The organism is Desulfobacula sp. (assembly GCF_021107415.1).
The window spans coordinates 1-41,501 of the sequence record NZ_JAIOSW010000120.1 but is presented as its reverse complement, the minus strand read 5'-3'; the positions used below and the strand labels follow the sequence as shown (position 1 = coordinate 41,501).

Genomic DNA, 41,501 nt, shown 5'->3' with positions numbered 1-41,501 from the left:
TTAACCGTTCCGCACTCATTGGATGGGTTGAGAAAAGCACCTGGGCAGAGCTTGGGCTTTCTTTATGAAGGGACTCAAGCATTTCCATGAGCCCCACAAATCCTTTGGCAGGATAGCCTGCTTTAACCATATACTCGTTGCCAAGATAATCTGCTTCTCTTTCATTATCCCGGCTGTACCTGGACAAGAGCAATCCCTGGCCCAGCATGCCAAGCTGTTGCGCCAGCTGGCCGAGGCCGGCCCCTTGAGAACTTGCTGCAATGGATAAGCCGCTCACAAGCATTGAAGAAAGCTGGCCTTTGGACATCTGCTCTGCTGCATGCCTTGCATTGACATGACCCAGCTCATGGCCTAACAAAGAGGCCAGTTCCGCCTCATTATCAAGTTTCAATAAAATCCCCCTTGTAACGGCAATGGAGCCTCCGGGGAACGCATATGCATTGATATATGTTGCATTCACACATTGAAAATTATAGGGCATCTCAGATCTGTGAACATTTGGCAGCAATCCTTTGCCGATATCTGAGATATATTGATTGATTTTAGCATCCTGGGTAATGCCATAATCTGAAGAAAACTGGAAGGGTGAATGCTGTTTATCTATCCCGACCTCCTGCTGTTGGGAAACCATCATCAGCTGTTTTTTCCCGGTGACAGGATCAACGGCACACCCGGTAAAAAATATCGGGCCTGCAATGGATGCAGACATGACTGCCGCGTATTTTAAAAATAGTCTTCTTGAAATCCGATTTATTGGTATTGCTTTATTCATTTTTCTTTGCTAGTCCTATCCTTTGTACAACCTGTCAGTTTATAGAGATGGAACTAATGGCTTTTCTCAAACAGACTGATAATTAATAAAATAAGGCCCAGTCCAAGTAAAAAACAAAAAAACGGCAGTTCATAAATCAAAAAATCCACTGAATTTTGTATAACAGCAACATCTATCAGCTCAATAATGGCCTCAGATCTGTCTTCTCCAATCATTTTTGAAATCGTTAACTCAACCCAAAAATTTTTGCTTTCCATAAACCCGGAGATACCAGCGAAAATACCCAGAAAAAAGCCTGCCAGTAAGGAATAAATCCCAAGTCTCGTCATCATATTCTTTTTTCCTTATTCCTAATTTGTAAATACACCATGCCTTAATATATTCTGCAAGTATTGCTCAAGTCAAACTATTTTCCCCGGGGCAATCACATGTAAAATAAAAATTACTCTTTATATTTGAGCCCATTGGTCTTTTTCAAATTTTTCCTCCTCCGGACTCATATTTTCATGTTTTTATTTGGGGGTAAAACTGAATTTTTGTCCGCCAATGGCTGCTTCATACATTAAACCGCCTTTTATGTGGACGAAAACCGCCATTCCCCTTGAATAATTTATATCTGCATAGTTCCCTGTGGCAGGCCCGGCACTTGCCCCTGCAGTGGTACCTTCCGTCCCCGCTTTTGCCTGTGCACCGGCGGTGATGGCCACGGCAGATGCAGTGGCATCAAATTCAAAATTACCACTGGTGAATTCAGTATAGGACCGTTTGTCCTGGAAAAAGATAATTTCGGAAAATGCCTGGCCCCCCAGTTGGAAACCAATGCTGAGTTTTGCCAGAGAAACTGTTCCAGTGAGTTTACCCTTTTCATATATCCGGCCTTCCCCATAGGCACCGCCAATAACGATACCTCCTTTTCCCACGGTTGGGAAAACCGCATATCCATAACAGGTTTTGAAAAATGATTTTGTTGCATCTGACTTTTTAAAGATATTGATGGTATCTGAATAATTGTCAGCAAACGCAACAGGTGATAAACTCAATCCAAACAAAATTATCAGTAAAAATAGTCCGAATTTCAAATTTTTCATTTTATTTCTCCTTTAGTGCTTGTTCTTCAGCCGCAGCCGTGGCAGTGGCTTCAATTATTTTTGCCGAGCAATTTCGAAGCCAATTTTTCATTTCATACAATAAACCCATAATCAAACATCATTAAATTGATACTGCTAATGCGCAGGTTTAATTGGTGTCAAGTTGAGCGCTATTTTACTTTATTTTAAATGAAAATAGAAAGTACTTTCTATACTTTAACTGCAAATAGGCAAAAAATAAGAATTATATGAGCCAGAGACACTATTGCCGATTGTTCTTGTGCATTCAGCTTAATATATAAAACAATTGTTTTTACTTTTAATTGATTTTGCCTGAAAATAATATTAAATATTGAGTACATCAAAACTTAATTTTGTCTAACATGCTTTTATTGTTGCCATGCACGCAAAAAAATTTTAATCTCTTTACTGACAAGGAAAACCTATGCCATTCCAACATATAGTAGATGATAATAGGGATATTGTGGTCTTGAAATCTATTGGGGATGTTTCTGTGCCAGATATCATGACTGAAATCAAAAAAGCGATTACGACCAAACGCGGCGATGGTATCACCCGGCGTCTGATTGATATGACAGATCAAAAATTCTCTTATGATCTTGAGGATGCACAAAAAGTTCTGAACGCCGTGCAAATAGAAGCCAAGGTGTTGCGCCCAAAAAAAATAGCCATACTATTCCAGGAAATTCCCGATAGCTTTGATTTTGACAAAATAGAATCACTTCTGAATTCTCCAATCGTAGAGATAGGTATCTTTATCGATAAGATAAAAGCCATAGAGTTTCTCAACAAAGGACAACAAGAAAAAGAGGACAACAATGACCCTCCCAAGGCAGTGTGGACACTCAACCCTCAATAATAAACCCTATCCATATTATAAGCTATGGCAAATGAGAATATATTAAAAAAAGTTGGGTTTGCATCCTTTATCATGATGGCATCCGTATTTGCCAGTCGTGTCATCGGTGTTTTCCGTGAAATGGCCATTGCAGGCTTTGGCGGAATAAATGCAGGGGTTGATGCCTATCAGATTGCATTTATCATTCCTGAAATCCTTAACCATATTGTTGCAAGCGGGTTTCTTTCCATCACCTTTATTCCCATATTTGCCCTTTATCTTTCCTTAAACAGAGAAGATGAAGGATATAAAATTCTTTCTATTATTATGAATGGTTTCGGGCTTCTTCTTGTGGGTTTTATTCTGGTCACCATGATATGGGCGCCAAAATTTGTCAACATTTTTGCGCCGGGCATTCAAGATCCTGACACCTTTGCCCTTGCCGTAAAGATGACCCGGATTATCATTCCCGCCCAGTTTTTCTTTTTTACTGGCGGACTTCTTATGGCCGTTCAGTTTGCAAAGGAAAAATTTTTCATCCCTGCCCTTGCTCCTTTGATTTACAATTTAAGTATTATTTTGGGCGGACTCATTCTGGGTCCTTTCATGGGTATGGAAGGATTTGCCTGGGGAGTACTGATCGGAGCATTTATTGGTAATTTCGGACTTCAGCTGATGGGTGCTAAAAAACTGGGGATGCGATATTACCCAATGCTGAGCTTTACTCACCCTGATTTAATAAAATATATTAAGCTCACACTTCCTTTGATGATAGGCCTTACCATGACATTTTCAACGGAAATTCTCTTAAAATTTTTCGGATCTTATTTAAATGAGGGCAGTATTGCTGCTATGAATTATGCCCTCAGAGTGATGTTTATTCTTGTGGGACTTTTCGGGCAGGCCATCGGGGTCGCATCCTATCCTTTCATGGCCAAACTTGCCCAAAAAGGTGACCTTTTTGAGTTAAACCGCCTGTTAAACAAAACATTGAAATTTATTTTTCTTGTTATGCCCTTTTCCGTTCTTTTTATTGTTTTAAGCCATGAAATCGTAACCATTCTTTTTCAAAGAGGTCAATTTGATGCCCAGGCGACCGTCTTAACTGCAGGGGTTCTGCAATTTTTCATGGTGGGTGCCTTTGCCTTTTCAGCTCAGAATATTGTTTCAAGGGGATACTATGCCATTCAAAACACTGTTTTTCCCGCCATTTTTACAAGTCTTTGCGTTATAGTCACCCTTCCTTTGATTTTTTGGTTCATGAAAACAATGGGTCCTAAAGGAGTGGCGTTAGGATTATCGCTATCTGTTATCATTCAGGCATTTGTCTTGTTTGAATGCTGGAACAAAAAAAGTTTAAATTCCGGGAAAAAAGAGGTTTATCTCTTTTTTCTTAAAATGGTACCCATCAGCCTGGTGATTGGTTGCATTCTTTTTGTCACTGCTGTTGCCGCAAGAAATTTTATTAATCACTCCACCTTTGCAGGTTCTTTTACCATTGCTTGTCTTATCGGAATTGAATTTTTGTCTTTATTTTTCTTAACCGGGTTTATTTTTAAAATACCCGAAATTCTTACTCTCTTTGAAACCATTTTTAACCTGAAGGTCACATGCAAAAGGATTTTCCCATGGACAAAAAAATTACCTTAGTTGCTAAAAAAATTAAAGGCTCAAAACAATTGATTGTCTTTACTGGTGCCGGTATCTCCACGGAAAGCGGGATATCTGATTATAGAAGCCAGGGCGGTATATGGGATAAATTTATACCCGTATACTTTGATGAATTCATGTCTTCTAAGGCATCAAGGATCAAATACTGGGAGCAACGGCTTGACATGGAAAAAAGCCTGTCAGTCGCCAAACCCAATACAGGCCATAAAAGCCTTGCCAAACTGCATGAGCTTGGGATTCTAAAAGCTTTGATCACCCAGAATATTGATGGATTACACGAAGAATCAGGTATTCCAAAAGAGAAAATTATTGAGCTTCACGGCAATACCCGGCGTGTCAGATGCATGAGCTGTAAAAAACTGATATCCTGGGAAAAGGCCGAGGCCATGATAGATGCAGGAGACAAGGCGCCTGTTTGTTCGTGTGGCGGTTTTTTAAAGCCGGACACGGTTTCTTTTGGTCAGGCCATGCCGGTCGAACAAACCCAGAGAGCTGCCATGCTGTCAAGCAAAAGTGATGTCTTTATTGTTGTGGGCTCCACACTTCTGGTACAACCGGCAGCCTTGATGCCTGAATATGCGAAAAATGCCGGCGCATTTCTTGTCATCATCAATCTTTCTGAAACACCCTATGATAAGGTGTGTGACGTGCTGATCAGGGGAAAGGCAGGCGATGTCCTGAAGAAAATTATGGACCAGGTCATAGCATAGGTCATCCCTGACTAAATTCCCATCCAAATTTTAAACTTTAAATTTCTTCATTAACTCCATAAAGTGTTCAGCTATTGTTAAAAGGGCCATTGCATTATCATTGAGTTTATGGCTGCTCTCCTGAACCTGCCTGGATCCCTCTTCCACCACTGTGATCTCTTTTGCAATTTCAGCGGCAACACTTGCCCCTTCATTCACATTATTATTCACCTCGGATATTTCAGCTGAAACATCATTAATATTTTTAGCGATTTCATTAGTGGTCACATTCTGCTCTTCCACTGCGGCTGATATACTTGAAATAGCTTCATCAGACTCTTTTATGATAACTGTAAGCCCGACCACCTTTTGGGTTACTTCTTTGGATTTTTCTTTAATCCATCGCAATTTTTCATCGGCCTGCAAAGTTGATTCATTGGTTTCACTGGCAAGCTCGGTGATTTCCTGGGCAACAACGGCAAAGCCTTTTCCAGCCTCCCCTGCCCTTGCAGCTTCAATTTTAGCATTCAGGGCCAGCATACTGACCTGTTCAGAAATGGCTCGGATCTCATCGGTCACGATATCCACATCATTTGCTCTTCCCCCCAACTCATCCACCACTTGGGTAATAACCTTAAACCCTTCAACAACCTGTTCGGTAATTTCTTTAGACGAGCTGACGTTCTTAGCAATCTCACTGACAGTTACACTCATCTCTTCAATAGCCGAGGCAATGGCATTTAAGGTATCTGTTGATTGTTCCATGGAGGTTGCTATGGATTGGTTATTACTGCTCATCTCTTCTGCCGCAGCAGAAACAGTAGTTGCTTTTTCAGATGTATCTGTACTGGCAGTATTGAGATTCTCTGAAATATGGCTGAGTTCAGTTGCAGAACCGGATATGGTATCAGAGTTTTTTACAACCTGTATGATCATTTTCCTTAAGTCTTTTGTTACCAGATTAATTTTTGAAAGAATATGGTTTATCTCATCCCCTTCTTTGACATCATAGGTATGGGTAAAATCTTTCTGCCGCAAATTTGAAGTGGCAGAAAGAACCATATGAACTTTTTTGTTCACCAGAAAATGAAAAAATAACCACATAAAGAGAATAATAACCATAAGCCCTGCAAGCCCGATAATAATACTGACCATTTTGCCATCAGCAATCGCTTGTTTAATAGCCATTTCAGAAGAAAATACGGAAATGCCACCCAATACTTTTCGTTTTTCACCATGACAGTGAAAACATCTTTGTTCATTTAAAATGGGATCATTTTCCAATAAGAATGGCGTACCGGCAAAGGGTACATGAAAAGACCGATTAGAGGGTTGGCCGCTTCCCAGCATGGAAGATATATCTTTTTTTGAATTATCATCCAGAAAATCACCCATTTTTTTACCCACTGAATTGATATCAGTACTGAAAGAGATCACACCATTAAAATCATATACAAATACTTTAAGATCTTTAATCTGCTCATTAAGGCGCTTGAACTGGGTTCTGACGGAATCATTATCTCCAATGGCGAGCGCATCAAACATGCCGCCTTCAACAGCCCGGGCAAGCATCTTGTTCTGGGCTTTCATCTGAGTCTCAGCAGATTTAATCTGAAATGAAATATTGAACCAAAGGTTTGTAAACACAACGGCAACCACTATGACAGATACCGGAATTAGCAGCCGGAGCCATAATCGACTACTTATAAATTTAAATATTTTATCAAACATATTCTTAGATTCTCCAAACTATTTAATGTGCACCACCAAATAAAAGAGGCTTAAAATCAAAAGCTTCTATCCTGTTTTTACTATGGCATGTATTACAATTTTCCATGCTGACATCCCGGATAATTAAATCCGGATCTTCGCTTTCAGCATGGAGGCTCCCTGGGCCATGGCAGACTTCACAACCGGCATCTTTTAATTGTGGCGTTTTTTCTTCCGAGATAAACCCGCCTTTTTTACCATATCCTGTTGTATGACACTCAAAACAGGATTGATACTCTTCAGGCGTCAACTTTTTTTCCATCTTTTTTATGCTTTCAAAAGATTTAGCCTTTTTGGAATATTCCATAAAGTTGGAATACTCATGTTCATGGCAATCGTTGCATACCTCAGAGCCGACATACATCTTGTCCTCTGCCGAACTGCTGCTGATACAAAATGAACACAAAAAAAACAACCCGATAATAATATATTTTTTCATTTTACCCCTCTTTAAAATCTGTTCCAATTTTAAAACTTACTCAACATGCTTTGAGACAAGTGTGGATAACATAATAAAGCGTATTCCGAAAATCAAGAATTTTTTAAGTATTTTCATAAGTTAACCGGAATCCTGACTTGATTGCCGGCCTTATTCTTAAAAATCAAAAATAAGTTTTCTTTTCCATATAGATATAAATCCCGTGTCACCCTTACATCCTGTTTGCAATACTCAATTATCTTGTCAATTTTACCTTGTTCCCACCATTTAAGTGCCATCAGGCCATCAGCACTTTTGCTGCACCCAAGGGTCTGTGTTGCCAGATGATCAAGGGAAAGCCGATAGCCTAATCTTTCATGAACTTTTATCAGGATATCCAGGCTGGGAAGTGAAAAAAAATCAAATTTAGAAAGCCCTGACAATACCTTATAGTCAAACTTGATAATATTAAAACCGATCACCAGATCTAATTTTTGAAGATCTTCACAAAGCAATTCAATATCTTTCTGGAGATATTCCTGGTAAATATCGGTTTTTGAATCGTACAGCACAGCACAGCTGACCCCCATTTTTTCAGCCCTGTTCCACCCGCCAACCTCTTTTGCGGATCTTCTGGTTTCTATATCAAGAACTCCATATCGCAAATTTTCTTTGCAGGTTACTTTTAAATTAAAATCTGATATTTCTTCAGATATGGATTCAACACCGGGTTCAAAATCGGACTCAGAACGGGCTTCATTGATTTTATAAACCGTTTCTTTTTCTTTACCGGATAAAATCATATCAAGAATCTTTAAAGACGCTATCTTGTCAATGGGCCGATTTCCTGACCCGCATTTGGGAGAATGCACACAGGCAGGACAACCTGTTTCACATTTGCATGATCTGACGGCATCAACGGTTCTTTCAAGAAGTTCTTGTGAATGTTGAAATGCCTGTTCAGACAATCCAAGGCCTCCTGGAGCACCATCATAAATAAACACGGCTGCTTTCCCGGTCTGGGGATGAAAAGGAATGGAGATTCCCCCCAAATCATTTCTGTCCGTCATAACCAGCAGCGGCATTATTCCAATGGCTGCATGCTCCAACGCATGAATCCCGCCCATAAAATGCATTTGGTCAGACTCAATTTTATCTCTCACATAATCGGGGATTTCGATCCAGAGCCCCTGGGTCTCAAATTCAAGTTTTGGCAAATCCAATGGTACGATACCTATGGATTTCTGATTAGACACAAGCCTTTTGTCATACCCGGTCACCTGTTCTGTTATCCTTAATTTCCCAAATCCGACCCTGGTGCCTTTGACCCTGCAGGAATCAAGCTGTTTAATAATCATTGTGGATTTTGAAGACCGCGCCTTTGTGAAATAATGCACATCTTTTCTTTTTGCCTCAACAACCCCATTCTCATGGTCAAACCGTGTGATGACATAGGACTTACCCCTGTGCAGGTAGACGGCCCCTTCATGGGTTTCAAAATAGGACCTGTGTTTATCAATATCTCCAATACTTTTTTGGGGGCTTTGTTTTGTCTTCTCAAGAAAGATGGGAAAATTTTTTCCGGTTCCTCTCAAATTAACATCCCTGTGGGGTGATTTGCGGGCTGCATACCACATGTCCCCCTGACGGCTTCTTAAAAGCCTGCCGGAATATTCAAGTTTTGATATGGCTTTTTGAATTGTCTTATCACTTAAGAACGCCTCAAACCGGTCCAGGCTCATTTCTGCTGCTGCACATTCCAGATGCTGTTTGAGTATAACCATGTTCCAGGGATTGATAATGGCCTTTTCAGGTGGCAGTTTAAAAAAAACATCTGGATGGTTGATAAAATATTGATCCAATGCGTCTTCATGGGCAATGAGTATCAATGCCGAATCCTTGCCGTCCCTGCCGACACGGCCGGCTCTCTGCCAGGTGGACATAATGGTACCGGGATATCCGACCAATATGCATATATCCAGATTTCCAATATCAATTCCCAGTTCAAGGGCACTGGTGGACACCACAGCTAAAAGCTCTCCTGTGGCAAGTTTTTTTTCAATAGACCGTCTTTCCTCGGGCAAAAACCCTGCCCGGTAGGCAGTGATCCTGTCTGAAAAAGAAGCGGCTCTCCGAGATGCCCAGATTGCGATCAGTTCTGTAATTTTCCTGGATTGTGTATAACAAATCGTTCTCAAATTTCTATGAATAGCTGAATGAATCAAGGCAATCGCTGTCTGGGCAGCCCCTTCAATGCCTCTCATTAAAATAACATCTTTTCTGCCTGCAGGAGAACTGGATTCATCCACAACACTGACATCAAGACCTGTTAATTTTTGGGCCAGGGATGCCGGGTTTGCAATGGTGGCAGAACAAAAAATAAACACGGGATCTGCCCCGTAAAGACGGCAAATTCTTTGAAGCCTTCTGAACACCCAGGCCATGTTGGAGCCCATAATACCCCGATAGGTATGGACTTCATCAATGACAATGTATTTTAAATGTTTAAAAAAGGTTTCCCACAAATGGTGGTGGGCCAGCATGGCCAAATGGAGCATTTCCGGATTTGACAATAGAATATGGGGAGGTACCTTTCTGATCTTTGATTTTTGATAGGAGGAAATGTCCCCGTCATATACAGCAGCCTTTAATTGCAGAGCAGTCCCGTTTTCTATCCCGGCAGCGCGCAATAAACCTTGAACCGTTTCCAGTTGATCCCGGGCCAGTGCTTTTAAAGGAAACAAATAAAGGGCATGGGATTGCGGATCTTCAATGAGTTCATCTATCACGGGAAGGTTATATATAAGACTTTTACCACTGGCTGTGGGTGTGGCAATAACAGTGTGAATACCGTTATGGATCATTTCTATGGCTTTTTTCTGATGGTTATAAAGCCTTTTGATACCTAAAAATTTTAATAAAAAAGATAAATTGTTTTTAAGTTCAGAATCACTAGAAGCAAAAACAGCCTCTTTGGGCGGAAGGATTCTGTGGCAGACAATATCCCCGGAAAATCCCTTATAATTTTTCAGGGATTGAATATATTCGTCCAGACTCACAAAAGGCTCCTTAAAAATTGTTTCCCAGCTTGACAGCTCATATAGCATAGAGTATGAAAACTATTCAAGCAAAGATAAACCTCCATAAGGCTTCAGGAGCACCTCATAGATGACACAAAAGTATGAAATTAAAACAAGGAAAACAATTGATACAATTAATCATTTGCTGGATGATGGAATAAAAAGAATCAGTGTCCTCATCCGCCATTCCGACAGATTCTTCCCAGAAGATGCCAGATGGGAACCCTTTATGGGATTAACAGATGACGGCAAGGATTTTGCCGTTGATTTCGGCGCTGCCCTCGGGTCAAACCCGTTGCCGAAATTGACTTCCAGTTTTATAGGCAGATGCGTTGAAACCGCCTATTTGATTGATAAAGGCTATACAAAAAAACACAACCGGGCCATTGACCACAATTGCCTGAATGATATGCTTTCACCCTTTTATGTAAAGGATGTAGAAAAAGCCGTTCCTTGTATTGAAGAACAAGGAAATACTCTTTTTTTACGGAACTGGTTTGATAACCATATTGATGAAAGTATAATGGAAAATCCACAAAGGACATCAGACCTTTTAAGTGAATTTATGATTGAGCAAATAAAAAATCTCAAAGAAAACCAGATGGCCATCTGCGTATCCCATGACTGGAATATTTACCTTTTAAAAGAATTTAAATTGGGACTTAAACATGAAACCACAGGAAATGTGGATTACCTCGACGGGCTTGTCTTTTTTGAAAAAGAGAATCAATACTATATTACCAATTACCAGACAAACCCAATATTATTGTAATAAATTAAATACAAGGAAATCATTTTGGAAAAAACAAAAATAACTGTCGTGTGCGAAAATCAGGCCGGTGCAACAATTGGGGTCATGGGTGAGCATGGGTTTTCTGCACTCATAGAAAAAAACAATGAAAAGATCCTCATGGACACCGGCCAGGGCCTGACCCTGAAAGCCAATGCAAATGCTTTAAAAATCAATTTGTCTGAAATCAGGAAAATTGTCTTGAGCCATGGTCACTTTGATCATACAGGCGGACTTGCAGATTTAATGCCCCCAAAAGGAATAATTGACGTCTATGCCCATCCGGATATCTTTGCTCCCAAATATGCTCGCCACGAGTATGAGAACAAAAAAGAAGAAGTATTTATCGGAAACCGGTTCAGCCGGGAATACCTTGAATCCAATTTGAATGCCAGATTTCATTTTAAAACAGAATTTTCTGAAATATCTGACGGTATCTTTTTTTCAGGTGTTATACCCAGGCAGACAGACTTTGAACAACCAGACAAGAGACTTTTGGTTAAAGAGGGGTCCTCATTTATCCAGGACCCGTTACATGATGACGCATCTCTTTTGATCGAGACATCATCCGGCCCTGTCATCCTGACAGGATGTGCCCATTCAGGCATTGTAAACATCATGAATCATTTTTCTAAAAAAACAGGATACAAATCCTTTTATGCGGTTATTGGGGGAACCCACCTGGGATTTTTAAATTCCGACAAACAGCTTAAAAAAACCATGGATGCATTTGAACAATATAATCTTAACCTCATCGGTGTTTCCCACTGCACGGGCAATGAGGCCGCTGCTGCCTGCTATGACCGGTTTAAGGATAAATTTGCCTTTGCCAATGCAGGATGGAGCGCCTGGTTCTAAATTTATCAGGAGAAAATGAGACAGCAGGCTGTTAATCAAACCGGTATAATAAATGAAATCTTAAAAGGGATTGTGGATCGGGTTACGTTTCATAACCCTGATAATGGCTGGTCAATTCTCAGGGTGATGCCCTTTAATAATCCCCAGGGCCAAGAAACTGTTATTGTGCATCAAACAAAAGTGTTTGCCGGTGCTACAATGGAATTTCAAGGGTCCTGGATAGTTCACCCTAAATATGGCCGCCAATTTCAGGCAAGTATTGCAAAAGAAAAAAAACCGGCAACAATTGCTGCATTGGAAAAATACCTTGGTTCAGGTCTTATTAAAGGTGTGGGCCCTAAAACCGCAAAAAAAATAGTTAAGCATTTTGACAAACAAACGCTTGATATATTTGAAAAAAATATTGAAAGGCTCACTGAAGTACCCGGCATTGCTCAAAAAAAACTTGATATGATAAGTGCAGCCTGGACAGAACACAAAGCAATTCGGGAAGTGATGATGTTTTTACAGTCCCATGGCATCAGTACCTTGTTTGCTGTCCGGATCTATAAAGAATACGGTGATAATGCCATAAAAATTGTTACGGCAGATCCTTACCGGCTGGCAAATGATTTTTACGGGATTGGTTTTTTCTCGGCGGATAAAGTTGCATTAAGTATTGGGCTTAAACCTGACAGTCAGCAAAGAATAATGGCAGGTATTAAGCATGTTCTGGCAGCAAGCAGAAATTTCGGACACTGCTATCTGACAACATCTCAAATCAATGACCAGGTCAAAGAGCTATTACAATTGGATCTATCTGATAAACTGCTTGAGCTGTTACAATATATGGAAAAAGAAAAGCTGCTCATGGTTCGTGATCTTCTTGTGGCCAATGGTACAAGCGCGCAATGCTATTATTCAAAATCTTTATATTTTGATGAACTCTATGTTGCAAAAAGAATTTCTGATATTGGCAATCCGCTAAAGAATGAAAAAGCAAAAGTGGAAAAAAAAAGAGTGGAACGTTGGATATCTTTGTACTGCAAAGCAAAAAATATTTCTTTAAGTGATGAACAGGCTGCCGCTGCTAAAGGCATTGTTGATGAGAAATTTTCAATCCTTACCGGTGGGCCGGGATGCGGTAAAACAACCGCTACTCTTGTAATTGTCAAATTAATTGAGGCCATGGGGTTAACGGTTCTTTTGGCAGCACCAACAGGCAGAGCAGCTCAACGCATGACCGATGTTATTGGAAAAGAATCTAAAACAATCCATAGATTATTGGGATGGCAAGGCGGTAAATTCAAAAAAAATGAAGAAACACCTTTAAAAACAGACTTTCTCATTGTGGATGAATGTTCAATGCTTGACATCAACTTGACAGCATCACTGCTTAAAGCAGTTCCTAAAAACGCTCAGGTGTTGTTTATTGGAGATTCCGACCAATTACCTTCAGTGGGTGCCGGCAATGTTTTAAAAGATATCATAGCATCAAAAGTAGTTCCCTGTTTTAAACTGACAAAGATATTTCGGCAGGCCCAAAACTCTCTCATCATTAAATATGCTCATCAAATCAACAACGGAGGCATGCCCTGGATTGAATCGCCATTCAAAAAGCCGGGTATATGGCAGGATAAAACCGATTGCCTGTTTCTTGATGCAGACGAGGCGACTAAAGAGCAGATAAGCTTTATTACAAGGGTAAAAAGGTTTTATGATTTAAAGCTTTCTGAATTGGAAAGCAATATATCTGAAAAATCTGATGGGTCTGAGCTTTTTGAGTTTCGGGTCCAGGAACCGATTATTCCTTATGAGACAGAAATAACTATCCCTAAAAAATTTGAATTTGTAAATCTGCAAGAAGTGTATAAGGCTGAAACCAAGGTTGAAGAATTACTCTCCGTTGTGAAGAAAGTTCACCCCTGGTCATCACTTCATTATGGACTTTCAGCTTTGGATATAGTCAGAAAGCTTTACCAGGAATGGATACCAAAATATCATGGTAATAATGAAATACAGATCCTTTCTCCCATGACAAGGGGAAGCCTTGGAACACTCAGTTTAAACAAAGTAATTCAGGAGACCTCAAACCCCTTTGTTCAAGGCAAACGGCAGTTAAAGGTTGGGGAAAAAATTTTCAGGACTGGCGACCGGGTCATTCACAGGCGCAACAATTATGATCTGGGCGTTTTCAATGGTGATATTGGTGTTATCAGGGATATTGATAATATTAATTTGACCTGCACCATTGCTTTTCATCCTGATAATAGACTGATTCACTACAAACAAAATGATATCATGGAACTTGATTTGGCCTATGCAATCACCATACACAAATCCCAGGGCAGTGAATTTGAAATTGTAATTATTCCGGTTCTTACCCAGCATTTTAAAATGCTTTTTCGAAATTTAATTTATACCGGGTTAACCCGTGCAAAAAAACTGGCAATCTTTGTGGGCACCCGAAAAGCCCTTGCAATGGCTGTTAAAAACCAGGATATCAGCAAAAGACAGACGGCTTTGAAGGAATTATTGATGTCCTGATTTGAGTTACACAAGCACCTGACTAATTTTTGTTAGGAATTTGCTGCATCCTTGCTACTTCAATCATGGTTTCCACTCGAATGAGCCTGTCGTTCATCCGGCGGACATCTTGATCAATACGATCTACCTTGTCCATAAGGATGCTTAATCTTTCGTTCAAAAGTATTCCTGCCCTCAGAGCCTCCATAACTTTTTCACTGACACCCATTATTGAGCCTCCAGCATGGCATGAGTATCATCAAGTCTTTTTTCAATTTCTTCAATTTTTTTAACGAGTTCTTGTGTTGTCTTTATCATAGTGTCTGCTAAAGCCTCCAAAAAAGCATCATCTTCATTTGAAGACTCACTATTAAAAGCATCAACTGCCTCCCTCACAACGTTTGCAAAAGAAACTTTTTTGGTCTTTGCAATCTGATCGACTCTTTTAATCATGACAGGTGGCATAAGAATCGGTTTTCTTAGCATTGTTTCTTGTCGTGCTGATGTACTCATTACAGATCTCCATGTATTTTTTCATCTTAAAGGTAGCTTACAAACAAAATATAGCACATGTGCAGCACACGTACAAATCTAATATTTTTTCAAGTGCTAATTATTCTAAACCTTTTGACGGAAAATGGAAAACGGCATTTTGTTTTTTGCAATGGGTCAATAATTCTTTAAAACAGCTGTTTTTCGCAAGCATGTTTTCCGAATCAGGTATGGCTGAAAAAAAGGCCTTGCTTCCAATAACAATCAATTTGGTTTTTGCCCTGGTCATTGCTACATTCAGGCGGTTGGGGCTGTTTAAAAAATCAGTGAGCAGATGATCCGGGTCTGAGGAAGTTATGCCAAAAATAATAACATCCCGTTCTGCTCCCTGAATCCGTTCAATGGTATCCACCAAAGGAAGTTCCATATCTTCCGGCAGTTTTTCTCCAAGTTTTTTAACAATGGTATTGTTCTGAGCCCTGTGGGGTGAAATCAAAGCCATTTGATCCAATGACAATCCATGAAATATCATCAATCTGTAGGCCAGTGCAGCCATTAGGTCTGCTTCCATATCCGATTTCTGGGAACATCCCTGGTGGTCAGCCAATACGAGTACAACCGGTTTTGCAGGATCTAAAATTTTGTCATATTCAGGGCTCTTATTTAAAGGCTTATCCATGACAAGTCTGGCATTGACATTAGCCGGTGCCGGGTACAGCATGTTTTTATACCAGGTTCTGCCAGAGAAAGCACAAATCTCTTTGTTCATGCGATAGGTAATATTAAGGGTTTCATGATGCGACTCTGGGTATATGTCCAGAAAATTTGCTAAAATAGACCGGTCCAAAATCAGACCAGCGTCCTCCCTGGGATATTCTCCATAATCTCCTAAAACAATGGGCGGCAGCTGATTGACATCCCCCAGAAATAAAAAATTGCCCCTGCTGTAAATCAGGCTCAGCAGAGCCTGGGGTACGGGCACCTGGGAGGCTTCATCAAAAATAACCCAGTCAAGGGTCTGGGGAAATTCTTTATTTTTGCTGTTAAAAAGGGTGTAAAATCCATACCCTGTGGCACCCAGGATCAGCCAGGGTCTGTCCAGGATATCATTTGCATCATCAGAAAATTCCACTTGCATGCCTCTGTGGGTCTGTTCATCCATTTTTTTATTGACATCTATTTTTTCAGACTGGCCTTTTTCAGACTTTTGGGGACGGCCCCATTTGATGCAATGGCCAGGAAAAATACCCGGGAAATAAAGGTTCGTAAGTGAGACCACCTTTTCCAATACCGTATCAATGGCTTGATGAGTCAAGGCGCTCACTCCTATTCGAAGTGGCCTTTGAGCCTCATGAGCCTGCAGGATCAATGCGATTAAAATCCATCCCAGCAGATGGGTTTTTCCTGTTCCGGGAGGACCTTGAATCATGCTTGTCCGGTATTGAAAAACAAGGGCCAACGCACGTTGCTGGGAAGAATTAAGGCCGTGATGACTGCGGATCAGCCATTTTTTCAGCCAGGAGACCGAATCAGAAGACTGCCGGCCCAAAGCCTGCCCTGTAAGCAGTTGAAGCAAAGAATGGGGCCGGTTCCCTGCAAAAAGAGTCGTTGCAACATGGGTCAACTTTGCCTGGTTCAAGTCGCTTATATCCTCTTCCAGGGAATATAAAAAATGTTTACTTAAATGCATTTTCCCGGATCTGGAAAGAAGTGATATTTCTCCTGCCTCCATATCATATTCAGCCAGGATAACGGAAAAACCATCTTGAATATCAAAGATACCATGGGGAGCAAGTTTGAGAAAATCTCCTTCACGAAATTTCGATGACCGGGTTTCCCGGGAGGTTTTAAGAATATAAAGAAAACGGCCTTCATGATCCAGCCTTGTGTGACCAAAACTTAAGTACCCAATGGCCCTGAATCGCAGCATCCTTTCCTGAAGCGTCCGCTCCTGGAGTGTTAATATATCATTCTCCTGTAATCGTTGCTCCTCTTTGATGAATCTGAGATACGGTAAAACCATGACGTTTTTTTCCATACCGGTATCCAATTCTTTTATCCATTGACTTTCCAGATAAGAACAGGCCTTTGTATATAGTTCGCCCATGATGGAGAGGCTGGATTTGACCATTGATTTAAGACTGTATACTTCTAATTTGGGCACTTCTAATTTGGATAATTCCAAACCATTTGCTGCATGATAATGGAACAGAGTTTCGGGATGATCCACTTTAGTAGTACACCCAAATACATGACCTAGGTTAAACAAAGAAACAATTCCGGGGACGGGCATATAAAAATGTGCCTTAAAAACCCTTCGCAGATCTGTCCACGGACTGGGCTGGGTCTGCCATAAAAACAAAGGTTTTTTCCCTTGCTCGGCCTCTCCCCATTGAAGAAGAGCCAGCCGGGACCCTGAAGCAAAATGGAAAATATGGGGGCATTTGCCATTGGATATGCTCTTTTCCCATGAGTTTAAAATCAGGTCTGCAAATTCTTGCCAGACACTTCTTCGATCCTGATCATTTTCCATTATCCACACATGAGATTCTATTGGCGTGCCTAAAGGATCAATCACTTGGTATCCAAGGGCTCGTGGAAGTCCGGTCAAAGGGTCTCTGGTTACATGGATGAAAAAGGCCCGGGAAATATTACCGGGAAAAAACCGGGTATTTTTTCTTACCAGAAAAATTTGGTTTTTTAGAAAAGCCTCACAATGCCCTAGAAGCTGTTTGTTCTGTTCCAAAGTAAATCCTGTTTCCATGCCATCTGGATCTTTGTCACAGAAATTTTCTTTAGCGTCAGAGGATATTTTTTTAAGAGTTGTATGGGTTTGGGCAATGGTAGCGCATCCCATTTGCCGCAATTTCAATAATTCCCCGGGAGTCAATCCGGGTAAAAACTGTATTTCTTCGTTTTCAATGGCAGTATGATAGCACACTGAAAACCAGTCACAGGATACACAATGGGATCCAAGCCTGTGATCTGCATCAGATGCCGATCGGGACAAGAAAGTGTGCAGATCTTTAAAAAGCATGGGAAAAGCTGCCAGATACGCCTTTAGATCAAATCCATGTTTTTCATATGGTATGTTTTTTCCGGATGGCCGGGTGATTAAAAAACCAGTGCCGGCCACGCTGGCGCAAATGCCATGGCAATTGATTATTTTTTCCAAAAGCCAAGCATAAAATGTAACCTGCCATTTATGGTGGAAACGCGGAGAGAGTGTGCTTTTGATATCTCCCACTTCAATAACAGCTCTTTTTTCCCCTTTAAACTCTTTTACAGATAAGAGAAGAAGATCAGGAATACCGATTCCATTCATGTTGAAACTGTCAGGTTCCAGGCTGTCGGATTTCAGGTCATCCACTTTGAGCAGGCATTGTGAAAGAAAAACCGGTTTGTTGGCAATATCCCGGGATGTTACCTTTTGTATCAACGTATTCAACTGTTCTATAAATGCTTTAAATCTCGAATCCTGCGATTCTGTGTTTTTTATGGAGATGATAGTTGCGCCCTGTTCCTTCAGATGCGCCAGAACCTGTTTTTCATGGATGATCCCCTGGTTCATGGAAAGGGTTCTAAGCTTATCATGATTTTGAGCCGGGGAAGCAAGACCAAGGAATTTAAAACAGAACCGCCTTTGACACTGTGCATGGAAAAAGTAATCACTGACCATGGTAGCAGTAAGGGTAGCAGCAGGGTCCAGATTAAGACAGATTTGCCTGCATTGATCTGACTGGAGAAAATTACGCACTTTTTCAAGCCCATCTTTTTTGACTTTTTTCTTTTCGGTCTCCAATAAAGAATCCTTGATCATGATATCAATGGCGCAGGGTTCTATGGTTTCCTGAATAAAAGCCCCAGGGACAAGATTTGCCTTGTCACCGGAAATAATTTTTGAAGGGGTATCACGATAATGGGCAAAAGCACGTGCCACCCGATGGTCAAAAAGAAAATCCGTTAATTCCTGTATGAGCAGGTCCTTTGGCAGAGTTTTACAAAACAGATTCAAAGGAATAAGGCTGCCAAGTATTTTAAAATGTCTTTTGACCCAGGTTTGAAACTCTTCGTGGTTTACCGGTAGTTTTAACTCCTCAAACATGATCCAGTGTGAGCATTCCATACCGATCTCATCGGATGTTATAAACAATTCATCATCCATGAAATTTTCCCTGATACTCCACTCCAGTATCAGGTTGCCTGCCGAACCTATGAATGTCCTATACCGAAAAGGTGCATTTTTGCCGGATACAACTTCAATACCATTTTCCAGAACAACTTTTTTTTCACCCTGTTTAAGCCCTCCAAGAAAAAGTTTTTGGGTCCGGGCAAAAAGACGGGTTTTATCTTCTATTTCACCTGTTTTAAGGATATGACCCATGGCCTTTGCAACTTCATAGGAAATATGGGGGCCCATGCCAATCCAGGCCAGCTGTTTTTCATCTTGACCTTTAGAAGGCCTTGCCAGCACCTTTTTCTGCTCGCGTGTATCAATTTTTAAAATTCTAAGAAGCCTTCCGGCAATATAGACTCTATCTCCTATTTCCATCTGGGAAACAATGGATTGTGGGATATCTGCAACAGCCTTATCAGATACCAGCAAAATATATTCCTCTTCTGCTTCAGGAAAATTTCCCCAGATTTTATAATCAAAAAGGTAATTGTGATATTGCCACCCCCCTCCAAAAAGACCAGGCATTCTAGACTTTTTTAACCAGCGTTTCTTTTCAAGTGATGCAAAGATAGAGGGCAAAATATCATGCTGGTTTGAAAAAAGAGATTGCAGGGCAGGCAGGGAAATCTCTTTTTTTTCATAAAGACAGGATATCACCTGCTGGCTCAATACACTGGGCAATGTCCTGGCACAGGGAGATTCAATCATTCCTTTGCGCGACAATTCAAGGAGGGCAAGGAAACGCACCACCTGGTCTCCTGCGCCTCCGCCACAACAAAGCCCCCAGAAATTGATCTGATTTTCACGACGATTGGCCCTGCCGATTCGTTGAAGAAAACTCGATACAGAACCCGGCGGCTCATATAAAAGCACTGCATCCACATCCCCCACATCAATGCCAAGCTCCAGGGTGCTGGTGGCAATGCACAGGGCACAGGAGCTTATACGAAACCTGTTTTCAGCCTTCTTTCGTTCCCGGGGCTTGAGATTAGAGTAATGCAGTTCACAAACCCCTTGAAATCTTCCGGTCCTGTTGACAATACCAAACAACCTGTCGCAGGCAGACCGGCTGTTGACAAAAATAAGTATTTTCCGATACTGCCAGGACTCATACAGATCATTGAGAAGAGCCGGGAACTCTGATTCTTCCTGTTTAATATGAAGCAGGCGTGCAATGATGTTTCTCTTGACACTGGTAATGATACGCTGTGTATCTACCCTGAAACCAAAAAAATCAATGACGGAATCCACCTGGGCAATGGTAGCTGACATGGCTATTTTCTGGAGTGCCCTTCCTGTTCTACGTTCAAGGCGGGTAAAAAGATAGACAAGATGGTGTCCCCTGTACTGGTGGATCAAGGGATGAACCTCATCAATAATCACTATTCCCACCCGAAATAAAAACCCCTTAAGATCTGCATTGGCGCTTCCCAGCATCACATCCAGGGATTCCGGGGTGGTGAACATGATATCCGGACGTTTTCCTCCTGCGCGCTTGATATCACCGGTTCGAATGGCAAGGTTGAGCCTTAGACGCTCTGTGATAACAGATTCAAATCGCCTTTTTAAATCCATGGCAAGGGCTCGGGTGGGGATGATATATAAAACAGCAATTTTCCTGCCGGAGTTGATTACCCGCTCCAGACAAGGAGCAAGCACTGCCTCGGTTTTACCTGATCCGGTGGCAGCCTGCAGCACCAGATCACAGCCCGAAAGTATAGGCGCAGCAGCTTCTCTCTGAGCGCTGTGCAGACTTATAAAAGCACCATAAAAAGCACGGAATGTATTGGGAAGTTGTAAAAGCAGTGAATCAGGCATTAACCTTCTTTTGCTGTTCCAGATCAAGTTGATTGACTAAAAATTTTAATTTCAGGCGTGCTTCAACACCTGATAACTTAGACAGTTCCAGGTTCATCTGACGTTGCATTAAAGCGACAGTAGGCTTCCACTTATAGGCACCCGCGTGGACGGCAATAAGTTTATGGATCAAGGTTTCCCATTCAGTTGATGAAAGATCATGCAGCTTGTGGATATTGATATTTTCCCACGCCTTGCTGTAGTTCTTGTTAAAATAGGGAATCTTTATTGGAGGAGTTCCATTTTTACTATTTTTTTTGATCCTGACCCGGTCATATGCTTCATCTGCAAGACAGGTGAAAAATTCATTGGTAAAAGCGAAAACAGGATAAAACCCATTGGTTTTTATTTCGGGATAAAAAATTTTATTGAGGAGTTTATAACTTTTACTGCGACTGGTAATACGGGTTTGTGCAATGGATTCTCCTTCATCAAACAATACAAGCCATCCCTTGAATCCAATTTTTTGAAACAATTTTGCCATCCCTTGAACCATGGCAAGGTATTGATCCTGGTTCTTGCAGACCAAAGAATTTTCCTTGTAAAAAGATACCTGGCGATAATAAAAAACAGACCGCAGCCGCCAGGCAGGAATATTTTTTCCCATGAGAGCATTTTTTAAAATCCAGGAAAATTCCCGGGGTTTGAACCTGTCATGTTTTCTTAATTTTCTTTTTTCAGGAGGGATTGAAATGTTTTTCTGGGCCATGGCTGTTAAAATTGCCTTAAAGCGGTGGGGAATCTCTTCAGGAATAAGATCTGAACAGGTTTTTTTCTTATTTTCAGGCATTGCCAACCATTTATTGACAAAAGTTTTCCAGACAGTAACAAAAGAATTTTGCCCATTTGGAAATTCCATTGCCGCCATCACTGCCCTGTAAACATCCTTAAAGTCATGGAAGGGCACTTGCCGTGGATCAAGATTAACATAACTTATCACAAAATTTTGATCCAATGCCCTTTGTTTAATATAATTAAGGCTGTGGGATTTCCCCTGTCCATAGGCACCGCAAATGCAGAGATGGGATGGTTTGTCCCTGTCCAGGGCTTTGACGCCTTTATCGAAAACTTTATTTAATTTTGTCTCGCCTGTTGTGAGCAACCGCACTCCCAGGGGGTCAAAAAGCCCTTCGCGCAAACGCTCCACTACTCTGCGAAGTTCAAAATTACCGCCTGCATTTTTCAACAGGGTATCAAAATCAAAATCATCCATTTATATGTCTCCGGTTTATGTCTTGGGTCAACTATCCCATGAAGGCTGCAATTGTTCCATTTTTTCAGTCTCCATTTCGCGTATGGTTTCCACAATCTGCTTGCCCATATCCATATCTTCAGGAGACTCTCCCTGCTCAGCCATATCAAGGATATTGATTAATTGTTTAATAAAAAGACGGACTTCGCTGATCACACCCATTTGCTTCTGATTTGTGCATATCTCTTCTATCAGTTCATCGGTGACCAAATCCATTGGTTCCCAGCGATAGGAGATGCCGTGGATGGTTCTCAAACACCTGCCAAGCTCAACCAGCTCTTTTGTTTTAAGGGGGGTTTGATGAATATCCACCAGGACACCCCTATAATTGAGTTTTCCGGATTCACCAATGGATCGTATACGACTCCACAAAGCGTCATAGGATTTAAATCCCTTTTCCATTATCAATACATCAGGAATAATGGAAAAAAAAATGTGAAGATATTGAGATGATTCACTGTTATCAATGAGAAGACGGACATTTTCATAGGCGGCATTTCGAATGGAAGCGCTTTGGGCCATCACGGTTTCCATCTCATCTAAGAGCAGGATTAAACCCTGTTGGCCCATGTGGCGTAAAAACAGAATCAAAGAGTTCATAAACTGCTTGCTGTTGGCTTTGTTAAGGAACTCATAGATTTGAAACGGTTTGAGTTCCCGTTTGGTAACCTTGCCACCTTCAAACCAGTGAAGAAGAACCTCACGATCCGCATCACGTTTTTCCTCCTCGTCCGGGGGGAAAGGGGTAAAATGATTGTTTACAAGTGCGATCAGGGCATTGGCAAAGTTGATATCCATGCCCGGGATATTTCTGAACTCATCAGTAAGAGCAATCCTTTTCTTCTGGGCTTCATCCTTTTGGGTTTTATTCTTTTGAGCCTGAATGGGTGTCAGTCCAAGTTTTTCAAGCCATGCCTCCAGCAGGTTTCTGATACCGATCCCTTGAAAATCACCTTGAAGCTGCCGTACAATGGTCTGGTAAACGGTTTCAAATTTATGTATGGGAACTTCCCGTGTGAGGACCACAAAAGAGACAGCAAATCCCTTTTCCATAGCCAGGTGTCTGATCACTGACATGAAATGCGTTTTGCCGTCACCATAATCACCACTGATAAAACGAACCTTGGACCCCCCCTGGCCGATGTAATGTTCCAGATCTTCCTCAATATAGGTAAGCCAGTTTTTCCGTCCCACGGTAAAAAAGGGAACATACTCAATGGGGACACTGCCCTTGCGCAGCTGTTCAATAATAGAGCGTGCCTGAAAGGGTTCTAATTGATTGACGTCTTCTTTTGATATCATTGTGTATTATTCCTGTTGTTTATGAAAGGCGATTGATGTGATCCGCCTTGATTCTCCCTGGCTGTCAATGAGCCACAGAGTTTTGCCGCGACCGGAGGAAAGTTCAAGCTCATACCCCTGGGATGTCCCGCCGATGCCGGCCTGAAAATAACGCCATATATCAACGGAAAACTGATCCAGGCTGTAACCTTTAAATTTGGTCTTGTCCATGTTCTGGAAAAAAGGTTTTGCCTGCAAAGACAGGACATACTCAAGATAAAAGTCTTGAATGGGAATTGAAGTGCCAAACCCTGAATTTTTATTTTCAATCAATTCCAGGTAAACCTGACACAGGGAATCAATAAATATTTGAGGATCATAGGGCCGATCATAAAGCTGCCGTTTAAGTTTTAAAATTGCTGTTAAAATACGCCTGGGATCAATGGATTTGAGTACTTTTTTATTAATTGTAGTGTAACGATTGCTAAAATTAATTTCACCATTAATACCCTTAAGAACAGCAAATTTGGGGAAATCTATCCGGATTTCAATTTCAGCATCCCGGCAAAGTTGGGTCAAATCTTTTACAAGCTCAATCCTGTATTGCTTCACCTTTTCATTTGCATATTTGCCTAAGGATTCAAAAATCGGATTACAGCTCTCAAGAACTTCATCTGCTTTGATATCTTCTGCAATTTTGCTTTTAAGCAATTCATCCAGCTTGAGAAAATCGTCCCTGCCAGCGTACCTGATACATTGTTTTATAAACTCCGCTTTTTTTATTTTCTGATTAAGATCCCGTTGATACGGCTGGACTATCTGTTTTAAATCATCTTGAAGATCTTCAAGGAAACTTGTATTTTCTGTCATTTATCACCCTTTCTTTTTCCATTTTATACTCTATCAATATAAGCAGCATAATATCTTGCAGAAATATAATTTTTTGTCAATATTTTGATTTTCAGTTCAAAAAAGAGCTTTTACATCCTTTTGCCAAGCCCCTGCCTCAAATCATCATGGTCGAACGCAGATCTCATAAAATCAATCTCTTGTTTACTCGCGCCAAATCGAGAGGCTTCTTTGTCCCAATTCTTTACAGCGTTGGCCACTTCCTTTGCAATTTTTCTGGCCTCTACAATATTTAATCCAAAATATTCAACTACTTCATATGCAAGGTCTAATGAAGCAGTGCCATTATATAAATCAATATTAGTGCGTAAAATTCTTGCTTTGATATGATCTGGCGTAGGTTCCAGATCATATATCGGAGACAATCGCCAGCCTGAAATTCCTTCATAAAGAAACCCGTGGTTCCTCAAATGATCATCTACATTTGATATCATGATGTTAAAGACGATACGACGCCACAAATCTATTAAATCTTCACTGGTACTTGCCCCATACTCTTTAAGAACTTCACCTATCTCAATATAACTTTTTGTATCCCCGTCTGAAGCGCCAAGCATACTCATGGCCGATAAAAATGGTACCCTGATTTGTTCCCCTTTGCGATCAAACCGACCAAGAAGCAAAACATTTTTTCCTAAAACTTTTTCTATCCGAAAATCCGGAACAGGGATACCCGCTTTTTTGGCCATTCGTAAGGATAAAAATTCCCATAACCCTACATCCCATTCGTCTTTCGGGCTTGGAAACTTGGCAATCAACAAATTTGTTTTAGTATCAGTAACCACAACTTTTGGTCTTGCTCCACCTAAAGATGAACCGGGTTCAACAATGTCTCGAAGATCCTGGTCTATTTCTTTATGAACAACTATTCGATTTGAAGCATTCAATAATTTCCCCAGTTGTATTAAAGGAGGAATATGATTATCAGTATAGGAGGCCAAAAAAGGACCGTCTTTGCTTGTTGAAAAACGTAAAGCACCTTGCCTTGTCCGGTCATCAACCATAAGCAGATAATCTGATTCCTTTAACCTGCGAGCTCTCCGGTTTTCTATTTTGGCTTTTCGGGTTTCCATACGGTTCATTAAACTCCTGCCCCACCTGTCAGGAGCAGAGTCACTGATAGATCCAAAAAGAGATTTCCCTATATGAAACTTTCCCTCATCAACAATCAAAGCAGGTTCAAGAGAAAAGCAAACAGGAGAGGACTTCCACCCACTTGAGTATTCAAAAGATGCACTCTCTTGTCCACGACGCGCATGCAACCATAAGCGTCCGACAAAATGAGGTTTACCCGCAAGGTCAATATGTACAAATATCTTTTCAGGCATAAACTTCCTTATGATTTACTATCTCTGGCTCGAAGAGGAATCCGTTCTTCATCAAGCATCCGGCCCATTGTATCCTTTTCTATATCAGCCAGATTCGTCCACTCCATACCTAATCCAATCGCAAAAATGACTGCGGCGTAATTTCCTATGCCTACTCCGGAATTACCTTTTTGTATTTTTGCTAATGTTTCCCGGCTTATTCCTGCTCGATCAGCAACTACACTCATCTTTAAACGCCGCCTGAGACGCGCTTTCTTGAGATCCGACCCCAGTTTTTTTAATCCGCTGCTTATTGTGATAGGCAGTTTTCTCTTCATAGTTAGTGCCCGTAATAATATTGATTAAATTACTTTATGCCCATTATCATATGCTTTAAAGATTGCAATGTCAATAAAACTCACCATCTGATATTTTTACATGTTTACCGGGTGATACCCTTTTTCCGGTTCCTGGATATACTCAGCAAAAGCCCGGACCTGATCACGAATCATTCCCCGGTAAGAGGAGGTACCCCGCATCATCTCCTCATAAGATGCCAGGAATGTCTTGTAAAGATGGGGTTTCATTTCCACAGGCCTTTTTTTGGACATTTCCTTTTCATCGGCAAAGACCTTTTGTTTTGGATGCCGGTAAAAAAAATCATCCGGCTTAATCATCTTTCGATTCAACAGGCTCAGTACAAACCGGTCACCGATCAGGCTCCTGTATTCTTCCACCAGATCACAGCCAAGGGAAGGTCGGCCATAACTGATTTCGTGCAACGCGCCCAGATAAGGGTCAAGCCCGCACACTTTTTCGGGACCAATGGCCTGTATTTCAGCCCTTTGAACATATGAGGTCTGGCTGCTGAGTGGTATATCCTTAAATCTGTATTTCAAACTGGTATACCCGTCACCTTCCGACCCAATCCCTAAAAAACTGAATACCGCTGCCAGTCAAACCAGGATAGCTGGTTGAACCTTTATATAAGGGGAGAATGGCATCATCTTTAAGCTTGAGCTGGAAAGTGTATTTTCCGAAAATCATTATTTTTTATCTCCCTGAGTATCATTCCTATATCCATCATAAACAATTATGTAAAAAAATCGTTTTAATATTTCACATTATCTTGGTGAACGGACTTTTTTTTGAATTTTTCAAAAAATTTTTTTCTAATTTTTGAATATCCTGATCCGGTACCTTGCACCCTGCGAAGTGTTTTTTCCAATTCTTAGAAATATTACACATATTTTCTATAATGGTTTTGGCTTCATCTGCCCCCAAACCAAATTGTTGTGCCCCCTCCTGAGCATTCTCCATTGTTGCCTGCCTGCCCTCAGGCCCTACCCCAAGGCCCAGTAAATTATATGGTTTAACGTCTGGCACGATGTCATAGCAGGGTGACAACCTCCAGCCGCTTGTCTGAAAATCATATAAAAACCCATGGTTTTTAAGATGGTCATCGCTGTTTGAGCATATAATATTAAAAATCATTCGCCGGAATAGTTCTTTCATGTCTTCCTTTATTGAACCCGGGGACCCGTATCGACGGATTATATCAGCCAGTGATCCATAGCTGTGTTTTTCCGGATCAATTTGGACCACATAGCTTTCATGCTCATTCAACATCGTAAGGCCTGATACAAAATGCTTCCTGTTTATTTTTCCATTATTATTTTCCCGGTCAAATCGTTCAATAAGTAAGACATCATGACCTGAAGTCACTGTTACATGCTCCAGGTTTGGAATTGATATGCCACATTTTTTTGCCAAAAGCATATTGGCATACTCAATTCTTGTTTCTGCCCTGCGATCATCTTTTGCGATGAATTTTGCAACCCAGGATTTATCTTTATAGTTTACAAGGGCTTTTGGCCTGGCGCCGCCAAAAGAAGAACCCTGTTCTACAAAAGGCAAAAAGTAGTCACTAATTTTTTCATCATTGTTGATATAAAATTGTGCAGCTATAACAAGTTCGTCCAGATTTAAGTTTGATTGAATTTTTGAAGATGTACCCATACGGGTTGGGCCATGAACAGGATCAGGTCCAAATCCTAAAGCTCCTATTCGGTCAAGACCGCCGGCAACAAGATAATCAAATTCTGACAATGTTTTTCCTGCCTCTTTATCTAACAGATACCTTCCCCATGAATCAGGGGCTGCATCACGGATAGCGCCAAATAAAACCAGGTAATCCGGTGTATTATAGAGTATCTCAGAAAGGGGCAGAGTAATGGGGTCAATCGCCGTTGCATCGGCCCGGTCAAGATATTTTTTGCCATATTGAAATGTAGAATATCCGGAACGTTTTTCTTCATTGGTTTCCATAACGCCGGCAGGGATAAATTCATTATTAATATGAAGATATACATAAGCTCTTTGCATACCAAAATCCTCTCTAAAAATTCAGGTCGACATCCGGTTTTGCTGAATGTACTCTTTTAGGCAACCGCTTTTCTTCTTTTTGGATACCAACAACATCTTTTGCCGGGTCAGCAAGCAATTCAAATTCCATATGAAGTTGAAGAGTCCAGAGAACCTGTAAAAAAATTCCCAGGCTGACAGATGGACTTCCTGCCTCTATTTTTCTTAAGCTGGGAACACTTATCAGTGTTCGCTCACTCATTTCTCTCAAAGGGATTCTACGACGCTTTCTGGCAACCTGAATATTTTTGCCTACCAGGATAAGTGCGTGTTTTATTGATTCTGGGAGTGCGGCTATACCTTTGCTTCGCTTACTCATTTTTGTGCCTTTATAGCTTCTCTAATTCGTGATATATGTAATTATAATTTCACAAAATTAAATTGTCAAACAAAAAATTCAAAAAATAATCCTGAATTTTTCAAAAAAAGTTTAAGGTTGACATTGAAATAAAATTAAGGTTTCTTGGATAAGTGCCAGAAAAACAATTCAATTTAAGGATATCTCACTGGATCTTCCCCTGGGACGAATTTATGGGACGGTCATGCAGAATTTTGCATTTTGCGGACCCGGGTATATTGAAAAATCTGAAAAATTTTCGAAAAAAGCCCGCAAGGCGCTGGGAGAAGGCACTACTCCTGAATTCAAGGATGAGTGGAAGCGGCATCTGAGCTATAAAAGTTTTACCTACCGATGATAACGATTTTATATCTCAAGTTGCCCTTGCAATAAAAATAGCCCGGACAGGTGCGGGATAGCCTTCGACAGTCTTATCAGGATCATTGGGATCAAGAAAATCTTTCAATGTTTCCGTGTGAATCCACTGGGTTTTTCTCTGCTCTTGAAAAGATGTTTTTGTGACATCCACACATCTGATATTGGTAAAGCCTGCTCTTAAAAGCCAGGATTCCATTGCCAGAAGATCCGGGATAAAAAAAACATTTCGCATTTTTGCATACCGGTTCTTCGGAAAAAGACAGATGTTTTGTTTTAAGTTAATAACGAGATTTTCAAGGATCAGTTCACCCCCGGATCTCATGGAATCACAAATATTTTTCAGCATTTGGACCGGTGACTTTCGATGATACAGAACCCCCATACAAAACACTGTATCAAAATACTGATTCATTTTTGGCAGTTGGTCATGGGGAATGGGAAGACAGAAAACATTATCCTGGTTTAAAAACTTTTGCAGGGTAAGATATTGAAAATAAAATGAACTTTGGGGCTCCACGCCCAGCACCATTAATGGATTACAGGCGGCCATTTTAAACATGTAATATCCGTTGCTGGAACCGATATCAAGAATTCGCCGGCCTTTAAGATTGCCAATATGATTCTCAAGTCTTTCCCATTTTATCCAGGATTGCCACTCTGAATCAATTTCAATCCCGAAAAGGTTAAAAGGTCCTTTTCGCCAGGGACAAAGCTGTTCGAGCTTATCCCTCAACAAAAGATATTCTTTTTGTGTTAAATCCGATTTATCACCGATAGTAACGGCACGGCCTTCAAGCTCTATGAAAGAAGGAAGAAATTCAGGGATACTTTCAAGGATTTTTTTAAATTTTAAAAAATTACCCCGGGCATGATCCAGAAAAGCTCTTTTTCCTTTTATAAGTACTTCAAACTCATTATAATAATGGTCTATTTTCAGATGGTGACATTGTTGAAGAATTTTTTCCATTTATTTTTTTATCGCTATCATTGAGGCAAAATTAAACCATTTCAGCCAGACATCAAATGTTGTAAACCCGGTGTTCAAAATTCTGTTTTTATGGGTTTCAATGGTATCCGGGATAAGAACTTTTTCCAGGGCATCCCTTTTTTGACTGATTTCAAGCTGGGAATAACCATTTTCAAGTTTAAATGTTTTATAAAATTTTGTTTGAAGATCATCCAATACCTTTGATGTGTGAACCGTTTTTTCTGTTAAGAGAAGGATGCCGTTTGGATTCATTCCCTGATAAATTTTTTTTATAAGATCATCCCGTTTTTCTTTATCCAGGAATTGCAGTGTCAGATTGATTAAAACCACTGATGCTTTTTTGATTTGAATATCTTCTAAAAAACCGCAGACCAATTCAATCTGTGGTGTACTATCATGTTTTCCAAGCCGTTTTAAATACTTTTCAATCATTGGTTTGGAGCTGTCCACGGCGACCATGGAGAACTTCCTATGTTTTAATTGATTCAGAATCAGCATCCCCACATTTCCATGGGAGCAACCCAGATCGTAAATACGACTGCCCTCCTGGTAATATTCAGCGGTAAGCTGGGATTGTCGTTTAATGCTTTCCATATAAAAAGGTACCGATCGATTCAACATATCATCAAAAACATTGGTCACCTCTTCATTGAATTCAAAGGGTTTAATTCTGAATTTTTTGTCTGCAAATACTTGGTCTTTCTCCATTTTTTCTTTCCGTAAAAAAAATTATTTTGTCCGTTTTATATTATTTAGTGAAGAAGTGCAAGAATGCCTGCATCCATTTCATTATCCCTTGACTAGGATTGTTTCATAATGCTATTTAACATTGAAGTTAAGTCTTCATTGATCCGATAATAGAGCCTAAAACTTGCAAGAGGAGAATAAGATGGAAATCGTTGGAATTGATGTCGGGTTTGGTTTTACAAAAGCATATAATGGTAAAAATTCCGTGATATTCAAATCACTCATTGGCGATGCCACGGATATTCAGTTTCGCTCTATTCTGGGTGATGATTCTTCGACATCAAATCTGCATATTACCCTGGAAGACAAATCTTATTTTCTTGGCAGTTATGCAGAACTCCAATCAAACATTCGGGAGTTTACCCTGGACCAGGAGAAACTTCTTGAAGATTTTGTCAAAATTCTTGCCATTACAGCCGCAGGTATTTGTACTGATACCTCTGCACCTATTAATGTTGTATCAGGGTTACCTGTCGGCTATCTAAGAAGAGACACCAAAAAATTCAAAGAGATGATCAAAGGGGTTCACGAAATAACCTTTCATAATAAAGACGGTCAAGATGTTACAAAAAAAATCCACATTGATAAAATTCATATTATCCCGCAACCCATTGGTTCGATTTTCAATCTTATTTTTGACGACCATGGAAAAATAAAAGACAAGGGGCTTGCAACGCAAAAGCTGGGTGTTGTTGATATTGGTTTTAGAACCACGGATTTTAGTATTTTTGATCATCTTCAATATATTGAAAGAGGGTCCTCCACAATGGACACTGGTATTTCGAAATGCTTTTCTGTGATTGCCAATAAATTAAGGCAGGAAAGCAATATTACTATTGAACTTTACAGAATGTTCAAATTTATTGACTCGGGAATAATCAAGATCAAGGGTAAGGAATATAATATTTCAAATCTAAAAAAACGGGTCTACAACCATGCTTCATCAGCCATTGCATCTGATCTCAACCGGCTGTGGGAAAATGACTGGGATATTGATTCCATCATCCTTTCCGGTGGAGGAAGTGTCGAGCTGTCAGAGTATCTGAGTCCCAATATTGACGGTAATGTGGTCCCCATTGGAAAAAATATTGATGCGCGATTTAATAATGTCCAGGGATATTGTAAATTTGGCCGATATAAATGGGGATATTCCAGATATCTATCTGACAACAAGAAAGAAAGCAAAGAACCTTCTGCGGATGAGAAAAAAGACATGACAAACACCCCTGACGATGATGAAGCAAAAACTGAAAAATCGTCTAAAGGGCTTTCCTGGCTGCGCCGTCAGAGCTAAAGCAGGTATCGGCTATGAACCAGGATAATTTAACCAAAGTTCTTTCTCAGGTGGCCAATGGGTTCTTATCTGTTGAGAATGCTCAAAGGCAACTTAAGCATATCTCTTTTGAAAATATTGATTTCGCTCAAATAGATCATCACAGGTCTTTAAGGAAGGGGTTCCCCGAAGTAATTTTTGGACAGGGGAAAACAAGTGATCAAATCATCGGTATCATGGAGAGAATGATCATCAATGAAGATATTATTCTTGTGACCCGCCTTGAAAAAAAAAAAGCGCAAAAAATAACTTCAAAATTTCAAGGAGCCGATTATTTTAAGGATGCAAAACTCTTATGGCTTAAAAAAAATGAGCCAAAAATCACAGGCATAGGGAAGATTCTTGTGATCTCTGCCGGGACATCAGATATTCCTGTGGCAAAGGAAGCTTTTTTAACAGCCAAAGCTATGGGAAACGAAGTTGACTCAATCTTTGACGTTGGAGTAGCCGGTATTCACCGGCTTTTTGCTTACCAGGAACAAATTATAAAGGCAACAGTCCTCATTGTTGTGGCCGGGATGGAAGGTGCATTGCCCAGTGTTGTCGCCGGAATGGTAAAAGCGCCTGTTATTGCGGTCCCTACAAGCATTGGATATGGGTCGAGTTTCAAAGGAATGACTGCTCTTTTAGGAATGCTCAATTCGTGCAGTTCCAATATTGCCGTAGTAAATATTGACAATGGATTTGGGGCTGGCTTTATGGCCTCATCTATTAATCATGTATCGGCAGCTTAATAATAAAATTGGTTCCTTGTCCCGGTGCTGATTCAACACTCAACTCTCCTTTATGATCTTCAACTATGATAAAGAATGCAACAGAGAGTCCCAATCCAGTGCCTCTATTGGGTGACTTTGTCGTATAAAAAGGTTCAAACACCCTTTTCCTGACATCTTCCGTCATCCCGGGGCCATTGTTCCTGATCTCTATAATCGCCATTTTATCTGCAATGGAAAACCGGATAAAAAATTCAGGCGATTCTGACATGTTTTCTTTTGATTCAACCATGACTTCCGCGCCATTTTTTATGATATTTAAAAAAACCTGTTGAATCTTGCTGGGTTCACAAAACACCAGGGGAAATTCCTTACCCTCATTTTCAATAATTTTAATTTGTTTAAAATCAAACCTTTTTTTCAATTCATAATCATTTTGTGCAAGTTCAATTGTTCTATTCAACAATAGAGGCAGATTTTCATAAGTCTTGGAACCTTTTGCTTTTTTTGCAAAGGAGAGCATATTTTGAATGATTTTGGCTACCCTTTTCCCTGCTTCATTGATATTCTCAAGCTGGTTTAAGATTTTTCTTTTATCCATGTATGCTTTAATGGCTTCCATTGATATCCCGACCTCTTTTGCAGCCTTCTCATTACCGGGTATTTTATTGGAGAGGCGATTTATTACCACTTGAGCATTCTGCATCATACCTGAGAGGGGATTGTTAATTTCATGAGCCATTCCAGCTGCAAGCCCACCCACAGAAAGCATTTTTTCCGACTGAATAATCATCTCTTCTATTTGAATCTGCTCGGTAACATCATCCATTCTGATAACTGCACCTTGGATTTGGGTGCCTTTTAATGGAAAAATCGTGATATTCTCATACCGGGTCTTATCCTTGATCAAACGGGGTATCTTGATTTCTTCAATCACTTTCTGCTCATTAATTGCTATTTTTATCTTGTCAACAAATTGGCTCAGATGGGGGAAAAAATAATAAAAATATTGTCCTAAAGCCTCTTTTCCCTTTATTTGGGTATCCAGTTGTGCCTGATGGTTCCATTGTGTGATCCTCCCTTCCGAATCAACTCCCATCAGGATTGAAGGCATGGAATTGATCACATTATCAATATATTTTTTCGCCTGTCTCAGCTCCTTAAAAAGCAGCATGCTGCTTAACCCGTCAGCAATCCTTTGAGAAATTCCTTTAATCAACTGACTCTCGTCTCTGGTCCATACTCTTGTATGGGAACATTGGTGGAGCCCGAATTCCCAAGCATCACCTGTTTTGGGAAAGAGTGCCATAACTATCTGAGATTTAACGGAATAGACGTCATGTACATATGTTCTGATTTTTGCTTTTGTAACTGAATCATAGACAATGGGATCATCAGATTGAATAACTTCTTTTAATATTTCACTGGTTTCAGGTGTAATTTCTACTTTATATCCGGCACTTAAAAACCATTTTGCCCTGCATCTCATAAATGGTACTGAATAGTATTCTGCATCTGGATTACACGGAAAAAGAATCCAGGCCCTGTCACAATTAAAAATATCAATCATTGTATCAAGAATACGATTCAACATCTGCTCAATATCTGCCGCACTGATAATTATTTTGTTAATTTTATCATAGCAGGCACTATGGGATTCTATCTGCTTTCTTTCAGTGATATCTCTTGCAAAGGTAATAACAGAGTTTACTTCATTGGCAGCAGTAAATTCAGGGCATAGCAGCCAGTCTATCCATAGCCTGTCCGGCAGTTTAAATTCGATTCGGTTCACCTGCCCTGTTTCAAACACTTTAAGAATTGAAACTTCCCATTTTTTCACCAGATCTTTTGGGAAATTTAATTCTTTATGGGTTTTGCCTATCATTTGTTCCGGTGTAAACCCCAACTGCCCGATTGCGGGATTGACATAAAGATGCCGGCAGGATTTATCAAACCGCATGATGATATCTTGAGATTTTTCACAAAGCGTTCTGTACCGTTCTTCGTTTTCCTTGAGTGCTTCATTAATACGCTTGCGTTCTATGGCAACTGCAATCTGGTTGGAAACGGATATGAGGATATCCAGATCTTTCTTTGTGTATGCATCAGGATCAGTATAGTTTTGGATAGCTAAAACGCCAATAATTGTTTCATCGGTAATCAATGGCACACCAAGCCATATTTTAGGTATTGCCCCGATGATTCGGCCTTGTTTCTCTCTCTTTTTTAACTGGACCGCATCAAGCAAAAGCGGTTCCTTACTTTTAATAACCTCCGCGGTCAGAGATTTTTTCTTAAATATCTTGATTACCCCATAAGAATCAAAATCGATTTCATCTACTCGGTATGGAAAATATAATGAGCCTTTTTCCTTATTATAAATTGCAATATATATATTGGGGACGTGAATTAAGCGATTAAGAGATTGATGGATGGACAAAAATAAATCATCTATATTTGGTGTGGTGTTGACTGCATTTGAAATCTCAAAAAGGGTGTTGTTTATTCTTTCTGCATATTCAAGCTGTTTAATCCGGTTTTCAAGATATGCAATCTTCTTATTTGGATCTTTTGTCCCAATTTTTTTGGTCATTTCCCCTCCGGAATATTAAACCAGGAAATAAAAAAATTAAATTTCTCTTCGAAGTGCAAGGGCCTCTTCGTTTCTGGGATCTATCCTGAGGATTTGATTTAGGTAATCATCTGCCTGAAGGACCTTTCGATTCATGAAGTATATTTTTGCAATTTGAAATTTTGCTTCAACATGGCTTCTGACATGACGATCAACATCAATAAAATACTTCAGGGCCTTTTCCCAGTCCCCCACCTCCTGGTATATTAGTCCTGTCTTATAAATCATATCATAATTTGAAGGATTCTCTTTGATACTCTGGTCAAGCAGTGCCTTGGGATATTCAAACTCATTATTGGCAAGACAAATATCTATCACTTTTTCCCTTGCGGCATTCTGTTTCTTTGACCGGGCAATGACTCTTGAAAAAATATCAAGAGACAGACGCCTGAAATTATTTTTCAACAATTTTTTACCCAGATCAAACGCTTTATCATTATACCGGTTACTCAAAGATAGAATTTCAAGAAAATATTTTCCCGCCTCTTCAAGCCTGTTCATACGCAAATAATAATCAGCAAGGTATACTCTTGTAATCGTATCCTGTTTGTTCACCGACACTGCCTTTAGCAGACACTTTTCTGCAATAGTATTTTTCTTAATTTTAAAATGCAATAGTCCTAACTGGCGAAGAAGCCTTGAAGCAGACGGCTTATGAACCAATGCAATTCTTATTTGCTCAATGGCTGTTTCATAATCTCCCATTTCCTCAAGATCTCTTGCTTTTAGCCGATGTTTTGCTACAACATCGGGATGATTGGCCTTGTCGATTACTGCCTTAATTTTCCCATCCAGGGCTGCAAGAGTTAAGGGTTTGAGAAGGTAACCATCAATTTCACTTTCAGCAACTTCGGAAACAATATCCCGCTCTGCTTCCGCTGTTACCATAATGACCGGCAAATCTCTAAACGCTTTATCATCTCGAATTTTTTCAAGCATTTCAATTCCGGTCATAACAGGCATATTCCAATCAATGATTGCAAGATCGCATTGGGTGTTATGTAACACTTCCAGACCTTGTTTTCCATCTTCGGCAAACCGTAAATTCTTTCCAATCTTTAAATTTTTAAGCATCTTTCGGATGGTTAAACGCATGCTTTTCATATCATCAACAACAAGGATCGACAGGTTCTCAATATTGATCATAACTTTGCTTCCCTGATAAACTTTTTATATTCATTTTGAATAATCTCAAACTTTGAGGCAAATGAATCAGAATTTTGTATCTTTGCTTGGGTTTCCAAATCTAAAACAGCATTTCTCAATAAATCTGCATTGACATTTGCAGCAGATCCTTTCAGCGCATGTGAACTTAATTTTACACCTTCGACATCGTTTTCATCAATTGCATGCCTGATCCTCTTTATCAACTCCGGTGCTTCTTCAAGAAAAGAATCTAATACGACTTCGATGATCTCCTCATCTCCTCCAAATCTTTCAAATAATTTATCCTTATTAAAACAGATATCCATTTCTGAATCTTCACCAGATAAATTTTCATCGGGCAAATTTACTTGTGATAGTTCAGCGATAACATCAGCTTGCTTTGGCTCATTCTCAGATTTCTCAGGATAGTCTTCTTTTGCATGACACAAATTATCCGTCAAATTTGAACGAATCTTTTGTGCTAAAATATCAGGCTCAACCGGTTTTGAAATAAAATCATCCATTCCGGCTTTAAAACATTTTTTCTGATCACTTTCAAATGCATTCCCGGTCATGGCAATAATCGGAACATGCGCTATTTTGAATGCTTTCTCATTTAGTCTTATCTGGCGGGTTGCTTCAAGCCCATCCATCACGGGCATCTGGCAATCCATCAAAATCAGATCATATTGATTATCTTTATGCTTTTGAACGGCTTCAACCCCATTTTTTGCCTCGTCTGTTTTATATCCCAGCTTGCCGATCAGCGCTTTTGCCGTTAAACGATTGGTTTCCATATCTTCAACGATCAGGATCTGCCTGTTCTGTTTTTTACTTTCAATAATGCTGTACCGGGTAATAATAGGTATTTTTTTACCATCTTCCATATGTGGCCGGGACAATACTGCTTTGATACAATCGTTAAGAAGTGATTCTTCCACGGGTTTACTTAAAAAAGATGAAAACCCTATTTTCTCAAACCGCCTGGCATCCCCCTCTTTTCCTATGGATGTCAGCAGCATCAATTTTGTATGTGCAAAAAGATCATCCTGTTTGATTTTCTTGCCCAGGTTTTCAGCCGTCATATCATATTCTTTGGCTTCCATGATTACCAGATGAAAAGGATCGTTTTCATCTATGGCCCATTTAAGCATTTCCATGGCTTCTGTTTCATCAAATGCCTGATCATAGTCTATTTCCAAATCATTCAGATTGTTCTCAAAATTTGTTCCAAGGGATGATCCGTCGCTTAAAACAAGAACCTTGCAGTCATAAATATCCTGGGTGGAAAAGTCAAAAATTTTGTCTCTTTGTGATTGTTTTTTCAACGTCAGGGTGAACCAGAATGTGGACCCGATCATATCAATACTCTGAGCCCCTATTTTCCCTTCCATTTTTTCAACCAGCAGCTTTGATATGGACAATCCCAGGCCGGTTCCCCCATATTTTTTAGTGATGGACAAATCCGCCTGGGTAAAGGATTCAAAAAGTGCCTCTAACTGATCTTCTTTAATGCCGATTCCGGTATCTTCCACACTGAAATAAAGGGTTGCACAATTTTCATCTTCGGATTTTAAAGTGACATTTAATATCACCTCTCCCGAATCTGTAAACTTGATGGCATTTCCGGTAAGATTATTAATGACCTGTCGAATTCGGCCGATATCACCCTGTAAGAGGCATGGAACATCCGGATCAATGGAATATGAAAAATCAATCCCCTTTTGCCTGGCCTGAAGTTGGGGCAGAGACACCATATCTTTTATGGCAATATCAAGATCAAAATCCCTGATATCCAACTTAAGCTTACCGGCTTGAATTTTTGATAAGTCAAGGACATCATTAACAATTGTTAATAATGCTTTAGCACTGCTATAAACTATCTTGGAATATTCCTTTTGTTCTTTATTCAGATCAGAATCAAGTAAAACATGCATCATACCAATAATACCATTCATTGGATTTCTGATTTCATGACTCATATTTGCCAGAAATTCATCTTTGATTTTCATTGCCTGATCAGCACTTTCAGAAATCTGCCGGCACTCAGCCTTAGATTGTGCAAGTAATATTCTTGTTTGATCATTCTTTTTTGCATAAACTGCGATGATCCCGCAAAAACAAGTTAAAATGGCTAAAAGGTTATAAAACCTGTAAAGACTGATATTAATTATTCTCTGTGCAACAAAAAACCCTAAATTTAACCTTTGTTCAAAATAAAAAGAAAAGAAAATCAAAAAAGCAAGCCCAAGATAAAACAATCTAATCTTTTTATTTGAGAAGACCGTTGTAAATAAAGGTACAAAAAATAATAAAATCATGGAGATGCTGAAAAAACCCCCGGTTTTATAGCAAAGGCATGCAAGATAAAATAGAAAAGAAATGTTCAGTATATGACCGGGAAAGCTGTTACTATCTTCTTTTATGGAATATGCGTTCATTATATTTATTAAAAAAATAAAACAACTTAAAGCAAGCAGGAACACGGCTCCAATTTTTATAAATAAGATCGACTGGAGGGCGATTAAGCTTGAAAAAAGCAAAGAAAATGCTTTTAGGTTATTGGAATCATTCCCGGAATCATTCATTGTTGACTTAGTTAATTTTTATTGTGCTGTTAAAATTGATCACAATTACAACTATATTGGAGATATTTGACATATCAAAGTTATATAGAAATCTTCCACAGGTTGTCAAATTTATTCTGTAGAATAAAATTTTAATGGAAAATAAAAATTTTTTTCTTGACTTTCATAAAATTTATATATAATAAATCTTATTTAAGTAGAGTAAAAATTATGAATACAACTATTATTAACATACTACTATCCCTTATTATCGTGGAGGTGATTATTAACACCTCCAGGCGAAAGGGCTCGTAGTGGCATAAACCTTAAATAAACTTTAAAAGCCGTTATCAGCCCTCGAAGGGCAGATAACGGCTTTTTTTGTTTGGAGACATACAAAACATGAGAAGCCATATTGCAACAAAGGGTATTGCAAGAGCACCCCATAGAAGCCTGATGAAGGCCATGGGCTATACAGACAGGGAAATTGGCCAGCCCTTTATCGGTATTGCCAACTCTGCCAATGAATTAATTCCCGGTCACATGCATCTGGACAATATTGTCAAAGCTGTTAAATCCGGTATCAGCATGGCAGGCGGAACCCCCATGGAATTTTCAACCATTGGTATCTGTGACGGTATTGCCATGAACCATAAAGGCATGCACTACTCGCTGGCCTCCCGTGAACTCATTGCAGACTCCATAGAAGTCACAGCCATGGCCCACCCTTTTGATGCCATTGTCATGGTTCCCAATTGTGATAAAATTATCCCGGGCATGCTCATGGCCGCAGCAAGGTTGAATATTCCGGCTATATTTATCAGCGGCGGCCCCATGCTCGCAGGCATTCATCCTGAAAATAAAGATAAAAAGATAGATCTTGTTACAGTGTTTGAGGCCGTGGGTGCAGTCCAGTCCGGCAGGATGACAAAGCAACAGCTTATCGATATTGAGAATGCAGCCTGCCCTACATGTGGATCATGTGCAGGGATGTTTACGGCAAATTCAATGAATTGCCTGACAGAAGCTATTGGAATGGCTCTTCCTGGAAACGGAACTATTCCCGAACCTATGTCCCAAAGAATCCGACTGGCCAAGCAGACCGGAATACAAATCATGGAATTGCTGAAGAAAGAAATCACACCTGATAAAATTCTGACCAAAGATGCCTTTATGAATGCCTTGGTGGTTGATATGGCCCTGGGATGTTCAACCAATACAGTGCTTCACTTAAAGGCGCTCTCCAATGAAGCCCATGTGGATATTGATCTGAACCTTATTAATGAAGTCAGCAAAAAAACCCCTCACTTATGTTCTTTAAGCCCCGGGGGTGAAGATCGTATTGAAGACTTAAATTTTGCCGGTGGTATTCCGGCTGTCATGAAAGAACTTTTTGACCATGACATGCTCATTAGCAATTGTTTGACTGCTACAGGAAACACTGTTGAACAAAATCTTAAGACTATAATTAAAAAAGATCAGCAGGTGATACGATCTGTTGGGAATCCCTATCACAAACAAGGAGGGTTGGCGATACTCTTTGGCAACCTGGCCGTTGAAGGCTGTGTTGTCAAACAATCCGCTGTTCTTGCCCAGATGCTTCTGCATCAGGGCCCTGCCAGGGTATATAATTGTGAAGAAGATGCCACTAAGGCAATTCTTGATAATAAAATCAACAAAGGAGATGTCATTGTCATCCGATATGAAGGACCTGCAGGCGGTCCGGGTATGCGTGAGATGCTGACCCCCACATCTGCCATAGCAGGCATGGGACTTGATGAAACTGTAGCTCTCATAACTGATGGCCGATTTTCAGGCGGAACCAAAGGGGCTTCCATCGGCCACATCTCCCCGGAAGCGACAGAAGGTGGGCTTATTGCGATTATTGAAGAAAATGATCAGATCAAAATAGATATTCCGGGTAAAACCATTGAGCTTTTGGTTCCCAAAGATGACATTAAGACCCGGTTTTCCAAATGGAAAAAACCGGAACCTAAAATTAAAACAGGATATATGGCCCGATATGCCGGGATGGTGAGTTCCGCCGGCAACGGTGCCATATTTAAAGATACACTATTAGGAGATAGAAAATGAATCTTACAGGTGCCCAGATTCTTATCAAAATGATTAAGGCAGAAGGTATTGACACAATATTCGGATATCCGGGCGGTGCTGTCATTGATATTTATGATGCACTGGCAAAACAAAATGAGCTTAAACATATCCTGGTCAGGCACGAGCAGGGAGCAGTCCATGCAGCCGATGCCTATGCAAGGGCCAACAAATCCGTTGGTGTTGCCCTGGTAACTTCAGGCCCGGGAGCCACCAACACGGTAACGGGAATAGCATCTGCACACTCAGACTCCATTCCCCTTGTTGTGTTTACAGGTCAGGTTCCCACAGGGCTGATCGGGAATGATGCATTCCAGGAAGTGGATATTGTGGGCATCACAAGGCCCTG

33 protein-coding genes are annotated in these 41,501 nt (G+C 40.2%); 11 read left to right on the top strand and 22 right to left on the bottom strand.

The features are described 5' to 3' along the window. From K8S13_RS06540 to K8S13_RS06530, 3 genes are all read right to left on the bottom strand, one after another. A partial coding sequence (locus K8S13_RS06540) for a M48 family metalloprotease (RefSeq protein WP_291461376.1) occupies positions 1 to 772 on the bottom strand: 772 nt, incomplete at its 3' end. 53 nt (positions 773 to 825) lie between these two features. Continuing rightward, positions 826 to 1,104: a hypothetical protein gene (locus K8S13_RS06535; protein WP_291461373.1), complete on the bottom strand. Its 279-nt coding sequence runs from the start codon at positions 1,102 to 1,104 to the stop codon at positions 826 to 828. Between the two features lie 180 nt (positions 1,105 to 1,284). Further along, positions 1,285 to 1,860, bottom strand: coding sequence for a lipid-binding SYLF domain-containing protein (locus tag K8S13_RS06530; protein ID WP_291461372.1), 576 nt, complete (start codon positions 1,858 to 1,860; stop codon positions 1,285 to 1,287). Between the two features lie 445 nt (positions 1,861 to 2,305). Here K8S13_RS06530 and K8S13_RS06525 point away from each other — a divergent pair, with 445 nt between their 5' ends. From K8S13_RS06525 to K8S13_RS06515, 3 genes are read left to right on the top strand one after another with little or no spacing between them, the layout of a single operon-like run. Then, a complete protein-coding gene (locus K8S13_RS06525; RefSeq protein WP_291461371.1) occupies positions 2,306 to 2,740 on the top strand; it encodes a hypothetical protein in 435 nt (144 codons plus the stop codon). Between the two features lie 24 nt (positions 2,741 to 2,764). After that, a complete protein-coding gene (gene murJ, locus K8S13_RS06520; protein ID WP_291461369.1) occupies positions 2,765 to 4,369 on the top strand; it encodes a murein biosynthesis integral membrane protein MurJ in 1,605 nt (534 codons plus the stop codon). Next, positions 4,348 to 5,100: an NAD-dependent protein deacylase gene (locus K8S13_RS06515; RefSeq protein ID WP_291461367.1), complete on the top strand. Its 753-nt coding sequence runs from the start codon at positions 4,348 to 4,350 to the stop codon at positions 5,098 to 5,100. Before murJ ends, K8S13_RS06515 begins: the two co-directional genes overlap by 22 nt. A 30-nt stretch (positions 5,101 to 5,130) precedes the next feature. On the opposite strand, the gene K8S13_RS06510 is transcribed toward K8S13_RS06515, so the two are convergent. The 3 genes from K8S13_RS06510 to K8S13_RS06500 form a co-directional block, all read right to left on the bottom strand. Next, the gene (locus K8S13_RS06510; protein WP_291461365.1) at positions 5,131 to 6,810 is read right to left on the bottom strand and encodes a methyl-accepting chemotaxis protein; all 1,680 of its coding nucleotides are present in this window, start codon (positions 6,808 to 6,810) and stop codon (positions 5,131 to 5,133) included. A 22-nt stretch (positions 6,811 to 6,832) separates the two neighbouring features. Next, a complete protein-coding gene (locus tag K8S13_RS06505; RefSeq protein ID WP_291461364.1) occupies positions 6,833 to 7,288 on the bottom strand; it encodes a cytochrome c family protein in 456 nt (151 codons plus the stop codon). Between the two features lie 113 nt (positions 7,289 to 7,401). Beyond that, positions 7,402 to 10,326 (bottom strand): DEAD/DEAH box helicase, encoded by a 2,925-nt coding sequence (locus tag K8S13_RS06500; protein WP_291461362.1) that lies wholly within the window; start codon positions 10,324 to 10,326, stop codon positions 7,402 to 7,404. Positions 10,327 to 10,435: 109 nt separating this feature from the next. Between K8S13_RS06500 and K8S13_RS06495 the strand changes: the two genes are divergently transcribed. Genes K8S13_RS06495 through K8S13_RS06485 form a run of 3 tightly spaced genes read left to right on the top strand, consistent with a single transcriptional unit; the run spans position 10,436 to position 14,521 of the window. Then, positions 10,436 to 11,119 (top strand): histidine phosphatase family protein, encoded by a 684-nt coding sequence (locus K8S13_RS06495; RefSeq protein ID WP_291461361.1) that lies wholly within the window; start codon positions 10,436 to 10,438, stop codon positions 11,117 to 11,119. A gap of 24 nt (positions 11,120 to 11,143) precedes the next feature. Next, on the top strand, positions 11,144 to 11,995 hold the full coding sequence (locus K8S13_RS06490) for an MBL fold metallo-hydrolase (protein WP_291461360.1): 852 nt from the start codon (positions 11,144 to 11,146) through the stop codon (positions 11,993 to 11,995). 15 nt (positions 11,996 to 12,010) lie between these two features. After that, positions 12,011 to 14,521 (top strand): AAA family ATPase, encoded by a 2,511-nt coding sequence (locus tag K8S13_RS06485; RefSeq protein ID WP_291461359.1) that lies wholly within the window; start codon positions 12,011 to 12,013, stop codon positions 14,519 to 14,521. Between the two features lie 22 nt (positions 14,522 to 14,543). Here K8S13_RS06485 and K8S13_RS06480 read toward each other — a convergent pair whose 3' ends face one another. The 11 genes from K8S13_RS06480 to K8S13_RS06430 all read right to left on the bottom strand — a co-directional run bounded on the left by K8S13_RS06480 (position 14,544) and on the right by K8S13_RS06430 (position 28,518). Beyond that, positions 14,544 to 14,729: a hypothetical protein gene (locus K8S13_RS06480; RefSeq protein ID WP_291461358.1), complete on the bottom strand. Its 186-nt coding sequence runs from the start codon at positions 14,727 to 14,729 to the stop codon at positions 14,544 to 14,546. Then, on the bottom strand, positions 14,729 to 15,013 hold the full coding sequence (locus K8S13_RS06475; RefSeq protein WP_291461357.1) for a hypothetical protein: 285 nt from the start codon (positions 15,011 to 15,013) through the stop codon (positions 14,729 to 14,731). The genes K8S13_RS06480 and K8S13_RS06475 overlap by 1 nt, the downstream gene beginning before the upstream one ends. Before the next feature lie 100 nt (positions 15,014 to 15,113). Beyond that, positions 15,114 to 20,987 carry a DEAD/DEAH box helicase gene (locus K8S13_RS06470; RefSeq protein WP_291461356.1) on the bottom strand — a complete coding sequence of 1,958 codons (5,874 nt, stop codon included), beginning with the start codon at positions 20,985 to 20,987 and terminating at the stop codon, positions 15,114 to 15,116. Then, positions 20,980 to 22,239, bottom strand: a complete 1,260-nt coding sequence (locus tag K8S13_RS06465) for a BREX system ATP-binding domain-containing protein (protein WP_291461355.1) — start codon at positions 22,237 to 22,239, stop codon at positions 20,980 to 20,982. Before K8S13_RS06465 ends, K8S13_RS06470 begins: the two co-directional genes overlap by 8 nt. Before the next feature lie 27 nt (positions 22,240 to 22,266). Continuing rightward, positions 22,267 to 23,580: a BREX system ATP-binding domain-containing protein gene (locus tag K8S13_RS06460; RefSeq protein ID WP_291461353.1), complete on the bottom strand. Its 1,314-nt coding sequence runs from the start codon at positions 23,578 to 23,580 to the stop codon at positions 22,267 to 22,269. Between the two features lie 6 nt (positions 23,581 to 23,586). Continuing rightward, positions 23,587 to 24,429: a hypothetical protein gene (locus K8S13_RS06455; RefSeq protein ID WP_291461352.1), complete on the bottom strand. Its 843-nt coding sequence runs from the start codon at positions 24,427 to 24,429 to the stop codon at positions 23,587 to 23,589. A gap of 110 nt (positions 24,430 to 24,539) precedes the next feature. Then, positions 24,540 to 25,796, bottom strand: a complete 1,257-nt coding sequence (locus K8S13_RS06450; RefSeq protein ID WP_291461351.1) for a type II toxin-antitoxin system HipA family toxin — start codon at positions 25,794 to 25,796, stop codon at positions 24,540 to 24,542. An 8-nt stretch (positions 25,797 to 25,804) separates the two neighbouring features. After that, the gene (locus K8S13_RS06445) at positions 25,805 to 26,113 is read right to left on the bottom strand and encodes a helix-turn-helix transcriptional regulator (RefSeq protein WP_291461350.1); all 309 of its coding nucleotides are present in this window, start codon (positions 26,111 to 26,113) and stop codon (positions 25,805 to 25,807) included. A gap of 96 nt (positions 26,114 to 26,209) precedes the next feature. Beyond that, complete coding sequence (locus K8S13_RS06440; protein WP_291461348.1) at positions 26,210 to 26,674, bottom strand: CRISPR-associated endonuclease Cas1; 465 nt, start codon at positions 26,672 to 26,674, stop codon at positions 26,210 to 26,212. A 220-nt stretch (positions 26,675 to 26,894) separates the two neighbouring features. Next, positions 26,895 to 28,160 carry a type II toxin-antitoxin system HipA family toxin gene (locus tag K8S13_RS06435; protein WP_291461346.1) on the bottom strand — a complete coding sequence of 422 codons (1,266 nt, stop codon included), beginning with the start codon at positions 28,158 to 28,160 and terminating at the stop codon, positions 26,895 to 26,897. A 13-nt stretch (positions 28,161 to 28,173) separates the two neighbouring features. Further along, on the bottom strand, positions 28,174 to 28,518 hold the full coding sequence (locus K8S13_RS06430; protein ID WP_291461345.1) for a hypothetical protein: 345 nt from the start codon (positions 28,516 to 28,518) through the stop codon (positions 28,174 to 28,176). A 223-nt stretch (positions 28,519 to 28,741) separates the two neighbouring features. Here K8S13_RS06430 and K8S13_RS06425 point away from each other — a divergent pair, with 223 nt between their 5' ends. Continuing rightward, a complete protein-coding gene (locus tag K8S13_RS06425) occupies positions 28,742 to 28,894 on the top strand; it encodes a hypothetical protein (protein ID WP_291461344.1) in 153 nt (50 codons plus the stop codon). 15 nt (positions 28,895 to 28,909) lie between these two features. Here K8S13_RS06425 and cmoB read toward each other — a convergent pair whose 3' ends face one another. Then, the gene (cmoB, locus tag K8S13_RS06420) at positions 28,910 to 29,881 is read right to left on the bottom strand and encodes a tRNA 5-methoxyuridine(34)/uridine 5-oxyacetic acid(34) synthase CmoB (protein ID WP_291461342.1); all 972 of its coding nucleotides are present in this window, start codon (positions 29,879 to 29,881) and stop codon (positions 28,910 to 28,912) included. Next, positions 29,882 to 30,610 carry a carboxy-S-adenosyl-L-methionine synthase CmoA gene (gene cmoA / locus K8S13_RS06415; protein ID WP_291461340.1) on the bottom strand — a complete coding sequence of 243 codons (729 nt, stop codon included), beginning with the start codon at positions 30,608 to 30,610 and terminating at the stop codon, positions 29,882 to 29,884. Positions 30,611 to 30,791: 181 nt separating this feature from the next. Here cmoA and K8S13_RS06410 point away from each other — a divergent pair, with 181 nt between their 5' ends. Both K8S13_RS06410 and larB read left to right on the top strand, forming a co-directional pair. Continuing rightward, on the top strand, positions 30,792 to 31,943 hold the full coding sequence (locus K8S13_RS06410; protein ID WP_291461338.1) for a ParM/StbA family protein: 1,152 nt from the start codon (positions 30,792 to 30,794) through the stop codon (positions 31,941 to 31,943). 14 nt (positions 31,944 to 31,957) lie between these two features. Then, complete coding sequence (gene larB / locus K8S13_RS06405) at positions 31,958 to 32,716, top strand: nickel pincer cofactor biosynthesis protein LarB (RefSeq protein ID WP_291461336.1); 759 nt, start codon at positions 31,958 to 31,960, stop codon at positions 32,714 to 32,716. Here the strand turns inward: larB and K8S13_RS06400 are convergent. The 3 genes from K8S13_RS06400 to K8S13_RS06390 are packed head-to-tail and all read right to left on the bottom strand — an operon-like array spanning position 32,694 to position 38,794. Next, the gene (locus tag K8S13_RS06400) at positions 32,694 to 35,288 is read right to left on the bottom strand and encodes a PAS domain S-box protein (protein WP_291461335.1); all 2,595 of its coding nucleotides are present in this window, start codon (positions 35,286 to 35,288) and stop codon (positions 32,694 to 32,696) included. The two genes, larB and K8S13_RS06400, sit on opposite strands and share 23 nt — an antisense overlap. 36 nt (positions 35,289 to 35,324) lie before the next feature. Next, a complete protein-coding gene (locus K8S13_RS06395; RefSeq protein WP_291461333.1) occupies positions 35,325 to 36,473 on the bottom strand; it encodes a response regulator in 1,149 nt (382 codons plus the stop codon). After that, entirely contained in the window at positions 36,470 to 38,794 is a 2,325-nt protein-coding gene (locus K8S13_RS06390) for a response regulator (RefSeq protein WP_291461330.1), read from the bottom strand. Before K8S13_RS06390 ends, K8S13_RS06395 begins: the two co-directional genes overlap by 4 nt. A 648-nt stretch (positions 38,795 to 39,442) precedes the next feature. Here K8S13_RS06390 and ilvD point away from each other — a divergent pair. Next, entirely contained in the window at positions 39,443 to 41,134 is a 1,692-nt protein-coding gene (gene ilvD / locus K8S13_RS06385; protein ID WP_291461328.1) for a dihydroxy-acid dehydratase, read from the top strand. Further along, positions 41,131 to 41,501 (top strand): thiamine pyrophosphate-binding protein (locus tag K8S13_RS06380; protein WP_291461326.1); only part of this gene is annotated, 371 nt, incomplete at its 3' end. The genes ilvD and K8S13_RS06380, both read left to right, overlap by 4 nt.

Bases quoted from the DNA above. Each gene is read 5' to 3' on its own strand.
- K8S13_RS06535 (WP_291461373.1), bottom strand. From the start codon at position 1,104: ATGATGACGAGACTTGGGATTTATTCCTTACTGGCAGGCTTTTTTCTG.
- K8S13_RS06530 (WP_291461372.1), bottom strand. From the start codon at position 1,860: ATGAAAAATTTGAAATTCGGACTATTTTTACTGATAATTTTGTTTGGA.
- K8S13_RS06525 (WP_291461371.1), top strand. From the start codon at position 2,306: ATGCCATTCCAACATATAGTAGATGATAATAGGGATATTGTGGTCTTG.
- murJ (WP_291461369.1), top strand. From the start codon at position 2,765: ATGGCAAATGAGAATATATTAAAAAAAGTTGGGTTTGCATCCTTTATC.
- K8S13_RS06515 (WP_291461367.1), top strand. From the start codon at position 4,348: ATGGACAAAAAAATTACCTTAGTTGCTAAAAAAATTAAAGGCTCAAAA.
- K8S13_RS06510 (WP_291461365.1), bottom strand. From the start codon at position 6,810: ATGTTTGATAAAATATTTAAATTTATAAGTAGTCGATTATGGCTCCGG.
- K8S13_RS06505 (WP_291461364.1), bottom strand. From the start codon at position 7,288: ATGAAAAAATATATTATTATCGGGTTGTTTTTTTTGTGTTCATTTTGT.
- K8S13_RS06495 (WP_291461361.1), top strand. From the start codon at position 10,436: ATGACACAAAAGTATGAAATTAAAACAAGGAAAACAATTGATACAATT.
- K8S13_RS06485 (WP_291461359.1), top strand. From the start codon at position 12,011: ATGAGACAGCAGGCTGTTAATCAAACCGGTATAATAAATGAAATCTTA.
- K8S13_RS06480 (WP_291461358.1), bottom strand. From the start codon at position 14,729: ATGGGTGTCAGTGAAAAAGTTATGGAGGCTCTGAGGGCAGGAATACTT.
- K8S13_RS06475 (WP_291461357.1), bottom strand. From the start codon at position 15,013: ATGAGTACATCAGCACGACAAGAAACAATGCTAAGAAAACCGATTCTT.
- K8S13_RS06470 (WP_291461356.1), bottom strand. From the start codon at position 20,987: ATGCCTGATTCACTGCTTTTACAACTTCCCAATACATTCCGTGCTTTT.
- K8S13_RS06465 (WP_291461355.1), bottom strand. From the start codon at position 22,239: ATGGATGATTTTGATTTTGATACCCTGTTGAAAAATGCAGGCGGTAAT.
- K8S13_RS06460 (WP_291461353.1), bottom strand. From the start codon at position 23,580: ATGATATCAAAAGAAGACGTCAATCAATTAGAACCCTTTCAGGCACGC.
- K8S13_RS06455 (WP_291461352.1), bottom strand. From the start codon at position 24,429: ATGACAGAAAATACAAGTTTCCTTGAAGATCTTCAAGATGATTTAAAA.
- K8S13_RS06450 (WP_291461351.1), bottom strand. From the start codon at position 25,796: ATGCCTGAAAAGATATTTGTACATATTGACCTTGCGGGTAAACCTCAT.
- K8S13_RS06445 (WP_291461350.1), bottom strand. From the start codon at position 26,113: ATGAAGAGAAAACTGCCTATCACAATAAGCAGCGGATTAAAAAAACTG.
- K8S13_RS06435 (WP_291461346.1), bottom strand. From the start codon at position 28,160: ATGCAAAGAGCTTATGTATATCTTCATATTAATAATGAATTTATCCCT.
- K8S13_RS06430 (WP_291461345.1), bottom strand. From the start codon at position 28,518: ATGAGTAAGCGAAGCAAAGGTATAGCCGCACTCCCAGAATCAATAAAA.
- K8S13_RS06425 (WP_291461344.1), top strand. From the start codon at position 28,742: ATGCAGAATTTTGCATTTTGCGGACCCGGGTATATTGAAAAATCTGAA.
- cmoB (WP_291461342.1), bottom strand. From the start codon at position 29,881: ATGGAAAAAATTCTTCAACAATGTCACCATCTGAAAATAGACCATTAT.
- cmoA (WP_291461340.1), bottom strand. From the start codon at position 30,610: ATGGAGAAAGACCAAGTATTTGCAGACAAAAAATTCAGAATTAAACCC.
- K8S13_RS06410 (WP_291461338.1), top strand. From the start codon at position 30,792: ATGGAAATCGTTGGAATTGATGTCGGGTTTGGTTTTACAAAAGCATAT.
- larB (WP_291461336.1), top strand. From the start codon at position 31,958: ATGAACCAGGATAATTTAACCAAAGTTCTTTCTCAGGTGGCCAATGGG.
- K8S13_RS06400 (WP_291461335.1), bottom strand. From the start codon at position 35,288: ATGACCAAAAAAATTGGGACAAAAGATCCAAATAAGAAGATTGCATAT.
- K8S13_RS06395 (WP_291461333.1), bottom strand. From the start codon at position 36,473: ATGATCAATATTGAGAACCTGTCGATCCTTGTTGTTGATGATATGAAA.
- K8S13_RS06390 (WP_291461330.1), bottom strand. From the start codon at position 38,794: ATGATTTTATTATTTTTTGTACCTTTATTTACAACGGTCTTCTCAAAT.
- ilvD (WP_291461328.1), top strand. From the start codon at position 39,443: ATGAGAAGCCATATTGCAACAAAGGGTATTGCAAGAGCACCCCATAGA.